We start from the raw sequence: 57,671 nt of genomic DNA, 5'->3' as shown, positions 1-57,671 counted from the left end.
CGGCGTGCTGGCCAACGCACGGGGCGTGCTGTTCAGCCAGGAATCACAGAAGGCCGCCCAGTTCATCCAGCTCGCCAACGTCAGCCGGGTGCCGCTGCTGTTCCTGCACAACACGACCGGCTACATGGTCGGCACCGACTACGAGCAGGGGGGCATCATCAAGCACGGTGCGATGATGATCAACGCGGTGTCCAACAGCACCGTCCCGCACATCTCGCTGCTGATCGGAGCGTCGTACGGGGCCGGGCACTACGGCATGTGCGGACGAGCGTACGACCCCCGGTTCCTGTTCGCGTGGCCGTCGGCGAAGTCGGCGGTGATGGGCGCGGCGCAGCTCGCGGGCACCATGTCGATCGTCGCCCGCCAGGCGGCCGCCGCGGCGGGACGGCCGTACGACGAGGACGCCGACCTGGTGGTGCGGACCATGGTGGAGAACCAGATCGAGGCGGAGTCGCTGCCGATGGTGCTGTCCGGGCTGCTCTACGACGACGGGGTCATCGACCCGCGCGACACCCGTACCGTGCTGGGGCTGTGCCTTTCGGCGGTGCAGAACGCGCCCGACCCCGGCCCCGGTCCCTACGGCGTTTTCCGGGTGTGAACAGATGATCACTCGACTGCTGGTGGCCAACCGGGGCGAGATCGCCCGCCGGATCATGCGCACCTGCCGCGACCGGGGCATCGCCACCGTCGCGGTCTACGCCGACCCCGACGCGAACGCCCCACACGCCCGCGAGGCCGACCTCGCCGTACGCCTGCCCGGTGCCGCACCCGCCGACACTTATCTGCGGGTGGATCTGATCGTCGCGGCGGCGCTGGCCGCCGGGGCCGATGCCGTCCACCCCGGCTATGGGTTCCTGTCCGAGAATGCCGCGTTTGCGCAGGCGGTGCTCGATGCCGGGCTGACCTGGGTAGGGCCACCTCCGGCCGCGATCGAGGCGATGGGGTCCAAGGTCGCGGCCAAGAAACTCATGGGCGCCGCCGGGGTGCCCGTGCTGCCCGAACTCGACCCCGCCGCGATCACCGAAGCCGACCTGCCGGTGCTGGTCAAGGCGTCGGCAGGCGGCGGCGGCCGGGGCATGCGCGTGGTCCGAACGCTGGCTGAGCTGCCCGTGCAGGTCGAGGCGGCCCGGACCGAAGCCGCGGCGGCGTTCGGCGACCCGACCGTGTTCTGCGAGCCGTACCTGGCCACCGGGCGGCACCTCGAGGTGCAGGTGCTCGCCGACGCGCACGGTACCGTGTGGACGCTGGGGGAGCGGGACTGCTCGATCCAGCGCCGCCACCAGAAGATCGTCGAGGAGGCGCCCGCGCCGGGCCTGGCCGACGCCGTCCGGGAACGGCTGGCCGAGGCGGCCGCCGCGGCCGCCCGCGCGATCGGGTACACCGGCGCGGGCACGGTCGAGTTCCTGGCCGGGCCGGACGGCTTCCACTTCCTGGAGATGAACACCCGGCTGCAGGTCGAGCATCCGGTGACCGAGGCGGTCACCGGCGTGGACCTGGTCGACCTGCAGCTGTCGGTCGCCGAGGGCGCCGCGCTGGACCCGGTGCCGCCGCCGGTGCGCGGGCACGCCATCGAGGTCAGGCTGTACGCCGAGGACCCGGCGCACGACTGGCGGCCGCAGACCGGGCGGCTGCGCAAGTTCACCGTGCCGGGCGTGGCCGCCGAGTTCACGCCGGTGCGCGGCCTGCGGCTGGACAGCGGCGTGACCGCCGGGGACGCCGTCGGGACACACTACGACCCGATGCTGGCCAAGGTGATCGCCTGGGGGCCGACGCGGGAGGCCGCCGCCCGTACCCTCGCCTCGGCGGTCGCGGCCGCGCGCGTCCACGGCCTGGTCACCAACCGGGACCTGCTGGTCCGGCTGCTGCGCCATCCCGCCTTCCGGGCCGGGGACGTCGACACGTCGTTCCTGTCCACCCACGACCTGGCCGAGCTGGCGCGGCCGCTGGCCGCCGACCGGGCCGTGCGGCTGTCGGCGATCGCGGCCGCGCTGGCCGCCGCGCACGCCGACCGGGCGCAGGCGCGGGTGCTCGGGACACTGCCCGGTGGCTGGCGCAACATCGGCTCGGCACCGCAGTCGCGCGCCTACGACGGCCCGTACGGCCGCGTCGAGGTCGCCTACCGCACGGGCCGCACCGGCACCACCGTCGTGGACGAGCCCGGCCTCACTGTCGGGCTGGTCACCACCGAGCGGGTGGAACTGCTGGTCGGGACGCTGCGGCACACCTTCGCCGTCACCGCGTACGACGACCTCGTCTGCGTCGAGTCGCCGCTCGGCCCGGTCGCACTGACCCCAGTCGACCGCTTCCCGCAGCCCGTCGTCGCCACCGAACCCGGCTCCCTGGTCGCCCCGCTGCCCGGCGCGGTCATCCGCGTCGCCGCCGCCGAGGGCGACACCGTCGCCGCCGGTCAGCCGCTGCTGTGGTTGGAGGCGATGAAGATGCAACACGAGATCACCGCTCCCGTCGACGGTGTGCTCACCAGCCTGCGCGTCGAGATCGGCCGTCAGGTCGACGTCGGTGCCGTGCTCGCCGTGGTCACCCCCGCCCCCGCCTCGGAGGACCCGTCATGACCCTGCCCGAGACCGACGAACGCCGCGCCCTGCGCGAGGCCGTGAGCGCACTGGGCGCCAAGTACGGCCATGACTACTACCTGCGCAACGCCCGCACCGGCGGCAAGTCCACCGAACTGTGGCGCGAGGCGGGGCGGCTCGGCTACCTCGGCGTCCACGTGCCCGTCGAGTACGGCGGTGGCGGCGGCGGCATCGGCGACCTGGCCGCGGTCTGCGAGGAGCTGGGCGCCGCGGGCTGCCCGCTGCTGCTCATGGTCGTGTCCCCGGCCATCTGCGCCACCGTGCTCACCCGGTTCGGCACCGACGAGCAGAAGCGGCGCTGGCTGCCGGGGCTGGCCGACGGCTCGCGCGTGTTCGCGTTCGCGATCACCGAACCGGACGCGGGCTCCAACGCCCACCAGCTCGCCACCACCGCGACCCGGGACGGGGACGGGTGGCGGCTGACCGGCCGCAAGACGTACATCTCCGGTGTCGACGAGGCCGAGGCGGTGCTGGTGGTCGCGCGTACCGCCGACGAGCGCACCGGGCGGCTCAAGCCGGTGCTGTTCGTCGTGCCCACCGACGCGCCCGGCTTCACCGCCGCGCCGATCCCGACCGAAGTGGTGGCGCCGGAGAAGCAGTTCGACCTGTTCCTCGACGACCTCGCCCTGCCCGGCGACGCCCTGGTCGGCAGCCCCGACGCCGGGCTGATGCAGCTGTTCGCCGGGTTGAACCCCGAACGCATCCTGGCCTCGGCGTTCGCGCTCGGCATCGCCCGCTACGCCCTGGCCAAAGCCGTCGACTACGCCCGCACCCGGGCGGTGTGGGGCACCCCGATCGGCGCCCACCAGGCGATCAGCCACCCCCTCGCCGCCTGCCACATCGAGGTGGAGCTGGCCCGCCTGATGACCCACCACGCCGCCACCCGGTACGACGCGGGCGACGACCAGGCCGCCGGGGAGGCCGCCAACATGGCCAAGTACGCCGCCGGGGAGGCCGTGGTCAAGTCGGTCGACCAGGCCGTACAGACCCACGGCGGCAACGGCCTGTCCACCGAGTACGGCCTGGCCACACTGCTGGTCGCGGCCAGACTCGGCCGCATCGCCCCGGTCAGCCGGGAGATGATCCTCAACTTCGTGGCGCAGCACAGCCTCGGCCTGCCCCGGTCCTACTGACGGCCTCGATACGAGAACCGTCCGTGTTCTGGGTAGCCTGACCGCCGTGCCGACGATCTCCCGCGAACCCCGCCAGGACCGCAGCCGCGCCACCCGGCAGCGGCTGCTGTCGGCGGCCGTGCAGTGCATGGCCGAGCTCGGCTGGTCCGGGGCGACCGTCGCGGTCGTCGCCGAGCGGGCCGGGGTGTCGCGCGGCGCGGCCCAGCACCACTTCCCGACGCGGGAGGACCTGGTCGCGGGGCTGATCGAGCACATGAGCGAGGTGCGTGCCGCCGAGATCGGCGACCTGGCCGACGAGCTGCGAACCGGGCCGCGACGCACCGAGCAGGTGCTGGGCGTGCTGGTCGGGCTGTACCGGGGGCCGGTGTTCCGGGCGGCGCTGCACCTGTGGGTGGCGGCCGCCGCCGACGAGGGGCTGCGCGAGCGGATGCGGCCGCTGGAGGCCGAGCTGGGGCGGGTCGCGCACCGGATGGCGGTGGAGCTGCTGCGTGTCGATGAGAAGCAGCCCGGCACCCGCGAGACGGTGCAGGCGACCCTCGACCTGGCGCGCGGCCTGGGCCTGGCCGAGCTGCTGCACGACGACACCGCCCGCCGCCACCGCGTCCTGCGCCAGTGGGCCCGCACCCTCGACCTGGTCCTACCCGCGGTGCGGTGACCGGTCGACCCCGGCCACGCGGTCGAGGCCGTGGCGATACCCACTGGTCGTGGGCATGACGATCGGGCACACTGTCCGGCGTGTCGGAGCTCCGGTTGGCCATCCTGGTAGGGGCCCAGGCGTCCGGCAAGAGCACGTTCTGCCGACTGCGACTGGCCGACAGCCACACGGTGGTCAGCAAGGACGCCTTCCCGAACGCCCGCAACCGGCAGCGTAGGCAGCTGCGGCTGATCGGCGAGGCGCTCGCGCAGGGGCGAAGCGTCGTGGTGGACAACACCAACCCGTCCGCGCAGGAGTGGCATCCGCTGATCGGGGCCGCGCGCGAGCATGGAGCAGCAGTCGTCGGCTACTGGTTCCCGCTCGACCGGGAGGCGTCGCTCGCCCGCAACGCCGCCCGTGACGACCGGACCCGGGTGCCGGACGTCGGGATGTACACGACCTTCAAGCGCCTGCGCCGACCACGCCTGGCCGACGGGTTCGATGGCCTGTTCGCGGTCAGGTTCGACGGCGTCGGCGGGTTCCTGGTCGACCCCATCGAGGAGGACTGAACCGGTGGACGCCGACGAGTTCGAGGCAGCCCAGCGGGCACGCGAGTACTTCCACTCGCTCACCGTGCTGCCCGGTGCCTGGACGGTGCTGCGGCTGGACGGGAGAAGCTTCTCCGGTTTCACCGAGCAGCGTTTCGACAAGCCGTTCGACCCGCGCTTCTCCGACCTGATGGTCACCACGGCCCAGGCCCTGATGGTCGACCTGGGCGCCAGGTACGCCTACACCGAGAGCGACGAGATCTCCCTGCTCCTGCCACCGGGGTTCGACCTGTTCGGCCGCAGCGTGGAGAAGCTCGTCTCGATCTCGGCCGGTATCGCCAGCGCGGTGTTCACCCAGGCCGTCGGCGAGCCCGCCCACTTCGACTCCCGGCTCTGGCTGGGTGTCACCGTCGGCGACGTGGTCGACTACTTCTCCTGGCGGCAGACCGATGCCACCCGTTGCGCGTTGAACGGCTGGTGCTACTGGACGCTGCGTAACGCCGGTCAGACCCGTCAGCAGGCTACCCGCGCCCTCGCCGGCGCCGGCACGGCGGACAAGAACGAGCTGCTGTTCCGCCACGGGATCAACTTCAACGAACTGCCCGCCTGGCAGCGCCGTGGCATCGGGCTGTGGTGGGAGCTCCACGACTGTCCCGGCTTCGACCCCGTCTGCGGCGTCGAGGTCACCGCGCAGCGGCGGCGTATCACGGTCGAGCGCGAGCTGCCGATGAAGGACGCCTACCGCAGCCTGGTCGAGAAGGTCGCCACCACGTCGCTCTGACCGTGCCCACCCGCGCGCCCGGTCCTGACCAGGACCGGGCGCATCAGCCTGGGCAGAGCCTCAGGCCGCCCGCGTCAGGGACGTTGAGCCTCGGGCCGGAACTCGTGCAGCGGGTCCCAGTGCGCGGCGTACCGCAGCAGTGAACCGGCCAGGTCGGGGTGGGTGGCCGCCCACACGTCGTCGAACAGGAACCACTGCTGGTGCCCGAACGTCTCGCTCACGTGCATGGACAGCTGGGCCAGGTGCGGATCGGTGCGCAGCAGGGACAGCTCCGGTTCGCGCCCGGCGGTCAGCGGCCCCGCGTGGGTGGCGAGGTCGAGTGCCATGGGGTGGGCCACCCGGTGTTCGTCGGGCAGGCGCGGCCACGGGCGCCGGTTGAGGTCGAAGCCCGGCCACTCGTTGCAGCGCCGCAGCGCGGGCTCCAACTCGTCCTCGCCCGGGGCGGACAGGGCGCGCAGCACCAGCAGTTCGGGTGGCCAGCCCGTCAGTGGCGGGCTCAGCTCGCGCAGGTGCGCGGCGAAGCCGGGCAGGCGTACGCCGGGGAAGGCCAGCGGTGGCGGGCACTCGAACGAGGAGCCGTCGCGGAAGGTGAGCAAGACGGCGTACACGGTGCCCGGACCGTCCCCGGGCTGCGCGGCGACCCGCACCGGTATGCCGGTGGCGGCGAAGCCACCCGACCCGGTCGCGTCGCCCGGCAGCGGCCACTGGTCGCGCAGCACGAACGCGAACCGGTCCGGCGCGGCCGCCAACGCCGTGTCGGCCAGGAGGAAGTACGCGAGGTCGACCTCGTCATCGTCGGTCTTGACCCGCAGCGCGTGCCCGTCGAACTGCAGGCTCTGCGGCATGTCGCCCTCGATGTAGAGGTACTTGTCCAGTAGCTGGAACAGCTCGCGCCACGTCCGCGGCGCGGGCAGCGCGTGGGCCCGAGCGGCCTCGAAGATGGACGCCAGGCCGTACACCGGACCGCCCAGTTCCCGTTCGACCAGTTCGGTGGGGCTGTCGGTGTCCCAGCACCGGCGGAACCAGTCGAGCACGCTCGCATCGGGCAGGCGGCGCACCCGGCGGCTGAGCGGTCCCTCGTAGTGCGACCGGTACACGAAGTACATGGTTCGCATGGTAAAGGGCCGGTCTGTCAGCCATCGTCGGCAACCGATGGTACGTACGGCCGTGATGGCTTAGCTTCATGGGCATGTTTCGTAAGATCGCCGTCGTGGCTCTGGCCACGGCGCTGGCCATCGCGCTGCCGTCCCCCGCCCGCGCGCACGGTCAGCTCGCCTTCTCCGACCCGGCCGACAAGACCACGGTCACCGATGCCCGTGACCGGGTCACCCTCTACTTCACCGAGCGGGCGGCCTCCAACGCATTCTTCTCGGTGACCGCGCCCGACGGCACCCGCGTCGACCACGGCTGGTCCGGCGGCGAGCCCAAGCCGCTCGACAAGCCGGTGACGGAACTGACCCTGCGCGACGGCAAGTGGGAGCCGCAGGAGTACCGCACCGGGTTCCCGACCGTGGTGCCGGTGTCGCACTGGCCCCAGCAGGGCGTGTACACGATCAAGTTCATCAGCCTCGCCTCCGACGGCGACAAGGTGTCCGGGGAGATCCGCTTCGACTACCAGGGACCGGTCTCGGCGGCCCCGTCCGACTGGCAGCCGCCGACCAACCAGCCCGACCCGACCCTGCTGGGCCAGTCCGGCCCGAGCGCGGCGGCCGCGCCGACCGGGGCGTCGGCGGCGGCGCCGGACAGCGGCGGGACCTCGTGGCCGTACTGGCTGATCGCGGGCTTGCTCGTGGTCGCCGCCGGGGGATACCTGGTGGCGCGCCGCCCCCGCGCCCGCCGCTGACGCCCGACCGCCGGACAGGACACCCCCCGGGGGTGGCTGCCCGGCGGTCGATGTGGTCGACTGTGCGGTATGGCTGCTGGATCCCGTCCCCGTGCGTCGCACACCGTCACGCCGCTGGAGGGCGGCGTCCGCGTCTCGATCTCCGGTGAGGTCGACCTCGCCAGCGCGGACCTCGTCCAGCAGTGGCTCACCAGCGCTGTCGACGACTGCGCCGCCGACGGTGCGGTCGAGGTGGATCTGAGCGGCCTCGACTTCATCGACTCCACCGGCATCCGCGCCCTGGTCATGGCCCGTCGCCACGCCATGTCGGCCGGGGTCGGGCTGTACCTCGACGGCGCACGGGGCATGGTCGAGCGGATCCTGCGCGTCGCGGGCGTGCTGGACGTGTTCGCCCGCCCCTGACCGAACCCGGCCAGGCCACTTTCGGGGCGGCGGTCCCCGCCGTCGACCGGTATGGTCGCCGGGTGCGTACCGCTCACCTCTCGTGGCGCCGCTTCGGCGCCCAGCCGGACACCGTCGAGCCCAGCGTCGTGCTGCTGCACGGGTTCACGGACTCGGCCGACTGCTGGGAGCCGGTCGCGGCCGGGCTGACCGCGAAAACCCCCGCGATCGCGGTGGATGCGCGCGGCCACGGCGCCTCCGGCCTGCCTGACGAGCCGACCGGCCCGCACCGTCATGCCGCCGACGTGGCGCTGGTGCTCGACGCGCTCGGGCTGTCGGGGCTGACCGTGATCGGTCACTCGATGGGCGCGGTCACCGCCGCCGCGTTGGCCGGGGACCGCCCCGACCTGGTGCGCACCCTGGTCCTGGAGGATCCGCCCGCGATCTGGGAGCCGGCCGTGATCGCCGAGCCGCCCCAGTGGATCGTCGAGCTGAAGGCGCTCGACCACGCCGGGCGGATGGCCCGGGGCCGGGCGGAGAACCCGGCGTGGCCGTCGACGGAGTTCGACACCTGGTCGCGTAGCAAAGCCGAGTTCGACATCCGCTTCTGTGGACTGCCGTTCGAGCGCGGCGTCGCGCTGCCGGATCTGCTCGCCCGCACGTGGTGCCCGGCACTGCTGCTGCACGGCGACCCCGCCCGCGGTGCGCTGCTGACCGGCGAAGACGTCGCCGCGTGCGTGGCGGCCACCGACGGCCGGGTGACGGCGCGGTATCTGGATGCCGGGCACTGCCTGCGTCGCGACGACCCGGCGGCGTTCCTGGCGGCGGTGGGGGAGTTCCTGGGCTGACGCCGGGTCACGTGCGGAGCACCCCGAGTTGCCTCAGCGGGTCGGCTGATGCTAAATCTGCATTGGCACTCCGACAGGGTGAGTGCTAACGCAGAAGGGGGATGTGCCCGTGGGTCAGGTCGAAACGTTCGAGTTCCAGGCGGAGGCGCAGCAGCTGCTCCAGCTGATGATCCATTCCATCTACTCGAACAAGGACGTCTTCCTGCGTGAGCTCGTCTCCAACGCCTCGGACGCCCTCGACAAACTGCGGCTGGAGTCGCTGGTCGACAAGGACCTCGACGCCGACACCAGCGACCTGCACATCGAGCTCACGGTCGACCGCGAGCAGCGCACCCTGACCGTCCGCGACAACGGCATCGGCATGACGCGTGACCAGGTCGTCGAGCTGATCGGCACGATCGCCCGGTCCGGCACGGCCGAGTTCGTCAGCCGGTGGCAGCAGGCCAAGCAGGACGGCACCGCCGAACTCATCGGCAAGTTCGGCGTCGGGTTCTACTCCAGCTTCATGGTCGCCGACCGGGTCGTCCTGGTGACCCGCCGCGCGGGCCAGACCGAGGGCACCCGGTGGGAGTCGGCCGGTGCGGACACCTACGAGGTGTCCACCGTCGCGGACGCGCCCCCCGGCACCGCCGTCACGCTGCACCTGAAGCCGGCCGACGAGGACAACCACCTTTTCGACTACGCCGATCCGGCCGTGCTGCGGCGCATCGTCAAGCGCTACTCCGACTTCATCTCCTGGCCGATCCGGATGCTCGCCCCGGAGGCCGAGGAGCCCGAGACCCTCAACTCGATGAAGGCCCTGTGGTCCCGGCCCGCCGCCGAGATCAAGCCTGAGGAGTACACCGAGTTCTACCGGCACGTCAGCCACGACTGGACCGACCCGCTGGAGACGATCCACCTGCGGGCCGAGGGCACGCTGACCTTCGACGCGCTGCTGTTCCTGCCCGCCCGCGCCCCGTACGACCTGTTCACCCGGGGCACCCGGCGCGGGGTGCAGCTCTACATCCGGCGCGTGTTCATCATGGACGACTGCGAGGCGCTGCTGCCGGAGTACCTGCGCTTCGTCAAGGGCGTGGTCGACGCCGCCGACCTGTCGCTCAACGTCTCCCGGGAGATCCTCCAGCAGGACCGGCAGATCCAGACGATCCGTAAGCGCCTGGTCCGCAAGGTGCTCGGCACGCTCAAGGACATGCTGGCCAAGGACCCGGAGCGGTACGCGGGATTCTGGCGCGAGTTCGGCCAGGCGGTCAAGGAGGGCCTGGTCAACGACCCGGACAACCAGGCGGCGATCCTCGACGTGGTTCAGCTGACGTCCACGCACGACCCGGCCCGGCCGACCACCCTGCGCGAGTACGTCGAGCGCATGAAGCCCGACCAGACCGAGATCTTCTACCTGGTCGGTGAGCAGCGCTCGACCCTGGAGAACTCGCCGCACCTGGAGGCGTTCGCCGCCAACGGCATCGAGGTGCTGCTGCTGCACGACCCGGTCGACGCGATGTGGGTCGACATGGTCGGCGACTTCGACGGCAAGTCCTTCACCTCGGCCAGCCGGGGCGAGGCCGACCTGAAGTCCGAGCGCGACGCCGAGCCCGCCACCGAGACGTTCACCGAGCTGCTGGGCTGGATGGGCACCAGGCTGACGGAGAAGGTCAAGGAGGTGCGGCTGAGCTCGCGGTTGACCACCTCGGCGGCCTGCCTGGTGTCCGACGCGTTCGACGCCCCGCCCGCGCTGGAGCGCCTCTACCGGGCGATGGGCCAGGACGTGCCGAAGACCAAACGCATCCTGGAGCTGAACCCGCAGCACCAGTTGGTGGAGAAGCTGCGCGCCGCCCACGCCGAACGGGGCGACGACGACGCGCTGGCCGAGACCGCCGAGTTCCTCTACGCGATGGCGCTGCTGGCCGAGGGCGGCGAACTCGACGACCCGGCCGGGTTCGCCCGCCGCCTGGCCGACCGCCTGTCACGCACGCTCTGACCGGGCGCGCGCCGGACTCGTGCGTCAGCCGAGTTCGGCGCGGAGCCGGGCCGCCTCGGCCGGGTTGACCTGGTCGAGGATCCGCAGCGCGGCCACCAGGTGGTCGGCTGCCGCACCCGGTTCGTCCGAGCGCAGCAGCCGGGCCAGCCCCGCGTGCGCGGTCGCCTCGAAGTGCCGGGTGCCGATCTCGCGGGCGAGCGCCACGCTGCGCCGATACTCGGCCACCGCCTGGTCGGCGGCACCGGCCTGCGCGTACGACTTGGCCAGGTCGTTGCGGACCTCGACCTCCTCGCCCCGCGACCCGGACGAGCTGATCTCGGCCAGCGCCTGCTCGATCAGGTCGACGGCCTCGTGGGGGCGGCCGGTGTCGCGCATGACGTTGCCCAGGATCCACGCCGCCGCCATCACCTGGTGCCGGTCGCCGGTCCGCTCGGCGATCTCGCGCGCCTCGGTCAGCAGCGGCATGGCCAGCTCCGGCTCGCCCGCGCGGCAGTGGCCCTCGGCCAGGTTGTGCAGCGCGCGGGCGACGTCGAGGTCGCTGCCGTCGGCCCGGATCTCCGCCAGGTGCGTCCGCAGGATCTCCCGCGCCTGCTCGACCTGGCCGTTGTGCAGGTACAGCGTGGGCAGGCTGCCGCTGAGCATGGCCGCCGTGAACGCCCGGTCCCCGGCCCGGCGGGCCGCGTCCAGGCCCAGCCGCACCTGGACCAGCGCGTCGTCGTAGCGGCCCTGGTGTTCGTAGGACAGGGCCAGGTTGGCGTACGACCGGGCCACGCCCGCGTGGTCACCCAGCGCGCTACGCACCCCGACGCAGCGCTCGTGGATGGCGATCGCCTCGTCGTATCGCCCCGCCTTGATGTACGCCCCGCCCAGCCCGTTGAGCACCGAGGCCTGCAGGCCCTCGTCGATGCCGTCGCCGGCGGCCACGGCCCGCTCGAACATCGCGATCCAGTCGGTGGTGTGCCCGGCGAAGTGCAGGAACCGCCACAGCGGCACCGCCAGCCGGGCCGCCGCCTCACCCCAGCCCAGTTCGGCCGCGCGGGCCACGCACTCGACCAGGTTGCGCCGCTCCTGCTCCAGCCACGCCCGCGCCCGCGCGGCGACATCGTCGTGTCCGGACAGCAGCTGCTCGTTGGCGGTCTCGGCGCGGCGGGTGTAGTCGGCCAGCAGCCGTCGCAGCGGCGCGCCGGTATCCTCGGCGAGCTCGTCCAGCGCGGTGCGGGCGTAGTCGCCGATCAGGTCGTGCCAGGTGAACCGACCCGGGGCATGCTCGTCGAGCAGATGCCCGGCGGCCAGCCGCTCCAGCAGCCGCGCGGCCGTGTCGAGATCGGCCCCGGCCAGCGCCGCGACGGTGTCGGCGGTGACGTCGACGCCGGGAAACACCCCGAGCAACCGGAATCCGGCCTGGTCGGCGGGGGACAGGGCGTGGCACGACTGGTCGAGCACGGACCGCACGGCCAGGTCCTCGTCGTCGTCGAGGGCGAGCGCGGCGACCCGGCTGCGGGCGCGCAGCGCGGCGACGTAGGAGGCGGTGTCCAGGTCGGGCTGATCGGCCAGTTGGGCGGCGGCGATGCGCAGCGCCAGCGGCAGATGCGCGCACAGGTCGGCCAGCTCCCGCATGTGCGCCAGGTCGGCGTCGACGCGCTCCTTGCCCAGCACCCGGCGCAGCAGCTCGACCGACTCCTCCGGCGGCAGCAGTCCCAGTGTGAGCCGCTGCGCGCCGTCGTGGGCGACCAGGCCGGACAGACGGTCGCGGCTGGTCACCACGACCAGGCAGCCGGGCTCACCGGGCAGCAGCGGCCGCACCTGCTTGGCGGTGCTGGCGTTGTCGAGCACGATCAGCATGCGCTTGCCCGCGACGGTGTCGCGAAAGCGCGCCACCGCGTCGTCGAGCGCGACCGGGATCGCGTCGGCGGGCACGTCCAGGCACAGCAGCAGGTGGGTCACCGCGTCGATGGGCCGCAGCGGGCGGTCGCGGTCGTAACCGCGCAGGTTGAGGTACAGCTGCCCGTCCGGGAACCGGCCCGCGGCGCCGTGCGCCCAGCGGACCGCCAGCGCCGTCTTGCCCACCCCGGCGGTCCCGGCGATCGCCGTGATCACGGCGGTGTTGCCCGGCTCCTGGGCGACGTCGTCGAGCCACCGCAGGTCACGGTCGCGGCCGGTGAAGTCGGGGATGTTGCGGGGCAGGAACCGAAATCGCGGCGCGGCCGGCGCGGCGGGCGGGTCCAGGGCCGGGTCGGCGTGCAGGATCTGCTGCTGGAGCTGCTGCAGCGGGGGCAGCGGCGCCAGGCCCAGGTCCTCGGTGAAACGCTCGTGGGCGTCGCGGTACACCGCCAGGGCCTCGGCCTGGCGGCCGCTGCGGTACAGCGCGAGCATGAGCTGCCCGCGCGGCCGCTCCCGGTACGGGTGTGCCGTGATCGCCGCGGTCAGCTCGGTGATGACGCCGGTGTGCCGCCCGGCGGCCAGTTCGGCGTCGATCAGGTCCTCGAACGCGGTGAGCCGCAGCTCCTCGAGCCGGTCGTGCTCGGTGCGGGTGCCGTCGGGGGCGTCGAAGTAGGCGTCGCCGCGCCACAGTTCCAGGGCCTGGCGCAGCAGCGCGGTGGCCCGCTGCGGGTCCCCGGCGGCGCGGGCCGTCTCGGCGTCGGCCAGCAGCTGCTCGAACACCTGGGCGTCGAGCTCGCCGGGCAGCAGCGTGATGGTGTATCCGGCCGGGCCGAACTCGATCCGGTCGGTCTTGCCCAGTTGGGTGCGCAGGCGGGAGACGTACACCATCAGCGACTTGCGGGCGGTCTTGGGCGGACGGGCGCCCCACAGGCAGTGCGCGAGCACGTCGGCGGCGACCGGACGCCCCGCCGCGGCGAGGAGCATCACCAGCAGTTGGCGCAGTTTCGGGGTCGCCAGGGTCACGGGCCGGCCATCCAACTTGATGGTCAACGGTCCGAGAACGGCGAACTCGATCACTACTACCCCCGGTTAGGCCGGTGAGCGATCACTGTAGTCGCCACGTACGACCGACTGGAAATTGCTTCTCGCGTTTGCGACCACGGCTGCGGGCGGTCCCGAGGGGTGGCCGCGGCCGGGCGCCGGGCCGCGTGCCCGACTAGGGTGACGGCTCGTGGAGCAGACCCCGCCACCCCGCCCCGGTCGCCACGCCCGTCGCAGCCCGCTGCGCCGCTGGTGGCCCGCGTTGCTGCTGCTGCTACTGGTCGTGCTCGTCGCCACGGTGTGGACGCTGACCCGCCCAGGCGCACCGGCCGACCGGATCGCCGAAGTCGCGGCGCCGTCGGAGTCCGCGAGCGCCGCCGTGCCCGGGTCGGCACCGACGCCGTCCCTGTCCGTGGCGCCGTCCGCGTCGCCCTCGCGCAAGCCGAGCCCCGCCGCGTCGACCACGACCGGTGGCGGTGCGGGCCGCCGCTCGGCGAAGAAGGGCGTCAGCGTGTGGGAGTTCTCGGGCCTGGGCGCGGCGCTGAAGGACGTGGGCGCGTCCTGGTACTACAACTGGGCATCCGGTCCGACCCGGGGTGCGGGCAACTCGGCCGCGTTCGTGCCGATGATCTGGGGTGCGAACTCGGTAAACGACGGGGAGCTGGCCCGCGCCAAGGCCAACGGCCGAGAGCTGCTGGGCTTCAACGAGCCCGACTTCGCCAGCCAGTCCAACATGTCGGTGGAGCGGGCCCTGGAGCTCTGGCCCCGGCTGCAGGCCACCGGGCTGCGGCTGGGCAGCCCCGCGGTGGCCGTCGGAGCGGACCGGCCGGGCGGCTGGCTGGACCGCTTCCTCAGCGGAGCGCGCGACCGCGGCTACCGGGTCGACTTCATCGCCCTGCACTGGTACGGCTCGGACTTCTCGCCCGCCGCGGTCGACCAGCTGCGCGGCTACCTGCAGGCGGTATGGAACCGCTATCACAAGCCGATCTGGCTCACCGAGTACGCCCTGATCAAGTGGGGTGCCAACGGGGCGGTGTTCCCGACCGACGCGCAGCAGGCGTCGTTCGCGACCCGCTCGACCGCGATGCTGCAGAGCCTGTCCTACGTGGAGCGCTATGCCTGGTTCGCGTTGCCGACACCGAAGGAGGGCAACCAGGGCACGGGCCTGTACCGGCCGGGGGCGCTGGCCACGGCCGCCGGGCGGGCGTACCGCGCCGCGGGGTGACCTGGCACATCCACGGGTCTTGTGCGCCGCCCGGTCGTCCACGACCATCGGAGGACCACTTCCGACGGGGGAGTCATCATGCGCACCGATGTCCTGCACCAGCCGAGGATCGCGTTCGACGCCGCCACGGTCCTGACCGACGTGTCCACCGCCGACGAGGCCCTGTTCTCCGGGTACCGGGACCGGCTCGCGGAGCTGCTCGGACCGTCCTACCTGGAGGACCTGCTGGCCACCCGGGCCGGGCTGCTGGCCCCGGGCGGCGCCGAGCGGTGCAACGTCGAGGCGGGTAGGTGGCGGGTGAGATTCGAGGACGCACTGCGCACGCGGTCCGGCCTTGCCGAAGGTCTGCGTGAGCTCACCCGGGCGACCCGGGGGCGGCTCGGCTGACACGCGAGCGCGGGTGGCCGCCGCCCACGGCAGCTGCCACCCGCGTGGTGCTCAGGCCGAGGCCAGGGTGTCCACCGACACCTGCCACAGCCGCTGGGCCGCCGCCAGGTCCAGCGCGTACGCGGCCACGCCGGTGCGGGTGCCCGGCTGGTTCGGCCCGGCCTCGTTGCAGTCCTCGAAGTACCGTCCGCCGACCCCGCTCAGGTAGGGCGCCGTGGCGACCAGCACCGAGGTGGCCGCACCCTGCTCAGGCGACTTCCACAGCACATTGGCGCTGCCCATGGCGACGCGCAGCCGCTCCAGCTCCTCGTCGCTGACGTACCGCTGGAGGTTGGTCCGGATCGCCCCGGGCATCAGCGCGTTGACGGTGATGCCGTCGGCGGCCCAACGTCGCTGCGCTTCGACGGCGAACAGCACGTTGGCCGTCTTGGATTGCCCGTACGCCGCCCACGGCTCGTACTCGCGCTCGCGGAAGTGGATGTCCTCGAACACCACGGGCGAGCGCAGGTGCGCGCTGGAGCTGACCGACACCACGCGGGCGTCGGCGGCGGCGGCCAGGGCCGGGTGCAGGCCGGTGGCCAGCGCGAAGTGGCCGAGGTGGTTGGTGGCGAACTGCAGTTCCCAGCCGCGCGGCGTGCGGGTCTGCGGAGTGGCCATCACCCCGGCGTTGTTGACCAGGATGTGCAGCGGCCCGTCCCAGGCCGCGACGAACGCGGCGACGGTGTCCAGGTCGGCCAGGTCCAACGCCGCGACGTGGATGTCCTTGTTGCCGGTGGTCGCCGTGATGTCTTCGGCGGTGCGCGCCCCGGCGGCGGTGTCGCGCACGGCGAGGGTCACCTGCGCGCCCGCCCCGGCCAGCGCCCGCGCGGTCTCGACACCGATGCCGGAGGCGCCGCCGGTGACCACGGCCCGGCGCCCGGTCAGGTCGATGCCCGCGACGACCTCGGCCGCGGTCGAGGTCGCCGCGAACGGCGTGGTGATTCGCTCAGTCATGATCTTCCGTCCTGACTCGTACGTGCGCCTCCACCAGTTACGATGCTATAAGCGGAGGCAGCTCCGATACGCTCGACAGTAACCGGAGGTTGCTCCGTTTTGCAACCGGGCCCGCCGCTTCGACAATGAACGCTCCGGCGTCGCGCCGGACCCGTATCCGAAGGAGGGCATGTGCCGGGCAGCACCCGTCCGCTGCGCGCCGACGCGCAGCGCAACCGCCAGCGCCTGCTCGACGCCGCGGCACGGGCGTTCGCGCAGGAGGGACCGGAGACCACCCTCGACGCCATCGCCAAGGAGGCCGGAGTCGGCATCGGCACCCTCTACCGCCACTTCCCGACCCGGGAGGCCCTGGTCGAGGCCGCCTACCGCAGCGAGCTCAACCGGCTCTGCGATGGCGTTACCGACCTGCTGCAGAGCATGCCGCCCGACCGTGCGCTGCGGGTCTGGATGGACCGGTTCGTGGAGTACATGACCACCAAACGTGGCATGGGCGAGGTGCTCAAGGCCGTCATCGCCTCGGGTGGCAACCCGTTCGCGCACAGCCGCGACCGCCTGGTCGGGGCGGTCGACACCCTGGTCGCCGCGGGCGCCGCCAACGGGGTGCTGCGCGGCGACGTCGCCGCCGAGGACGTGCTCACCGGCTTGAGCGGGGTGTCGCTGGCGACTGGCGACCCAGGCCGTCGCGCGCAGGCCTCGCGCCTGCTCGACCTGTTGATGGACGGACTGCGCCACCGGCCGGTCTAGTGCCGGTAAGAATCGGCCTGCTGCGCGGATCAAGGGCCGGGTCACCAGCTACGCGGCGCTGATCAACGCCCGGTGGGCGGACGGCCCGCTGCCGCAGGCGTCGACGCTGAGCTGATTCTGTACGGCGGTGTCACCCTCCGGGCGGCACCGCCGTCACCTGCTCACTGCGCGGCCGTGCGGGCCAGGATCGCCTCGGCGACCGCGTCGGGCGCCTGGTCGGGGATCCAGTGGCTCACGCCGGGCACGGTCACGAACCGGTAGTCGCCGGTGACGTGCTCGACGCAGCCCTCCGCCGCGACCCGGCCCACCGCCACGTCGCCGTCGCTCCACACGAACGTGGTCGGCACGCTCACCGGGCCCAGCCGCCCCATGTCATGGAAGGCGCCCGCGCGGTACCAGTTCAGCGCCGCCGTCAGCGCACCGGGCTCCCGCATCGGGGCCACGTACGACTCGATCGACTCGGGCGGGCACCCCGCGAACACCGCCCGCAACCGCTCCGCGTCGTCGCTGAGCAGCATCTCCTCGGCGACTCCCGGCTGCCGGAACAGCTGGATGTACGCCGAGCGCCCCTGCTGGTCGGCGTCGGTCGCCAGCGCGGCGATGTATGCCGCCGGATGCGGCACCGACACCGCGGTCAGCGTGCGCACCCGCCCCGGGTGCCCGGCCGCCAGGTACCAGGCCACCACCGCGCCCCAATCGTGGCCGACCACGTCGGCCCAGGGCACCCCGAGTTCGTCCAATACCGCCAGCGCGTCGGCGACGATCTCGTCCACCCGGTACGACTCGACCTCGGCGGGCCGGGCACCGGGGCTGTAGCCGCGCTGGTCCAGGGCGTACGTGCGCAGCCCGGCCGCGGTCAGCCGCGCCACCACCGCGTCCCACTCGCCCGAGTGCTGCGGGAAGCCGTGCAGCAGCAGCACCGGCCGCCCGTCCTCCGGACCGGACGCCGCCACCTCGAAATCCAGACCCCGCACGTGTACCCGCATGAGATCACCCTATCGGTGCGAGTGTCCGCCGTGGAGCTTCGATGCTCACTGTTCGGGCAGCAGCCGGTCCTTGGCCACCGACAGCCGGACCGTGTCGCCGTCGACGGCGGAGACGGCACGGGCGGGGGCGTACCAGGTGTGGCGGCGCAGGCCGCCGTGGTGGATCTTGATGTACCCCTCGCGCAGCAGTCCCTGGGCCAGTTCGCCGGGCACGTGCGGCTCGTTGGCGGCAGGGTCGAGCACCACCCCGAGCAGGCCGCGCGGCTCGCCGATGAGCTGCCCCTCCTCGGTCACCGCCAGCGGGTCGCCCAGTTTCACCTCGACCACCTCGCCGAGATCGGCACCGGCGCTGTCGTACACCCGCATGCCCTCCTGGACCTGCGCGATCGAGCCGCTGCCGGCCGCCTCCTGGGTCACCCCGACCACCCCCTCCACCTGCGAGTCTGCCCGTCGGTGAAGTCCGCCGACCGCCGATCCGCCCAAACCGGCCGCCCCCGGGCGGGCCGGGCGCCGCCCCAGGCATACGGTGATCGTGCGGGCGCCGGGGCGGCGCCGGGGACCGGGAGGTACGGCGGTGCTGCTCAAGGGCAAGAACGCGATCGTGTACGGCGCGGGCGGCGCCATCGGCGGCGCGGTGTCGCGAGCCTTCGCCGCCCAGGGCGCCACCGTGCACCTGGTCGGCCGCACCCAGGCCCGGCTCGACCGAGTCGCCGAGAAGATCCGCGGTGACGGCGGCGCCGCCGAGCCCGCCGTCGTCGACGCCCTCGACGAGGCCACGGTCACCGCCCATGTCGACGCCGTGGCCGAGGCCTTCGGCAGCGTCGACGTGACCATCAACCTGATCTCGCACGGCGCGGTGCTCGGCAAACCGCTCACCGAGATCAGCCTGGCCGAGTTCGAGGAGCCGGTCCGCACCGCGATCCGCAGCAACTTCCTCACCGCCCGCGCCGCCGCCCGGCACATGACCGCGCAGCGCTCCGGCGCGATCCTGCTGTTCGGCGGGTACGGCGACCCGATGCCCAACCTCGGCGGGATGCAGGTCGCCTTCGGTGGGCTGGAGTCGCTGCGCCGGGCGCTGGCCTGCGAGCTCGGCCCGCGTGGCGTACGCGTGATCACGCTGCAGACCGCCGGGGTGCCCGAGTCGATCCCGGCGGGCATGCCCGGCCGCGACGACGTCGCCGCCGCGATCGAGGCCAAGACGATGCTCGGCCGAGCCGCCAGCCTCGCCGACATCGGCAACGTGGCCGTGTTCGCCGCCTCGGACGCCGCCCGCAGCATCACCGCGACCTCGCTCAACATCACCTGCGGCGCCGTCCCAGGCTGACCGCCCCTCACGAGCGACGGTAGGTGCCCACCCAGAACAGCGAGAAGATCGCGATCACGGCCAGGGCGGTGCCGAGGACGACCAGCCCGTGGAAGCGCAGCAGGAACTCCAATCCCAGCAGCGCCGCCGCAGGCAGCACGCCGAGCCCGACCAGCACCGCGACCTGGGCGGTGCGCGCGACCGTGTGCTGCCACAACTGCTGTCCCAGCGAGCCGGTGCCCTCAGCCCGCCAGACCGGGGCCGCGGCGGTGCTGTCGTCGGTGAACGGGTCGCCGGTGCCGTCCGACCGGCCCCAGCCGACCCCCGTGCCGAGGCGACGGCCCAGCGCCGCCCGCATCCGTCCATCCCAGCTGCGCTGGTAGCGCACCGACAGCACCAGGTACAGGCCCAGCCAGACGATCGCGACGGCGATCTGCGCGGCAACCGACAGACTCATGGCGCGAGAGCCTACGGCCTCGCGCCATGAGTGTCGATGGCGCCATGTGGACCGAACGAAGATACGGAGGCGGGCCGCCGAATGGCTCGATTCCAGGTCCCTGCGCGTCGACGGTGGTCAGACCAGTTCCCGGATCTCGGGTGGCTCGATGCCCAGCCGCCGTAGTGCGCTCGCCCGCACCAGACACTCCCAGGAGCAGCCGCGAGTGCCGTCGGGCCGCCCGACCGTGTAGTGGTTGACCCCGATCTCGCCCGTCACGAACGGGTCCCAGTCGATGCCCCAGCGGTACAGTCAACGCCCCCAGGCCCGGTGCCAGGTCCGAGCCTTGATGTCGCCGAAGGTGAAGAGGGTCACCCACTCGCTGGAGTCCGTTCCCATGCGGCCACCGTAGGCGACCCGCACCGCGGCGATCACCCGATTTTCGGCTCGGGAGGGGGCTTGTGTCGCCGAGCTGACCGGACACTGACGGCGAAACTGCGGGAAACCTTCAGGTGATGTTCAGCGTTCCTGAGGCATGCTTGGCCGTAGGCCACTGCACGCGAGGAGCGCGATGTCCGCCACCGAAACCGTCACCGTACGTCCGGCGCGCCGCGTCGGCCGTCCACTGGTCTTCATCTCCGCCCTGATCGTGGTGCTGGGCCTGCTGTTCGGCGTGCCCTGGTGGACGCTGCTGAGCTCGGCCGCCCAGTGGCCGTCCCCGGTCGGGGCGGCCGGTTCCGTGCTGTTCGGCGCGGCGCTGCTCTCGTTCCCCGCGCTGATGTTCTACGGCCACGGCCGCCGCGTGGACTGGGCCGCCCGGATCGCCGACACCACACTCGGCGTCGTCTGGGTGTTGTTCGTCTGGGCGATCCTCGGCAATGTGCTGCGCCTCGGCCTGGCCGTGGCCGGGGTGGCCGACCCGGCCCGCTCTCGCGTCGTCGCCGCGTTCACGCTGCTGGTCAGCGCGGTCCTGATCGGGTGGGGGTACGTCGAGGCGATGCGGGTGCCCCGCGTCCGCCGCGTCGAGGTGGTGCTGCCGCGCCTGGGTCGCGAGCTGGACGGGCTGAAGGTGGCCCTGCTGACCGACACCCACTACGGCCCGATCGACCGCGAGCGCTGGTCCAAGGGCGTCACGGAGGTCGTCAACACCCTGGACGCCGACATCGTCTGCCACACCGGCGACATCGCCGACGGCTCGGTCGACCAGCGGCGGGCCCAGGCGGCCCCGCTGGCCGACATCCGGGCCCGCGACGCCCGGGTCTATGTGACCGGCAACCACGAGTACATGGGCGACGCGCAGAACTGGCTGGACCACATGCGGGAGCTCGGCTGGGAGCCGTTGCACAACCGGCACGTGCTGGTGCGCCGGGGTGGGGACACGCTGGTGGTGGCGGGCGTCGACGACCGTACCGCCAAGTCCTCGGGCCGACCCGGGCACCAGGCCGACCTGGACGCGGCGCTGGCGGGAACCGGCGCCGATCTGCCCGTGCTGCTGCTGGCCCACCAGCCGCAGCAGATCGGCGCGGCCGTGGCCGCGGGGGTGGACCTGCAGATCTCCGGGCACACGCACGGCGGCCAGATCTGGCCGTTCCACTACCTGGTGCGCGTCGACCAGCCCACGGTGCAGGGTCTGACCCGGCACGGCGAGCGGACCCAGCTCTACACCAGCCGCGGCACCGGCTTCTGGGGCCCGCCGCTGCGGGTGTTCGCCCCGAGCGAGATCACCCTGCTCACCCTGCGCTCGGCCTAGGCCTTTCGAGGAGTACGGCGCCGCGCCGTGGTTCGGCGCGTGGTCCACACCAGTTGCCGTCACCGCAACGCCGCGAGGAGTTGTCGGCGCGGATCCGGGACGCGTTGGGGCACCAAGGATCCTTCACCGAACATGCCCAGGTCCGGCTCCAGTTCGGTCGACAGTCGTACGGTTCGTGGCCGCACGGATCAGACCGGGGAACCGGTCTGGTTCCAGCAGAGGCAGAACGGTTTGCCCGCCGGGTCGGCGTAGACCCGCCAGTTCTCCCCGCCGATGAACAGCGAGGTGGCGCCGAGCTTCAGCACCGCCGCCTCGGCCGCCTCGACGTCGTCGACGGTGACGTCGAGGTGGAACTGCTGCGGCTGGGCGGGGTCGGGCCAGCGCGGTGCGCGGTACTCGGTCACCTGCTGGAACATCAGCGGCTGCGCCCCGTCCTCGCCGATCATCGCCATGCCCTCGCCCGCGTAGGTGACGGGCTTGCCGAGCAGCTCGGCGTAGAACGTGCTCAGCTGCTTGGCGTCGGGGCAGTCCAGCATCAGGCCCATGAGCGTGGGCTGCGGGTTCTCCGGGAACAGGCACAGGTCGAACGGGTGCCCGGCCGGGTCGGCCAGGGTGTGCCAGGTCTCGTTCTCACGCAGCGGCTCGGCGCCCAGTGCGACGGCCTGCGCCGAGGCGGCGTCGAGGTCGGGCACGCGCAGGTCGAGGTGCGCCTGCTGCGGGTGGGCCGGGTCGGGCCATCGCGGCGGGACGTGGTCGGGGCTGAGCTGGAAGGCGACGCGCCAGCCGTCCGGGGCTCGCATCGCGATCCAGTCGTCGTCGGCGTACAGCTCGGTCCACCCGCACAGGGCGGCGTAGAACGAGGCGAGCCGCCGGATGTCGGGTGCGTCGAGCACCACCGCCCGCAACGTGCCGATCATCGGCCACACTCCTCCCGTGTCACCGTTCATGATGCCCGGGAGTGGTGGTGGCGGTGCCGCGCCGCCCTGATCGGCGCGGCACCGCCTTTCCGTCGATCAAGAACCGGTGGCCGCGACACGCCGTCGAGCCTCGGAAGGTGGCTCGTCCCGGCACGCCGCCACTCAAGCGGCGCGCCAAGGGACTCCCCACCTTCCGGCCATAGGTTCATGATCGACGGGGTCTGGCCCTGAAACGGGTCTGGCCCTGACGGGTCAACCCTTGGTCAGGGGAGGATCCACTTCTGGTTGGCCTGGGTGTTGCAGGTCCAGATCTGCAGGCGGGTGCCGTCGGCGGAGGACTGGCCGGTGGCGTCGAGGCACTTGCCGGACTTGGGGTTGGTCAGACGCTGGGTGGAGGAGTTGTAGGTCCACTGCTGGTTGGCGTTGCTCGCCGTGCAGTCCCAGATCTGGATCTTGGTGCCGTCGGCGGTGGCACCGCCGGTGACGTCCAGGCACTTGCCCAGCGCGCGGATGGTGCCGTCGGTGCCGACGGTCCAGGTCTGCGCGTTGGTGCCGTTGCAGGTGTACAGCTGCACCGCGGTGCCGTTGGTCGAACTGGCCGCGGCCACGTCCACGCACTTGCCGCCGATGCCGGTGATCCGGCCAGTGCGGCCGCCGGGCGGCGGGCTGGACGGCGGGGTGCTACCGCCCATGACGGTGTCGTAGATCGCGCTGACCAGCGAGGTCGAACCGGTGGTGTCCTGCGACAGCTCCCAGTTCATCATGCCGCCCGCGTTGGCCATGGCCCACTGGGTCTTGGCCTTGATCGTCGGGATGCCGTTGTAGCACTCCTGCGACCCGTTGACGGTGGTGCAGTCCCGGTTGGCGTTGGCCGGGTCCATCGCGACCAGCTGCGAGTAGGTGTAGTAGGTCGGACGGCTGTAGAACGGCACGCCCAGGATCGCCTTGCTCGCTGGCAGGCCGCGGCCCTTCCAGAAGTTGACCGCGTTGATGGACCAGTTGTAGTTGGCGTGCGGGCTGCCGCCGTCGTACGCCATGATGTTGAGCCAGTCGACGTAGCCGAAGACCGAGGTGGGCACGCCGTTGGCGGTGTTGCCCTCGGAGACGACGGCGGCGGTCAGCAGCTTGCCGTTGTTGTGCAGGGTGGTCGACAGCTGCTGCATCAGCAGGGCGTAGTTGCTGCCGGAGGTGCCCGGGTCCGGGTACTCCCAGTCGATGTCGGCGCCGTCGAGCCCGTACTGGTTGATCAGGCTCATGACGCTGTTGGTGAACGTGGTGCGGCCACCGCTGCTGGCGGCCAGCGACTCGAACGCCGAGTCGTTGCCGTCGTTCCAGCCGCCGATGGAGATGGAGACCTTGACGCCGTTGGCGTGGGCCGTGGAGACCAGCGACGACAGCTTGGCGGTGTTGTCGACGGCCCCGAGCGTGCCGTTGCTGTTCGGCAGCACGAACGCGTAGTTGATGTGGGTGAGCTTGCCGTACTGCACGCTGCCGACGCTGCCCGCCCAGGAGGGCATGTAGCCAATGCTCTTGAAGTTGTTCGGCAGGGTGACGGCGTTGGCGCTGGTGGCCGGGAGCAGCGCGGCGGTGGCGCCCGCGGCTGCGGTCAGCAGGGCGACAGCGGCGGCGGCCAAGCGGCCGCGGCGTACCCGCTGTTGGGACGATTCGGACATGTCTGTCCCCTTCGGAGATCCGGTCGGGAAAGGTTGTCCGGGATGAGGAAGCGGCTCGTCCCGAGCTTCACGGCAGTTTAGTAAACTTAACTATCTAAAGCAACCGAAGTGTTATCCGATGTGGACCATGCTGTTTCTAGAGTGCTGTCACCGCTGCCCGCCGGAGCCATAGGCTTGGGTTCTGTCCAGGGAGGGGAACAGAACAATGGCGTTCGGTCCATCACTCACCGAGCTGTACCTGCATCGCATCCGCAGCGGCGGCTTCACCGCCGCCGAACTGCTGCCGCCGACCCGGGTGCCGCCGGTGATCGAGTCGTTCTACCGGCACCGGTGCCTGGCCCGGCCGCTGTTCTTCGACCACGGCGAGCACACCCGCCTGGTGGGGGACCTGGCCGCCGTGCACGAGGCCCTGGTCCGGCTGCCGGATCTGCTGTTCGGCGGGGACCTGGCCGCGTTCGCGCGCGCGGTGGGCCTGAGCGAGGCCGAGACCGAGCTGGTGGTACGGACCCAGTCCGGCCGCCCGGTCACCCGCTACGGCCGCGCCGACATCTACGCCGACGAGACCGGCCCGAAGCTGCTGGAGTACAACATCGGCTCCACCGTCGGCCTGGTCGAGGCCGGGCTGCTCAACGAGGCGCTGCTGGAGCATCCGGTGCTCGCCTCGTTCGCCGCCGAGCACGGCCTGGGCTTCCCGGACATGGTGGGGCAGTGCCTGGCCAGCCTGCGGCTGGAGGTCGGCCTGCCGCCCGACAGCACCCCGACCGTGGCGATGGTCTTCTGGCCCGAGGACTTCCCCGAGAACGAGGAGCCGCTGCGCCGCTGTGCCGACCTGCACCGCCGTCATTACGGGGTGGACACCGTCCCGCTCCATCTCGGGCAGCTGACCTACCGCGACGGGCGGGTGTGGGCCGACGGCCGCGCGGTGGACGTGATCTACCGGTGCTTCCTGCTCCAGCACGCGGCCACCCCCGCCGGGCGCGAGCTGGTCGAGCCGCTGCTGGCCGCGGTCGAGCGGGGCGAGGTGCGCATGTTCACCCCGCTGGGCTGCCAGGTGTACAGCTCCAAGGCCGCGCTCGCGCTGCTGTCCCAGCACGCCGGGCTGTTCGAACCCGAGCTGCGCGAACGGCTGCGGCGGTTCGTGCCGTGGACCCGCCGCTGCCGTCCAGGCGAGGTCGAACTCGACACCGGTATGGTGGCCGACCTGCGCGAACACGCGATCGAGCAGCGCGCGGAGCTGACCCTCAAACCGGCGTTCCGGCACGGCGGTAGCGGGGTGCTGCCCGGCTGGGAGACCCCGCCGGACGAGTGGGCGGCCCGGGTCGACGAGGCGCTGGCAGGCGGCTGGGTGCTGCAGCGGCGGGTGCACCCGCAGCCGCAGTTGGTGCCCGCCCCCGACGGCACGCTCACGCCGTACACGCTGAATCTCGGGGTGTTCTCCATGCCCGCCGCCCCGGCCGGGTATGGCGGCACCGCGCTGCGGGCGGCCCCGGTGGCCCGCAATGTGGCCGTGCTCGGCATCTACACCGACCCGTCGGTGCTGCTGGGCTGTGCCATGCACCAGCTCGCACCGGCCCAGTGACCTGCGCCGCCGCCCCGCGTTGACCATGACGGCGACCGGGGCGGCCCGGCGCGGGCGAGAGGCGGAGCATGACCACCATCGGGTTCATCGGCAGTGGCAACATCGGCGGCACCGTGGCCAGGCTGGCCGTGGCGGCGGGCTACGACGTGGTGCTCAGCAACTCGCGCGGCCCCGAGACGCTGACCGACATCGCCGCCGAGCTGGGACCCAGGGCGAGGGCGGGCACCGTCGAGGAGGCGGCGCGCGCGGGCGACCTGGTGATGGTCAGCGTGCCGCTGCACGCGTACGCGAGCATCCCGGCCGCGCCGCTGGCGAACAAGGTCGTGATGGACACCAACAACTACTACCCCGAGCGTGACGGGCAGATCGACGTGCTCGACGACGGCAGCACCACCAGCAGCGAGCTGCTGCAGCGGCACCTGGCCGCCGCACGGGTGGTGAAGGTGTTCAACAACATCTACTACAAGCACCTGGCGTCGCTGGCCCGGCCGGTCGACGCGATCGACCGCAGCGCGCTGGTGGTGTCCGGTGACGACCCGGAGGCCAAGCTGGCCGTGCTGGCGTTCCTGGAGGCTATCGGCTACGACGGTGTGGACGGCGGCACGCTGGCCGAGGGCGGGCGCAGGCACCAGCCGGGCACGCCCGCCTACGGCACGCCGTACGGACCGTTCGAGGACGAGAACGGGCGCCCGGCGACCAAGGCCGAGCTGCGGCAGGCACTTGACGCCGCCTGAGCACGGACGGGTGTAGCCGTGCTGGAGCCGATCTGGAGGTCCACCGAGGAATCTGTGCGCAGCCCCGAACCACCGGGGCGACAGAAGGGGGATCTCATGATCGACGTGCGTTCAGGGCTCAAGCGCGGCCTGGCGCGGGCCGGCGTGGTCGGTGTGGCCGTCACCGCCGCGATCGGGCTGATGGCCGGCACGGCGCTCGCCGCGACCGGGACGGTGCACACCGACAGCGGTGTCTCGATCAACGTCCGCTCCGGCCCGCACACCGACTCGACCATCGTGGGCTCGGTCGCCGACGGCGCGAGCATCACCATCACCTGCCAGACCTACGGCGACACCGTCACCGGCAAGTACGGCACCAGCAACATCTGGGACAAGATCTCGACCGGGTACGTCACCGACACCTACGTCTACACCGGCTCCGACGATCTCGTCGCGCCGCTGTGCGGCAGCGGCGCCAGCTGCAGTGGCAGCTACGGCAACCCCCGCAGCTGCTCGCAGGCGGTCACCTGGGCGATCAACCACAAGACGACCAGCTACGTCGCCGACTACTACAACCGCTGCGACCACATCATGGGCCTGGCGTACGGGTGGTCGGCCAGCGGCTCCACCACCGCCTACAACCACTGGCTGGCCGTGCCGTCGGCGTACAAGCACGCGGGCGACACCAGCGTGCCCGCCGGTGGTCTCGCCTTCTTCTCCGGCGGCGCCGGCCACGTCATGATCTCGATCGGCAACGGCAAGTTCCTGTCGAACGACATCCACGGCAACGGCACGTTCACCGAGACCACGATCGCCGAGATCAAGAGCAAGTGGGGTAAGCCGTACCTGGGTTGGACCCAGCCCTGGTTCCAGATCAACCACTGAGCCGAGCGCAGCTCGCACGAGTGACGTCGGGCCCGACTCCGTCCGCGGTCGGGCCCGACACTCGCAGGTCGGCCCAGGCGGAGCCACCGGCCCAGATTCCTAGGACGGCGTGGGCGCGGTGTGCCAGGCCGCACGCGCATGACGGAGGCGACCGGACAACCCCGACTCGCCACGATCGGCTGACTGCTTAATGCGAGTTCTGGCGTGCCCTCCGGCGTCTGTCGGGTTACGGTCGCAGGCATGAGTGACGTGACCCGCGACGTGTTCGACGACAAGGTGACCGCCTGGCGGCAGTGGCAGGACGCACCGTGGGGTCGCCTGCGCTACACCCTGGCCGAGCACAACATCGCGCGCCACCTGGACGGCCGCAAGCTGCGCATCCTGGACGTGGCGGGCGGCAACGGGGTGGAGGCGGTGCGCTACGCCGCCGCCGGGCATCAGGTCACCCTGGTCGACTACGCGCCGCAGATGCTCGCCTCGGCCCGGTCACTGGCTGAAGCGACCGGCGTCGGCAACCGGGTCACCGTCATCGAATCCGATGTGGCCAAGCTCGTCGACGTCGTCGAGGCCGCCTCCTACGACCTCGTGCTGTGCCACAACCTGCTGCCGTACGTGTCCGACGTGGAGTCCACCCTGGCCGGCGTGCTCGCCCCGCTGCGCCCCGGTGGCCTGGCCAGCATCATCGCGGCCAACGCCCACTCCGAGCCGCTGCGCATCGCCATCCGCGACATGGACCTCACCGCCGCGTACGAGTCCCTCGACGCCACCGAGCGCTACACCCAGACCTTCAACACCCCCGTCTACCCGCGTACCGCCGACGAGGTGTCGGCCGCGCTGCGGCGTCTGGGCTCCGGCGTGCTCGGTCACTACGGCATCCGCTCGGTCTGCGACTTCATTCCCGACGACGATCGCAAGTACGACGCCTCGTTCTTCGCCGAGCTGGAGCGCCTGGAGCTCGCGCTCACCAACCGGATGCCGTATCTGCTCACCGCGCGCCTGTTCCACCTGATCGCCAGCGCGCCGGTCGAGTGACCGTCACAGCTGGGTCAGCACGTTGAACTCCAGCCGGTCGGCCTCGGCGAGGTAGATGCGCTGGCGGGCGTGGCGGCGGCTCATGGTGATCTCGCCGCGCGGGCCGTCGTAGCGGACCGTGTCCGCACCGGCGCCGATCGCCCGCACGTCCAGCGTCCGCGCCCGGTTGATCAGCGCGGCCAGCAGCAGCACGCCCTCGTAGCAGGACTCGCCGAGGCTGCCCAGCTGCGGCGCCTCGATGCCGAAACGTCGGGCGTACTGCCCGTGGAAGTCGAGGTTCTCCGGGGTGACCAGGCCGGAGAAGAACCCGGCCGCGCTGAACAGGCCCCGGGTGGCGCCCGCGCCGCTGGCCATCAGCATGTTCTCGTCCATCAGCGTGCTCAGCCGCAGGCACCGCTGGTCCAGTCCGGCCGCGGCGAAGGCCCGGTTGAACCGGACCGCGTCGTTGCCGACGAGCAGCATCAGCACCGCGTCGGCGCCGCTGTGCTCGATCCGCCGCAGCACCGGCCCGAAGTCGTGCACGCCCAGCGGCAGGAACGCCTGCCCGCACACCGAGGTCGCGGTCTGGGCGGCGTAGCGGTGCGCGGCCACGGCGGTGCGCCGGGGCCACACGTAGTCGTTGCCGACCACGAACCAGCGACGCACCCTCCTCTCCCGGGCCAGCAGCCGCATCGCGGGCAGCAGCTGCTCGGCCGGGGTCTCGCTGGTCAGGAAGACGCCCTCGGTGCGCTCGCCGCCCTCGTACAGCGCCGTGTAGACGTAGGGGACGCGGTGGGCGATGCGCGGGGCCAGGGCCTGGCGGACCGAGGAGATGTGCCAGCCGGTCACGCCGTGCACCGCGCCCAGCGACACCAGTGACTCGACCTCCCGGGCGACCTGCTCGGGCGGGGCGCCACCGTCGACGGGCACCAGCGACAATTCACGGCCAAGCACGCCACCGGCCCGGTTGACCTCCTCGACGGCCAGTTGGGCGCAGAACTCGCAGGTCGGGCCGAAGATCCCGGCCGGGCCGCGCATGGGAAAGACCAGCGCGATGTGCACGGTGTCGCCGAGAGTCGCCGCGCCGCGACCGGGCCGTCCGGGGACGATCAGGCCGGGCAGCTGCGGGGGCGGCTCGGGCATAGGGCCATACTTCCGTGACCGGTGCGTGAACTCCAGCGGTACGGCGAAGCTGCGGCCATACCTTGATTTGTCGGGACACGGGAATCCGATTGGACGTTGTCGACCTCGATGACGTAGTCTTACGGAGCCGACGCGGGGTGGAGCAGCTCGGTAGCTCGCTGGGCTCATAACCCAGAGGTCGCAGGTTCAAATCCTGTCCCCGCTACCAATCCAAGGACGTCCGTCAGATTCGACGGGCGTCCTTGGCCTTTTCTGTCGCCGCCGATGTCCTAACATCGATGTCCATGGACACCCCGAACGTGGCCAGGATGTACGACTACTACCTCGGCGGCACCGAGGCGACCCCGGTCGACCGGGCGGCCGCCGAGCAGGTGCTCGCGGCCGTGCCGCAGGTGCGGGTGGCCGTGCGGGAGAACCGCCGGTTCCTGGAGCGGGTGGTCACCCAGCTCGCGGCGGCGGGCATCCGTCAGTTCCTCGACGTCGGCAGCGGCCTGCCGACCCAGCGCAACGTGCACGAGATCGCACCGCCCGGCTCGCGCGTGGTCTACGTCGACTACGACCACTACGTGGTGGACCGCAGCCAGGCGCTACTGGCCGAGGTGGACGACGCGACGTGCCTGCTCGGCGACGTGCGGGAGCTGAACGACATCCTCGACCGCTGCGGACTCGACCTCTCCCAGCCCGTGGGGGTGCTGATGCTGGCCGTGCTGAACTTCGTCGGCGACGAGGACGACCCCGCGGGCCTGCTCACGTCGTTGCGCAAACGGCTCGCCGAGGGCAGTTGTCTGGCCTTGTCGCACGGCGCCCGGGAGGACACGAACCCCGTCGAGGAGATCGAGACGGGCTACCGGCGGACCAACGGCCAGGCGGTGCTGCGTACCCGGGAGGAGGTGCTGGGTCTGCTCGCGGGCTGGCAGGTGCAACCCCCAGGCGTGGTCTACGGCGCGCAGTGGCCGGACGCGACCGGCGACCCGGGCACGCGGCTCACCTTCGCGGTGCTGTGCCGGGTGTGACGGGAGTGGCCGGGTCGCCCGTTGGACGGACGACCCGGCCACTCGTTCAGCGCGCGTAGCGATACACGCCGATGCCGATCATGGTGGGGCAGGTCAGCATCGTGCTGTTCCACGAGCAGAACCGGGTGGCGGAGGGGAAGTCCGCCAGCTTGATCGTCTCCTGTGTGGCCAACTGGAAGCCGAACATGGCCTCGGACTCGAAGACGAGCAGGTTGCCCGACTCCAGCCACATCGCCTGGCCGTCGATCTCGGCCAGGGTGCTGCCGTCCAGGCCGAGCACCGTCGTCTTCTGCCCGACCAGCAGCAGCCCGGCGGGAGACGCGATCACGTCGTTGGCCTGGGTGGCGATTTCCACCTGCCAGGCGGTCTGCCCGGTGACCGCGTCCAACATGGTCACGGTCGCCCGTTCGCCGCTCTGGTTGTCCACCGTGCAGAAGCGGCCGGCCGCACCGCATGGCTGCACCTGCGACTTGCCGCTGCCGAGCGTGCCCTCGACGGGGCTGGCCGAGCCGTCCAGCGGCACCCTGCTGTAGGCGGGCCGGGCGAACTGGTAGAGGAAGCCGTCGACCGCGAACTCCTGCCGTCGCGTGTCGGTGCCCAGCACCGGCATCGACAGCTCCTTGACGACGGTGCCGGTGGCGGCGTCCCGAATCTGCACCTTCCCGTCGGTGAGGTGCAGCACCACCTGGCCGCTGCGGGTGGGCGACGCGGACAAGCCGTGCAGCAGGTAGTACTCGCTGAGCTGCCGGACCGGGTTGATGCCACCCTGCACGGCGCCGATACCGCTGGACCAGCGGGTCTGGCCGGTGCGCAGGTCGAGGGCCTCGACCGTGTGCCTGTCCTGGCAGCCGATGACGATCGTGTCGGCGAAGAGGGCCCAGTCGCAGTCGTTGAAGCTGTACGGCAGCGTCCAGGCGAGCCTGCCGGTGTCCGGGTCGACCGCGATGACGGTGTCGCTACCGTCCTTGACCAGCGGATTGTCGAAACCCTGCTCGGTGAGCAGCAGGATCGCCGACTGCGACACGACCATGCCGTTGGTGTCGCCGAACTTGCCCAGCGACAGGGGCGGCCAGAGCGCGCGGCTGGTCTTCAGGTCGATCCCGCCGACCCATTCGGTGCCGTCCTCGGCCATCCACATCGCATACGACCGGTCGTCGACAGTGGATGCCATAGCGAACCGCACCGGCGACGGATACCGCAGCACCGGTGTGGCTGACGCGTCGAACGGAGTGAAGGTGGCTGGTGCGGGCGGCAGCGGTCGCAGCGGTTCGACCGGCGGTGGCGGGGCCAGCAGCAGCCGCAGGCCGGCGAGCACGCCGATGACGGCGACGCAGGCGGTCACCACGGTGAGCACGTTGCCGCGGCGGCGCTGCCGGGCACGGCGGCGCACCTGGTCCAGGGCGGGCGGCGTCAGGGCGTCGGCCTGGGCGGCGAGCTTGGCGTAGAGGCGGTCGAGATCAGTTGACATGGCTGTGATCTCCCAGGGCTGCGGCCAGGCTGGCTCGACCGCGGGCGAGCCAGGACTTCACCGTGTTGACCGATACCGACATCTCGGCGGCGATGTCGGCCACCGACTGGTCCAGCAGGTAGTGCAGCGCCAGGGCTTTGCGCTGGTCGACGGGCAGTGTCCGCAGCGCCGCGACGAGGCTCATCAGCTCCTCGTCGGGTGGCGGCACGACGTCGGGTTCGGGCGGCTGCGCCGCTCTTCGTACGCGCAGCCGCCGCCACCAGTCCGTGGCCAGCCGGGTCACCACCAGCCGCAGCCACGCCTCCGGGTTGTCGTAGCGCTGCAGGGTGGGCCAGCGCTGCCAGGCGCGGGCGTACGCCTCCTGGGTGAAGTCCTGCGCCTCGGCGAGGCCACCGGTGAGGCCGTAGGCGAAGCGCATCAGCCGTGGGGCGGTGCCCCGGTAGAACGCCTCGAAGTCTGACACTGTCACCTACAGAACACGGGGCGCTGCCGCGCCAGGTTGCACCTCGCCGAAGCGCAGTGGACCGGCGCGACGGCGGGGCGGTCAGAGCAGCGTAAGGGCCGTCAGCGTGATGCGTTCGATCACCGGGGTCTGCGTCTGCGACTTCGCGTCGGTGGAGTTCACCGAGTAGACGACGCGCGAGGCGGCATCGGCGGTGCCCGCGATCGCGGCGCTGTAGCCGTACCGTGCGCCGGACTTGCCCCAGATGACCTGGCCGTTCGGGAACGTCACCAGCTTGGTCAGCCCGGCGCTGTAGGTCGCCGGGGCGCCGGTCGCCAGGTCGGGCACGGCCGGGACCGTGAACAGCTCCTGCTGCTGGGCAGCGGGCAGCAGTCGGCCCCCGAACAGGGCCATCATGAAGGTGTCGAGGTCGCGTACCGAGGAGATCATGTCGCCGGAGGCGGGGGTGGCGGACTGGTTCCACCGGGTGACGTCGAACAGGGTGCCGTCGGGCAGGACCTGGTAGCCGCGGGCGTGCGGGCCGTGGATCGACGGGTCGTCGCCGGGTAGCGAGGTGTCGCGCAGCCCCAGCGGGCGCAGGATGCGGTGCTCGATCTCGGCGGCGTACGACCGGCCGGTGACGCGGTGGATCAGCACCGCCGCCACGATGTAGCCCATGTTCGTGTAGTGCTGGCGGGTCCCCGGCTCGAACTCGCACTCGTTGCGCAGGGCCAGGCGCACGAGCTGCTCGGGGGTGTGGTGGTCGAACCGGTGCGCGAGCTGCCACTCGATGTCGTCGGGCCAGGTCGGGCTGGGCAGACCGGTGCGGTGGTCCAGCAGGTGGCGGACCGTGACGTGCGCATAGGCGTACGGCAGGAAGCCGGGCAGGTAGCGGCTCAGGGGCGCGTCGAGGTGAAGCCGCCGCTCGGCCGCCAGCTGCAGCACGACCGTGGCGGTGAACGTCTTGGTGACGCTGCCGATCCGGAAGCGGGCGCCGGGTGGCACCGGGGCTCCGGTGGTGGTGTCGGCGACCCCGGCGCGGCCGTCCCAGACCTGGCCGGGGCGGGCGACGCGGACCTGGGCGGCGGTGGCGGTGGGTTCGGGCAGCCCGGCGATGGCGTCGCGCATCGGCGCGTACCAGTCGTCACCGGCCTGGGCGGCGCGGGCGGGGGCGGCGACTCCGGTGGCCAGGGCGGCACCACCGACGGCGGCCAGCGACAGGAGCGTACGGCGTGGCATGGAGGTCATGCCGTCGAGGCTCGCAGTAGCAGGGGCAACCGGACATCGGGGACGATCCCCTGAAAAACCCGAGAGAGTGACCCTGAGCCGGCTGCGAGCGCGGTCAGCGTCGCACGCTAGCCTTGCCGACCATGGACGGCTGGCTGGCGGATACCCGGACCTCGTACGACACGGTCGCGCAGAGCTACGCCGACTTCGTCCACACCGCGCTGGCGCAGGCGCCCTACCTGCGGTCGGCACTGGCGCTGTTCGCCGAACTCGTGCACACCGCTGGTGGCGGCCCGGTGGCCGACGTGGGCTGCGGCCCTGGGCACGTGACCGCCCACCTGCATGGGCTTGGCGTCGACACCGTCGGCATCGACCTGTCCCCGGCGATGATCGAGATCGCCCGGCGCGACCACCCGGGCCTTCGGTTCGAGGTGGGCTCGATGACCGAGCTCGACCTGGCGGACGCGTCGGTGGCCGGGCTGCTCGCGTGCTGGTCGCTGATCCACGTGCCCGACGAGGCGGTGCCCGGCGTGTTCGCGCAGTTCCACCGGGTCTTGCGGCCCGGTGGTCCGCTGCTGCTGGGCTTCACGTGGGCGACACGTCGCGGCTCAAGACCGAGGGCTACGGCGGCCACCCGATGAACGTGTACGTCCACCGCCGCCAACCCGACCGGGTCGCGACCTGGCTGCGCGAGGCCGGGTTCGCCGTGCAGGCCCAGTTCCTGCTCGACGTCGACAGCGGTGCCCAGGGCGCGATCCTCTTCGCCCGCCACCGACCCGAGTGACCGGCGGTTGCGGTGGCTGCGGTAACCGATTCGACCTCGCGGCTGCCGGTAGCGTAGGCTGAGTAAACCGACGCGGGGTGGAGCAGCTCGGTAGCTCGCTGGGCTCATAACCCAGAGGTCGCAGGTTCAAATCCTGTCCCCGCTACTTACGATCGTGCGGTTCACAAGCCGGGTCCTCGGATAGAGGGCCCGGCTTTTCGGTGCCGGCTGCCTGACCCCGCCTCTGCCGTCATCCGGCCGCGCCCGTGGCGCGAGGCGCTACGGCAGGAGGCCGCGGACGTAGGCGGCCTGGGCGGCGTGCGCGACGTCGTCGTTGGCGACGCTGACCAGCCGGACGCCCAGGGTCACCGGCGGGTCCCAGCGCTCGTCGACGACGCGGTCGAGGTCGGTCGGGGTCAGGGTGCGCAGGAGGTCGCGGGTGCGGGCGGCGACCGCGTCGTAGTAGTCGGCGAGCACCCGCGGGCCGTCGGGGCGTACGGCGGCCACCTGTGCGGCCGTGTGGCCGTAGCCGGTGTCGTGCGGGTCCGGGCGCAGTCCGAACCGGTGCGCCCAGGTGCCCGTGACCCAGAGCTGGTCCTGGTCGAGCAGTTCGGACAGGTGGTGGTCCTGGACGCGGGTGAGGTGCCAGACGAGCCAGCCGATCGGGTTGGCGCCCGGGGCGGGCTGCCAGCACAGCTGATCGGCGGTCAGGCCGTCGACGGCCTCACCGATCATCTCGGGGAGCCGGTCGAACGCGTCGACGAGCAGGTCGCTCACGTCCACGATGAGGCACCTTCCGGTCGCACCGACATGCACGGGCGTGCTCATGCCGCGCTCTCCGACCATACCGTCGCGTGATGTCCGATGTATCGGAAGTGTGCCGACTGCCGACGTCCGGCGGGTGGCTACGCGTCGAGGTCGATGCGGATCTCTCATGGCCTCGCCCGCCCGGACTCCCGCTGCGGCGGCTGATACCGACGGCGCGGCGACAAGCACCACCGATGGCGAGAGCCTGGCCGCAGCGGGCCAGGCTCTCGCCGTGAGGTCAGCTCCAGGCGATGGAGAAGCTGTTGTCGGTGAAGGCGGCCGAGCCGTTCGTGCCGCTGATCTCGAAGCCGAACTGGGCCTCGCCGACGGTCACGTCACCCCACCAGTTCTGGGTGCGCAGCCAGTTCATGATCGCGCGGAGGTCGACCGTACCCGAGTTGGTGTTGCTGGTACGCAGGAACGAGAACACCGCGTTGGCCCCGTTGTTGCCCCGGTAGATGTTCCAGGTGTGCCCGCCGAGGCTGACGTTGCGGAACGCCGGGACGGCGCCGTTGGAGTCGTACTGCTCGGCGATCGGGCCGACCGCGCCGTTGTAGTTCATCCACAGCATGACCTCGTAGGCCCAGTTGTTGGCCCAGATGTCGTAGGTGGTGGAGTAGTTGCCGCTGCCCGGGACGCTCACATTGAACGAACTGGTGAAGGTGCCGAGCGAGCTGACGGTGCGGTTGAGCGAGCCCTTGACCGTGTGCGGGTAGGACTTCACGCCTGAGGTCGTCGGGTGGTTGGCGATGACGCCCCAGTTGGTGGGCGTGCGTGCCCAGATCGTCTGGCTGCCCGCGCCGGAGCCCCAGATGTTGTTGTAGACGGTGTACCCGCTGTTGACCCAGGTGTCCCACTGCCCGGAGGCGACCCAGACCGCGTCCGCGGGCACGCCCGGGGTGCCGCTGCTGGGCGAGGGGCTGGGCGTGGTCGACCGGGAGGGCGACGGCGACGGACCGGCCGTACGCGTCGGGCTGGGCGAGCCCGTCACGCCGCCGGTGCAGGCGACGCCGTTGAGCCGGAAGCTGGTCGGGGCCGGGTTGCTGCCGGTCCAGGAGCCGTTGAAGCCGAAGTTGACGGTGCCGTTGGTCGCCACCGAGCCGTTGTAGCCGACGTTGGTGGCCGTCACCTGCGATCCGCTCTGCGTGATGGTGGCGTTCCAGTGCTGGCCCACCTGCTGTCCCGCCGAGTAGGACCAGACCAGGTTCCACCCGTTGAGGGGGTCGCCGAGGTTCTTGACGGTGACGTCGGCCCCGAAGCCGCCGGGCCACTGGTTGGTGACGCTGTAGGTGACGGTGCATCCGGTCGCCGCGAACGAGGGCAGTTCGGTGGCGACGGCGGTCCCCAGGGCGGCCATCGTTGCCGTCAGCACGGCCGCGATGGCTGAGGTCCGTTTCCGCATGACTCCTCCAGTCGGTCGCCGGGGGACCGGCTGCGGCCGTGGAGGGGCTGCTGGGATCCCCGGGGCGACTAATTTAAGTTTATCGTATTTACAAACTTAAGGTGGTGCGGCGGATCGGTCAACGCGGGGCGGCGGATCCAAGGCGGCGCGGGCGTCGGGACCGGACAGCCGAATGACGTCGTCGACCGGTACGCTCCCGCGCAACCGTGCGCACAGTTGACTCCCGCTCGCTCCGATCGCGCGGGATCGCTCAGCAAACCTGCGCGCAGTGAGCGAAAAGGAGGCATCCGCGATGACGCAGCTCGAGACCGACCTCGCCCTGCTGGCCGACACCGTGCTACAGCCCGGCTTCGTCGGCACCTCGGCGCCGGACTGGGTGCGCCGCAGGCTCGGCCGCGGCCTGGGCGGCATCGCGCTGTACTCGCGCAACATCGCCGACCGGGACCAGGTCGCCGAGCTGACCGCGCAGCTGCGCGCCGAGAATCCCGACGTGGTCATCGCGGTCGACGAGGAAGCGGGTGACGTCACCCGCCTGGACGCGCGCACCGGCAGCGACCGCCCCGGCAACCTGGCGCTGGGGGCCGTGGACGATCCGGCGCTGACCGAAGCCGTGGCCCGCGACATCGGCGCGGACCTGGCCGCCGTGGGCATCACCCTGAACTACGCCCCGACCGTCGACGTCAACTCGCGGCCGGAGAACGTCGTCATCGGCGTACGGTCCTTCGGCGCGAACCCGGTGCTGGTGGCCCGACACAGTGCAGCCTGGGTGCGCGGCCTGCAGTCGGCCGGGGTCGCCGCGTGTGCCAAGCACTTCCCCGGCCACGGCGACACGGTCGAGGACTCGCACTTCGACGCGGCCCGGGTGCACGCCACCCGGGAGGAGCTGGCCGAGACGGCCCTGCCGCCGTTCGCCGCCGCGATCGCGGCCGGCGTGCGCGCGGTGATGACCGGACACCTGCTGGTCACGGCGTACGACGAGGAGTTGCCGGCCACGCTCAGCCCGGTGCTGCTGACGGGGCTGCTGCGCGAACGGCTCGGCTTCGACGGACTGGTCGTCACCGACGGCATCGAGATGGCCGCGGTGGCCCGGCAGTGGGGCGTGGGCGGGGCGGCGGTGCGGGCGCTGGCCGCGGGCGCCGACGCGATCTGCGTGGGCGGCGAGTACAAGAACGAGGGCATCGTCGGGCTGCTGCGCAACTCGATCGTCACCGCGGTGCGGGAGGGTGCGCTGGCCGAGGAGCGGCTGGCCGACGCGGCGGCGCGGGTGCGAGAGCTGGCGACGTGGCAGCGACAGGCGGCGGTGGGCATCGGGCGTACGCCCGAGGTCGGCTTGGCGGCGGCGCGGCGCGCGGTCCGGGTGACCGGTTCGGGGCTGCCGCTGCCCGGTCCGGCGCACGTGATCGAGCTGGACACCCCGACCGGCATCGCGGTCGACCAGAGCATGCCCTGGGGTGTGGCCGAGCCGCTGGGCTCGCTGGTCGTGGGCACTACCGGCGAGCGGGTCGGTCCCGGGGCGCCGCCGCAGTGGCAGGCCGACGCGCTGGCGGCGGCGGCCGGGCGGCCGCTGGTCGTGGTCGGTCGCGACGCGCGTCAGCACCCGTGGGCGCGGCAGGTCCGGGCCGAGTTGCTGGCGGCCCGCCCGGACGCGGTCGTGGTGGAGTTGGGCATGCCCGAGCCGGACCCGGTGGGCGCGGTCTATGTGGTCACCCACGGCGGCACCCGCGCGTGTGGACAGGCTGCCGCCGAGGTCCTCACCGGACGCCGCTGAGCCGGAAATCTTCTTCAACTCGGCACGTTTTCGTGGCGACGGTCGCACTGCTGGCCGCGCCCGGAAACGTGTCGAGATATGTCTATTGAGGTGCCGAAACGCTCGATGGCTCTCAGTTAAGAGTCTTGCCAGTGGAGGAAATGCACTTTACGTTTGCCCCCTACCGACTCGCATTCGCCAGTTGCCGGGGGAAACGCATGCCCGAGTCCGAAGAAGGCCTGTTGACGGCGGCGCAGCAGCGCCTGTGGTTCCTGGACCGGCTCGATCCGGGCGATGCCGCGTACCACATCTCGACCACCAGCCGCCTGCGCGGACCGCTGGACCGCGACCTGCTGACGCGCGCCTACGACGACGCCACCCGCCGCCACGAGAGCCTGCGCACCCGCTTCGGCGACCACCACGGCGTGCCGTACCAGCAGGTCCAGCCGCCGCGCCACACCCCGATCGAGTACGCCGACCTGTCGGCCGCCACCGACCCTCGGGCCGCCGCCCGCGTCCGGGTCGAGGAGCTGATCGCCCGGCCGTTCGACCTGGCCCAGGGGCACCTGATCCGGATCGGCCTGCTGCGACTGTCCGATGACGAGCATGTCCTGTGCACCGTGGTGCACCACATCGTCGGCGACGGCTGGTCGATGAATCTGCTGTACCGGCAGATCACCGAGTCCTATCGCGGGCTCGAGCCGACCGCCCCGGCGGTGCGCTACCTCGACCACGCCGCCGCCCGCGCCGCCGACCCCACCACCGGCCTCGACTTCTGGGCGGGCGTACTGGCCGACCCGCCGACGCTCGACCTGCCGCTGGACCGGCCGCGCCCGCCCGTGCGCACCTCAGCGGGCGGCGTGGTGCTGCGCGAGTTCCCCGGCGACACCCTGCGGGCGGTGCAGGCCGCCACCCGACAGCTGCGCTGCACGCCGTACATGCTGCTGGTGACGTTGTACGAGCTGGCCCTGGCGCAACTGTCCGGGCAGGACGACCTCACCGTCGGCACCCCGGTCGCCGGACGGGACGACACCGCGCTGGAGGCGGTGTTCGGCTACTTCAGTGGGATGCTGGTGCTGCGCGCCGACCTGTCCGGCGACGTGACCTTCCGCGACCTGGTGCTGCGGACCCGCCGGTCGTTCATGGAGGCGTTCGCCCACCAGGACATCCCGTTCGAGGAGCTGACCGCGCGACTGAACCTGCCCCGCGACCTCAGCCGCAACGCGCTGTTCCAGGCCACGTTCACCCTGCACACCACCATGAACGTGTCCGCGACCGCGACCGACGGGTTCGGCGGGCTGGCCGCCGAGGCGTTCGACTCCGGCACCCCGCACGTCAAGACCGACGTGGCGATGGACGTGCAGCTCGGCGCCGACGCGATGGACGTGGTGCTGACCTACAACAGCGACCTGTTCGAGCCGGCCACCGCGCACGCGCTGGCCGACCGGTTCACCGCGCTGCTGCACGCGGTGCTCGCCGAGCCCGACGCCCGCGTACGCGAGCTGCCGCTGGTCGACGACGGCACCCGGGCCGAACTGCTGCGCCTGGGCACCGGACCCGACCTGGCACCGCAAGCGCCGCTGCTGGCGCGGATCGAACGGGTCGTCGCCTCCACTCCCGACGCGGTCGCGCTGCGCAGCGGCAACGACACGGTCACCTACCGAGGGCTGTGGACCCGCTCCGGCGAACTGGCCGACGCACTGCGGGCGGCCGGAGTGAGCGCCGGCGCGCTGGTCGGGGTGAGTGTGCCGCGCGGACCCGAGCTGGTCGCGTCGCTGCTGGCGGTGTGGCGGGCCGGGTGCGGCTATGTGCCGATCGACCCGGGGCTGCCCGCCGCCCGCCGCGACGCCATGGTCGCGCAGGCCGCCGTCGCGGCGGTGTTGGGCCCGGACGGCGTGGCACCCGCCGCGACCGAGCCCGCGGCGGTGCCCGCCGCCGCGTACGTGCTGTTCACCTCCGGCTCGACGGGCACCCCAAAGGCGGTGCTGGTGGGACGGCAGGCGCTGGACGACCGGACGGGTTGGATGGCGGCCGACTACGGCCTGACCGCCGCCGACCGGGTGGTGCAGTTCGCGGGCGTCGGGTTCGACACCCACGCCGAGGAGATCTGGCCGACCCTGGCCGTCGGCGGCACCCTGGTGCTGCTGCCCGACGGGCCGCAGTCGCTGCCCGAGCTGCTCGCCGCCGACCCGGCGGTCACGGTGCTGGACCTGCCCACCGCGTACTGGCAGGCGCTGCTGGACGTGGTGCCCGCGTGGCCCGCCGCACTGCGGCTGGTGATCCTCGGTGGCGAGCAGGTCGCCGCCGCGGCCGTCGCGACGTGGCGGGACCGCCACGGCGACCGCGTCCGCCTGGTCAACACGTACGGCCCGACCGAGGCGACGATCATCGCCACCGCCGCCGACCTCGGCGCAGCCGACACGCGCCGCCGTCCGCCGATCGGCCGCCCGCTGGCCGGGGTACGCGCGTACGTGCTGGACCGGTTCGGGCGCCTGGTGCCGCCCGGCGCGGCGGGGGAGCTGTGCCTGGCCGGGGCGGGGCTGGCCGAGGGCTACCTGGGCCGCCCCGACCTGACCGCCGAGCGGTTCGGGTCCGACCCGTACGGGCCGGGTCTGATGTACCGCACCGGTGACCGGGTCCGCTGGCGCCGCGACGAGCCGGTGCTGGAGTTCCTCGGCCGCGTCGACCGGCAGCTGAAGGTCCGCGGCGTGCGCATCGAGCCGGGCGAGGTCGAGGCCGTCCTCACCGGACACCCGGACGTCGGTCAGGCGGCCGTGGTCGCAGTGGACGACACCCTGGTCGGATACGTCACCGGCCCGGTCTGCGCCGAAGAGGTGCGCGCCTTCGCCGCCGAGCGGCTGCCCGCGCTGCTGGTGCCCAGCGTGATCGTGGTGCTGGCGGAGCTGCCGCTGACCCGCAACGGCAAGGTCGACCTGCGCGCCCTGCCGCCGGTGACGATCGGGGACGAGGCGCGCGCCGACTACGTCGCGCCGCGTACCGACGCCGAGGCGCTGGTCGCGGGCATCTTCGCCGAACTGCTGCCGATCGAGCGGGCCGGGGCGCACGACGACTTCTTCGCCCTCGGCGGGCACTCGCTGCTGGCCACCCGGGTCATCGCCCGGCTGCGCGCCACCGTCGACCTGGACCTGCCCATCCGGTCGCTGTTCGACCGGCCCACCGTCGCCGGGTTCGCCGACGCCGTCGAGCAGGCGCTGGTCGCCGAGATCGACCGCCTCACCGAGGAAGAGGCCGCGGCGCAACTCGCCGCGGCGGGACAGGGAGCACCGTGACCGACGTCGCCGAGACCCCGCAGGCCGCCACGCTGTCGGCGACGAAGCGTTCGCTGCTGGCGGCGCGGCTGCGGCAGACCGCCGCCACCGCCCCGGCCGCGATCACGGCCAGGCCCGCGGGCGCGCCGGTGCCGCTGTCGCACGCGCAGGAGCGGCTGTGGTTCATGGAGCAGTTCGCGCCGGGCACGGCCGCGTACACGATTCCGGTCGTGCTGCGGGTGCGCGGCGGCCTCGACCCGGCGGTGCTCGGGGCGGCGCTGGACGCGGTCGCGGCCCGGCACGAGAGCCTGCGCATGCGGTTCGGGGCCACCGTCGACGGCGAGCCGGTGCTGCACCTCGACGAGACCGTCCACGTCGATCTCGTAGTGCTCGACGCGGCGGGTGACGACGCGGCGGCGCGGGAGGAGCACGTGCACCGGGCGGTGCAGACGCGGCTGGCCGAGCCGTTCGACCTGGCTGTCGGGCCGCTCGTCCGCGCGGCCCTTTACCGACTCGGCGCCGACGAGCACGTGCTGATGCTCGCGGTGCACCACATGGTCTGCGACGGCTGGTCGGTCGACGTGCTCGTCGGCGAACTGGTCGCGCTGTACGACGCCATCGCGGCGGGTGGCCCGGACCCGTTGCCGCCGCTGCCAGTGCAGTACGGCGACTTCGCCCGCTGGCAGCGGTCTCGGGTCGCCGACGGCGCGCACGCCCGCGACGTGGCGTTCTGGCGCGAGCGCCTGGCCGGGGTGCCGCCGCTGGACCTGCCCACCGACTTCCCGCGCCCGGTCGAGCAGACGTTCGCCGGTGCCGCGCACGGCGTCACACTGGACGGGGAACTGGTCGGGGCGTTGCAGCGGCTGGCCCGCGAGCACGGCGCGACGCTCTACATGACGCTGCTGGCCGCGTACGCGGCGGTGCTGGCCCGGCACGCCCGCGCCGACGACTTCGCGGTGGGCTCGCCGCAGGCCGGGCGGACCCATCCCGAGCTGGAACCGCTGATCGGCATGTTCGTCAACATGCTGGTGACCCGGATCGACGCCGCCGGCGACCCGACGTTCGCGCAACTGCTGGCCCGGGTACGGGAGGCGACCCTGGACGGGTACGCCCACCAGGACCTGTCCTTCGAGCAGCTGATCACCGAGCTGAACGTGGTCCGCGACGTGGGCCGCTCGGCGGTCTTCCAGGTCGTGTTCGCGCTGCAGAACTACACCTCGCCAGGCCGGGCCTCGGCCAGCGGGCTGAGCGTGTCCCCGTTCGGGTCACGCGCGGTGGCGGCGCGGTTCGACCTGGAACTGTCGCTGCTGGAGGGCGTGGACGGGCTGTGGGGGTCGTTCACGTACAACACCGACCTGTTCACCGCCGACACCGTGGCCCGGCTCGCCGACGGGTTCGCGCAGCTGCTCGCGGCGGTCGTCGCCGACCCGCACCGCCCGCTGAGCCGCCTGCTGACCGTCACCGGCGCCGCCCGCGACCAGGTGCTCACCGGCTGGAACGACACCGCAGCGCCCTTCCCCGACACCGAGACCCTGCACGGGCTGATCCAGCGGCAGGCCGCCGCGACGCCGGACGCGCCCGCGCTGACGTTCGAGGGCGCCACGATCAGCTACGGCGAGCTGCTCGGCCGTGCGCACCGTGTCGCGCACCGGCTGCGCGAGCACGGCGCCGGGCCGGGACGGCTGGTCGCCGTCTGCGCCGAGCGCAGCCACGAGCTGGTCGCCGCCCTGCTCGGCACGATGATCTCCGGGGCGGCGTACCTGCCGCTGGACCCGGAGTATCCGGCCGACCGGCTGGCGTTCATGCTCGACGACGCCGACGTGGCCGCGGTGCTGACGGCCGGGGCGGCCCGGGATGTGCTCGCGCCGACCGGACGGCCGGTGCTGGCCCTCGACGATCCCGCGACCTGGGCCGACGCGCCCGACACGGCGCCCGAGCCGCTGGCCGGGCCGGACGACGTCGCGTACGCGATCTACACGTCCGGCTCGACCGGACGCCCGAAGGGGGTGCTGAACGGGCACCGGGGCATCGTCAACCGCCTGCACTGGATGCAGCGGCGCTACGGGCTGACCGGCGCCGACACGGTCCTGCAGAAGACACCCGCCGGGTTCGACGTGTCGGTGTGGGAGTTCTTCTGGCCGCTGCTGACCGGCGCGCGGCTGGTACTGGCCCGGCCGGGCGGGCACAAGGACGCCGCGTACCTGCGGGACCTGGTCGTGGCCGAGGGTGTGACGACGCTGCACTTCGTGCCGTCGATGCTGGGCATGTTCCTGGCCGAGTCCGGCATCGGGGCGTGCACCAGCCTGCGGCGGATCGTGTGCAGTGGCGAGGAGCTGCCCGTCGACCTGGCGCTGCGGACCCTGGCCGCGCTGCCCGGTGCCGAGCTGCACAACCTGTACGGCCCCACCGAGGCCGCGATCGACGTGACCGCGTACCACTGCACGGTCGACGGGCTGGCCGGGCAGGCAAGGGTGCCGATCGGCGCGCCGATCGACAACATCCGCGTGTACGTGCTCGACGAGCACGGTGAGCCACTGCCCGTCGGTGTGCCGGGCGAGCTGCACCTGGCCGGGGTGGGGCTGGCGCACGGCTACCTGAACCGGCCCGAGCTGACCGCCGAGAAGTTCGTCACCGGACTTTCCGGACAGCGGCTCTACCGCACCGGCGACCTGGCCCGCTGGCGGCCCGACGGGACCATCGACTTCCTCGGCCGCATCGACGGTCAGGTGAAGCTGCGCGGGCTGCGCATCGAGCTGGGCGAGATCGAGGCGGCGCTGCGCGACCAGCCAGGCGTACGCGAAGCCGCCGTGATCGTGCGTGAGGACAGCCCCGGCGACAAGCGGTTGGCGGCGTACCTGGTTGCCGCCGCCGAACCCGACACCGCCGAACCCGACACCGCCGAACCCGACACCGCCGAGCTGCGCGCCGCGCTCAAGCGGCGCCTGCCCGACTACATGGTGCCCACCGCGTACGTCCGGCTCGACAAACTGCCGCTGACCCCCAGCGGCAAGCTCGACCGGCGCTCGCTGCCCGCCCCGCAGCGAGGCCGCGACGCCAACGCCGCGTTCGAGGCACCGGCCACCCCGACCGAGGTCACCGTCGCCGGGATCTGGGCCGAGGTGCTCGACCTGGAGACGATCGGCCGCGACGACGACTTCTTCGACCTGGGCGGGCACTCGCTGCTGGCCACGCAGGTCATCGCGAAACTGCGCCGGGCCGCCGGGGCGGGCGTGTCCGTGATGGACCTGTTCAAGAACCGGACCGTACGCGAACTCGCCGCGCTCGTGGACGTGCCCGCCGACCAGCGCGGACCCCGGGCCCTGGTGCACGAGCTGACCCGACCCGTGCCGACCGGGCGACTGGTGCGCAGCCTCGTCTGCGTCCCATACGGCGGCGGCAGCGCCGTGGTCTACCAGCCCCTGGCCGACGCCCTGCCCGCCGGGCACCGGCTGTTCTCCGTCGCCATCCCCGGCCACGACATCGGCCTGGACGAGGACGCGCTGCCCTTCGACGAACTCGCCGAACGCTGCACCGTCGAGATCATGGAGAGGGTCACCGGCCCGGTCGCGCTGTACGGCCACTGCGGTGTCGGCTCAGCACTCACCGTCGAGATCGCCCGCAGGCTGGAGCAGCGCGGACGTGACCTCGACGCCGTCTACATCGGCGCGATCTTCCCGTTCGCCCGGCCGCGCAGCAGGGTGTGGATGGCCCTGTCGCGCATCACCCGGATGGAGTCGCTGCGCTCGGACAAGGCGTACGCGAACTGGCTGACCTCGATGGGCGTCGACATGAGCGACATCGAACCCGGCCAGGCCCGCCAGATCATCCGCAACATGCGCCGCGACTCCGACAGCGCCGAGGCGTACTTCACCGAGCTGATGCACACCGGCACCGACCGGCTGCGCGCCCCGATCATCAGCGTCGCGGGCGAACGCGACCCGGCGACCGAGTTCTACCCCGAGCGCTTCACCGAATGGCACTTCCTCACCGACGACGCGGCCGTGGTGGTCCTCGACGAGGCCGGGCACTTCTTCCTCAAGTGGCGGGCCGACGAGCTCGCCGAGATCGTGACCACGGTCGACCCGGCGGTCAAGGCCGAGCAGCCCGCGCCGTTGACGCGGGAGGGCCGGGGTGAGCGGGCCAGCTGGTGGCTGCACGCCACGTCGCGCGCGCCCGGTCGGGTCGCCGTGACCGGGCCGCAGCCGAGCATGAGCCGGTTCCTGGTCGTCGCGTTCGCACAGCTCATCTCGATCCTCGGCTCGACGCTGACCGACGTGGCCCTGCCACTGTGGGTGCTGAACGAGACCGGATCGCTGCTGAACTTCGCGCTGCTGGCCGTGGCCGGACTGATCCCGGGCCTGGTGGTGCTGCCGGTGGCCGGGGCGATCGTCGACCGGTACAGCAGACGCCTGGTGATGCTCTGCGGCGACGTCGGCGCGGGCGGCACCCAGCTGCTGCTCGGGGTGCTGCTGTGGACCGGGTCGCTGCAGGTGTGGCACATCTACCCGCTGATCGCGCTGCTGTCGGTGTCGCTGACGTTCCAGCGCCTGGCGTACGGGTCGGCGATCCCGCAGCTGGTGCCCAAGCAGTACCTCGGGCACGCCAACGGGGTCGTGCAGATGATCGGCGGCGTCGCCACCATCATGATGCCGATGCTGTCGGTGGCGTTGCTGGCGGTGATCGACCTCGGCGGCATCCTGGTCATCGACGTGCTCAGCTACGCCGCCGCGATCGCGATCGTGCTGCTGGTGCGGTTCCCGCGCACCCTGGCCTGGAAGCGGCGGGAGAGCCTGTCCGCCGAGATCCGCGAGGGGTTCCGGTTCTCCTGGGGCAACCGCGGGTTCCGGTCGATGCTGACGTTCTTCATGGCGCTCAACATCTTCCTGTCGCCGCTGTTCATGATGATGACACCGCTGGTGCTCGCGTTCGCGGGCATGGACCAGGTGGCGCAGGTGTCGGTCGCGGGCGGGGTCGGGGCGTTCCTGGGCGGGCTGACGATGAGCTTCTGGGGCGGGCCGCGGCACCGGCGGCTGTTCACCGTACTGTGCTGCACCCTGGTGCTGGCGGCGTTCTGCCTGATCATCGGGTTGCGGCCGACGCTGTGGGTGATCGCGATCGGCTCGTTCGGCATCTCGATGTGGCTGGTGCTGCTCAACGGCGTCTACACCACCATCGTGCAGGTCAAGGTGCCGCAGCGGTTCCACGGCCGGGTGTTCGCGATCAACACGGTGATCGCCTGGTCGACGCTGCCGCTGGGCTGGACGCTGGTCGGGCCGGTCGGGTCGAGCCTGCTGGAGCCGCTGATGGCCGACGACGGGCCGCTGGCCGGGACGCTCGGACGGATCATCGGCACCGGCGCGGGGCGCGGCATCGGACTGCTGTACCTGATCCTCGCGGTCTGCATCGCGGCCGTGGTGCTGGTGTCCATGCGGATCCGAGCCATCAAGCGGTTCGACGACGAGGTGCCCGACGCCCGGCCCGACGACCAGTTCGGACTGGAGGAGATCCGCCGCCGCGAAGCCGCTGACCTCGACCGTTCCGTGGTCGGCGAAGCCGAGCGGGTGACCGCGTGAGCGCGCCGAGCCGCGGCGCCGTCCGCGCCGGAGCGGCGGCATGAGCGCCATCGCCGCGGCCAGGGCCGCCGCGCGAGCCGCCGGGCGGGCACCGCTGACCGTGCCGCAGCTGCTGGCGGCACGGGCCCGGACCCAGCCCGAACACGTCGCGATCACCCAGGGGTCGGCGACGCTGGACCTGGCCACGTGGCAGCGGCGCACCCAGGCCGTCGCGGCCGGGCTGCGCACCGCGGGCGTTCGGCCGGGGGACCGGGTCGCGCTGGTGTACGGCGCCCGCGACTGGATCGCCTACGCCACCGCCTACACCGGGGTGCTCGCCGCCGGTGCCGTCGCGGTGCCGCTGTCGACCCGCAACGCCGCCGCCGAACTGGACTACATGCTGCGCCACAGCGGCGCGGTCGCGGTCCTGCACGGCCCGGACGCGGTCCTGCCGGACACCCCGATTCCGCTGGTATGGGACCCCGCCGCCGTCGCCGCCCTGCCCGACGCCGACCCGCTACTCGGCCCCGACCCGGCCGCCCCCGCCCAGATCCTCTACACCTCCGGCACCACCGGCCGCCCCAAGGGCGTCACCGCCGTCCATGCCAACCTCACCCACGGCTGCCGGATCGACCCACCGCTACGCCGCCTGGCCCACTCCAGGCAGTTTCTGCACGCGTTCCCGATCGGCACCAACGCCGGACAGACCATGCTGCTCAACGCCCTCGACGCGCACGCGGGCATGCTGGCCACGGCCCGGTTCGCCGCCCCGCACTTCGCCCGGCTCATCGCCGAACGCCGGGTCGGCAGCGCGTTCGTGGTGCCCGCGATGGCGATCGAGCTGCTGCACTCCGGCGCCCTGGCCGAGCACGACCTGTCCAGCGTGGTGCTGCTCGGCTCGACCGCCGCCGCGCTGCCCCCGGCGATCGCGGCGGGGCTGGCGGCCGCGCTGCCCAAGGCGACAATCGTCAACTACTACACCTCCACCGAGGCCGCGCCGACGCAGACCAGCATGGTGTTCCACCCCGACCGGCCCGCCGCGCTCGGCAAGGCCACCGGCGGCGGCGAGCTGCGCATCCTGGCCCCCGACGGCATCCCGTGCCCGCCCGGCACCGTCGGCGAGGTGTGGCTGCGCGCCGCCGGAACCGCGCGGTCCTACCACGACGATCCCGACGCGACCCGGCACGTGTTCCGTGACGGCTGGACCCGGATGGGCGACGTCGGCCACCTCGACGAGGACGGCTACCTGTACCTGGCCGACCGGGAGAGCGACGTCATCAAGAGCGGCGCGGACAAGGTGTCCACCGTCGCCGTCGAGGCGGCCCTGCACGAGCACCCGGAGATCACCGACGCGGCCGTGCTCGGCCTGCCCGACCCGGTGCTCGGCAAGGTGGTCGCCGCGGTCGTGGTCGCCGACCGGCTGCTGTCGCTGCCCGAGATACGCACGTTCCTGTCCACCCGGCTGGCCGCCCACGAGCAGCCCAGCCGCCTCGCCCACGTCACCGAACTGCCCCGCAACGCCGGGGGCAAGGTCGTCAAGCACCAGCTCCGGGCCCTGTTCACCGACCGGCCCGACCAGGAGGGATCAATCCCATGACCCAGGCACTGGACGGCATCCCCGTCACCCTCGCCCAGCAGGGCGTCTGGTTCACCGAACGGGTCGGCGCCGCCGACACCGCCTACCGGCTGGCGGTCGCGGTCACCCTGCCCGGCCCGGCGGACCCCGCCCGGCTCGACCGGGCCTGGGCCGAGGTCGTCACGCGCCATCCCGCGCTGGCCGTGGCCGTGACCGACCACGGCGGCGAACCGCTGCTGCGGCAGGTGCCGCCCGCGCCGGTCGACCACCGTGCCGCCGACTCCGGCACCGCCGTCGCCGCCGAGCTGGGCCGCCCGTTCGACCTGGCCGAGGGGCCGCTGGCCCGGTGCACCGCGCTGCACGGCACCGACCGGACGACCGTACTGGTCGTCGCACACCACCTGGTGTTCGACGGGGCGTCCAAGGACGTCCTGGTCGCCGACCTGCTCGCCGCGTACGACGGGCGGGCGCTGGCGGCAGGGTCGCTCGACCTGCTCGGCGACGCGGCCCGCGGGCAGGCCGCGCGGATCGCCGCGGCGACCCCGACCGCGCGCGAGTTCTGGGCGGCGCGACCGGCGCCCGCCGACGAGGTCGTGCTGCCGTACGCGACCGGGGCGGTCACCACCGCCGAACCGGATGCCCGAGTGCCGTTCGCACTCGGCGCCGACCTCGACGCGGCACTGACCGCGAGCGCGCACACACTGGGGCTGACCCGGTTCGAGCTGCTGCTGGCCGCGGTGCACGCGGTGCTGGCCCGCTACGGCAACGCCACCACCTCGGTCGCGGTCGACCTGAGCACCCGCACCCCCGAGCTGGCGGGTGAGATCGGCATGTGGGTCAACGAGCTGCCCGTCAGCGTCGCCGCCGACCTCGACCGGTCCTGGGTGGACCTCGCCCGCGCCGTACGGGCCGAGGCCCGCGCCGTCTACGGCCATCGTGAGGTGCCGCTCGGTCGGGCGGTGCCCGGACTGGCGCCCCGGGTCGCGCTCGCGCCCGTGTCGATCAGCTACCGACGCCGCGCGGACAGCACTGCCGCCGTGCACTGGCTGCTCACACCGCCGGTGGTACGCACCGCGCTGCACCTGCAACTGGTCGACGCCGCCGACGGCCTCACCGGATCGGTGCACGTGCCCGCCCGCCACCCGATCGCGGCCGAGCGGATCGCCGGACACCTGCGCACCCTGCTCGCCTCGGCCCTGGCCGAGCCGGACCGCCCTCTCGGCGACCTGGACCTGCTCACCGCGCCGGAGCTGACCGCGGTCGCGGCAGGCAACGCCACCACCCGGCCGCGCCGCGCCGCGACCGTGCTGGACCTGGTACGCGAGCAGGCCGACCGCACCCCCGACGCACCCGCCGTGTCCGGCACCGACGGCGAGCTGACCTACCGGCAGCTGGTCGACGCCGCACACCGGGTCGGCCACGGTCTGCGCGCCCGGGGCGTCGCCGACGGTGACCTGGTCGGCCTGTGTGCCAAGCGGAGCACCGAGCTGGTCGTCGGGGTGCTGGGCATCCTCGCGGCCGGGGCGGCGTACCTGCCGCTGGACCCGTCGTACCCGCAGGCGCGGCTGGAGTTCATCGCCGCCGACGCCGGGGCCAAGGTGATCCTCGGCCACACCGGCGGCCCCCTGGAGGTGCTGCCGCTGGACGGGCTGGCCGCGTTCACCGACGAGCCCGTCACCGCCCCGCGCAGCAGCGGTGACCCGGACGCGCTCGCGTACGCGATCTACACGTCGGGGTCGACCGGTCGACCGAAGGGCGTCGAGATCGGACACGCCGCGCTGGCCAACCTCATCGCGGCCATGGGTGAGCTGCTGGGCACCGACCCGGCGCACCGCTGGCTCAACCTGACCTCGCTGTCGTTCGACATCAGCGGGCTGGAACTGTTCCTGCCGCTCACCACCGGGGCGTGCGTGCTCGTCGCGCCGGACGCGGCCACCCGCGAGGGCGTAGCCCTGGACCGGCTCATCCGGGACAGCGGCGCCACCCACGTACAGGCGACCCCGTCGACCTGGCGGATGCTGCTGGACGCCGACTTCGCCGGGGCGCCGATCACGGCGCTGTGCGGCGGCGAGCCGCTGCCGCTCCGGCTGGCCCAGCGGCTGCGCGAACGCACCACGCGGCTGGTCAACGTGTACGGCCCGACCGAGACCACCATCTGGTCCACCGCCGCCGAGATCGCCGCCGACCCGCAGCGGATCACCATCGGCGGCCCGCTGGCCAACACGACCCTGCACGTGCTCGACGAGTCGCTGCGCCCGCTGCCGCCCGGTGTGCCCGGGGAGCTGTGCATCGGTGGGGCGGGCCTGGCGCGGGGCTATCGCGGCCGCCCGGAGCTGACCGAACAGAAGTTCGTGACCGTGGCCGGGCGGCGGCTCTACCGCACCGGGGACCTGGTGCGGCTGGGTGCCGACGGGCAGGTCGAGTTCCTGGGCCGGGTCGACGACCAGATCAAACTGCGCGGGCACCGCATCGAGCTCGGCGAGATCGAGCAGACGCTGCTCGGCGCCCCGGGCGTCGGCCAGGCCGCCGTCGCGGTACGCGGCTGCACCCTGGTCGCGTACCTGGTCGGCGCCGGTGACCTGCCGGAGATCCGGCGGCACCTGTCGGGCACCCTGCCCCGCTACATGATGCCCGGCCAGTATGTCTGGCTCGACCGGCTGCCGCTCACTCCGAACGGCAAGCTGGATCGCAAGGCGCTGCCCGAACCGCCCGCGCTCGCCGCCGACCCGGTTGACGACCTCGACGGTGCCTGCGCCGCCGCCCCCGACGGCGTGCCCGCCCCCGACGGCGTGCCCGCGCCCGCCGGTGACCTGGTCGCCGAGGTCACCGCGATCTGGTGCGAGGTGCTGCGCATCGACGACATCGCCCCCGACGACACCCTGTTCGACCTCGGCGGGCACTCGCTGACCATCACCCAGATCACCGCCCGGGTCCGCGACGCGTACGACGTCGAGGTGCCCTTCGACGTCTTCTTCGACACCCCGACCATCGAGGGCGTCGTCGCCTCGATCGAGGAACTGCTGGGGGAGCGCGCATGACCGCCGCGACCACGCTCGAGACCGGCCTCGCCGAACTGGTCGCCCAGGCCAGCGAAGGAGCGGTCACCGCCGCCGAAGCGCTGGCCGAACCGCGCTCGCTCGGGCTGCTCGGCCTCACCTCGCTGGGGTTCCTGCGGCTGATCAACGCCGTCGAGCGCAGCTACGGCGTCGCACTCGACCTCGACGACGACGTGTCCTACCTGGACACCATCGCGAGCCTGGCCGCGCATCTGCGCGAGCGGGGCGTCTCATGACGGCGGTGACGGTGCGCGGTGCGCCGGTCGCGGCCGGGCCGCTGACCTGGGGGCAGTACGCCATCTGGGCCGCGATCGGCCGCACCGCGCCCAACGACCACTACTTCAACCTGACCCGGGTGCTCGTGCCACCGGACAAGTGCCGCCCACTGGCCGTCGACGACGCGCTGGACCGGATCGGCAGGGCGCTGAGCGGCCACCCCACGCTGCGTACCCGGCTCTTGGCGCTGTCGGCACCACCCGCCACCGCGTCCGCGCACGCCACCGGCTCCGACGACGACCAGCGGACAGACGAGCCGGTGCGGCCGGGCGCGCCGGTCCAGCAGGAGATCACGGCGAGCGCTGAGGTGCCGGTGCGTGTCGTCACCGCCGCAGACGAGTCCGCCGCCGCCCAGGCCGCCGCCGGGCTCGCCGAGGAGCTGGCCGCGACCGCGTTCGGCTACGGCACCGAACCGCCGGTGCGGCTCGGGGTCGTGCTCGTCGACGCGGCCGTGGCCTGGGTCGTGCTGGCCCTGTGCCACCTGGCCACCGACGGTCACGGCGCCGACATCCTGGTCCGCGACGTCCGGTTGGCGCTGCTTGGCCGTGCCGGCCCGGTGCCGGGCGACCCGGCCGCGATCAGCCAGGAGGAAACCTCGGCGGCCGGGCGGGACCGCAGCGAACGCGTCGTGGCCGCCTGGCGCGACGCCTACCTGGCCCTGCCGTCGAGCATGTTCCCGACCCCGCGCGCCGAACCCCAGCCGGTGCGCTGGTGGGTCGGACGGCTCACCTCGCCCGCGCTCGGCCTGGCCGCCGCCGCGCTCGCCGCCCGGCACCGGACCAGCGTGTCGTCGGTGCTGCTCGCCGCGACCGCGGCCCTGGTCAGTGCGGACGGCGCCGGGGACCGGGCGGCGGTGCTGACCATCGTCGGCAACCGCTTCGACCCGTCGCGGCGCGACCTGGTGGCGACCCTGTCCCAGGAGGGCCTGTTCACCCTGGACACCGCCGCCGCGGACTTCGCCGACCTGATCCGTCCCGCGTGGCGCGAGAGCCTGCGTGCCTACCGGTCCGGCTACTACGACCAGGCCGCGCTGGACGCCACCCTGGCGCGGGTGAGTGCCGAGCGGGGCGAGACGGTCCACCCGATGTGCTGCTTCAACGACATGCGCCTGGTCGACCTGCCGCCCGGAGTGCCGCCGACCGCCGACCAGGTCCGCGCGGCCCGAGCCGCGACCGTGTTCACCTGGGCGTCGCCGCAGCCGCTGGTCGGCTGCCGGTTCTGCGCGCACGTGACCGCCGACGGCCCGGCCCTGACCTACCAGGTCACCGGTGACACCCGGTACCTGCCGCCACAGCGGCTGCGGGCGTTCGCGCTGGGAATGGAGGAGCTGGTGGTGTCGGCCGTGGACGGTCCGGCACCACTGGCGACGCTGCCCGCGCGGCTCGGCGGGGTGGCCGCGGCATGAAGCTCACCGCGTACGCCCGCGCCTGCGCCGTCGACCCGGGTAAGAACCTGGACTTCGTGATCGCCTGCGCGGACCGCGCGCACCCGCTCGGGCACGTCACCGTCATCGACGTGCCGACGGGGCAGGTCGTGCTGGTCGACACGGTCGACGGGCCGCACTGGTCACTGGAGGTGCCCGAGAGCTGGCCGAGCTCGCTGTATCGGGCCGCGTTCCGCGGTGACGGCCGCGCCGCCTCGACGGTCGCCGACAGTCCCGACGCCGACGTGCACTTCGTCGTGCGCGGCACCGGCGACGCCGAGGTGCTCGTGTCGGTGCCGTTTCTGACCTGGCAGGCGTACAACCGGGCCGGTGAGCCGGGGCAGGGCCTCTACTACGCCGAGGAGCCGACGCGGGCGGCGCGGGTCGGGTTCGACCGGCCGGGCGGCGGTCCGCCGCCGCAGGAGTGGGAGCACGGGCTGATCCGCTGGCTGCCCGGCAGCGGCCTGCGGGTGGCGTACTGCGCCAACCTCGACCTGCACGACCAGCCTGAACTGCTGGCGCGACACCGGGTGCTCGTCGTCAACGGCCACGACGAGTACTGGACCTGGGAGATGCGCGACCATGTCGAGGCGTATGTACGTGGCGGCGGCAACCTGGCCGTCTTCGGCGCCAACACCTGCTGGTGGCAGATCCGCCTCGAGGACGGCGGCCGGACCATGGTCTGCCACCGCGACGCCGTCGCCGACCCGGTGGCCCGCACCGACCCGTCGCGCACCACCGTCGAATGGTCCAGCGCGCCGGTCAACCGGCCGGAGAACGCGCTTACCGGGGTCAGCTACCGGCGCGGGGCGGGCACCTGGGGCGAGCACATGGTGAAGATGCGGGAGGAGTCCTACCGGGTCCGCTTCGCCGACCACTGGGTGTTCGCGGGCACCGGGCTGCGCGACGGCGACGAGTTCGGCCGCGGCGCGCTCGGATACGAGACCGACGCCGCCGACTTCACCGAGGTCGACGGCGTGCCCCGGGTGACCGGCCGGGACGGGACGCCGCCCGGATTCGTCATCCTGGCCACCGCCGACCTGCGCCACTGGCGGCACTACGGCCAGGGCGGTCACGCCACCATGGGCGTGCACCGGCTCGGTCAGGGCACCGTGTTCACCGCCGCGACCGTCAACTGGGGCGCCGCCCTGGCCGACCCGGTCGTGGACCGGATCACCCGCAACGTCCTCGACCGGTTCACCCAGGCTGCCGGGCCGCAGTTCGAGCCGATCGGCCCGGCGGTGCCCGGCGCGGTGCTGGCGGCGTGCGAGGGGCAGCTGTTCGCGGCGTCGGGCGGCGTGCTGCGGGTACGCGAGTTGTGCGGGCAGAATCTGGGCTGGCGGGAGGCGGACAGTGCACCGGAGTTGGTCGCGCTGGGGTCGCCGCGGGAGGCGTACCGGGGCATGCCGTTGGGGTTGCTCGGCGTGACCGCAGACGGCCGGATCGTGTACCGCGATCCGGTGCCCGAACCCGCGCCGTGGCGCGACCTCGGCGACGCCGCCGCCGGGACGGTGGCGCTGGCCTGCGTGAACGCTACCTACTTCGCGGTCGCGCAGGGCGGGTTGTGGGCCCGGACGGCGGCGTCGCTGGCCGACGGCACCGGCGCCTGGCAGCGGATCGACAACGCGGCCGAGGTTGTCGCGCTGACCGGGCTGAGCAGCCTGCTGTTCGCCACGACCCGGGACCGCCTGCTGGCCCGGCCGCCGGTCGACGGCCCGGCGCCGTGGATCGACCTTGGCCCGGCCGACGATGTGTCCGCACTGACCGGGGCGGCCGGGATGCTGGTGGCGGGTGGACGCTCGCTGCGGTGGCGGCAGGCCACCGGGGTTTAGGCGGTCAGTTCGGCGGGCTGCGCATGCCGGTTCAGCTCCGCGGCGCCGAGCTGAACCAGCTGCGCGGCCTTGACGTCGACTCGCTCGCGGCGGACCGCCACGGGGACCGAGCGGCCACCGCCCACCACGACATCGAGATGCAGCTGGTCCTTGCGGCCAGGGGAGAGCGTGCGAAGCTACCGCAGCTGGTCGAGGAAGGCGCCGGTCCGGTCGAGGATCCGATCCGGGCAGTTCATCGGCAGGTCGTGGCCGACACCCGGCACGAGGGCCACCTCGGCCGAGGTCAGGGTCCGGATCCTGCGCGCCACAGCGGCCGCGTCGTAGAGCTGGCTGCGCTCGCCGAGCAGCACCAGCGTCGGCGTCGTGAGCTGCCGCAGCTCCTCGTCGGTCAGCGGGGGCGGGACCGGCAGGCGCCGCCGGAAGCCCATCATGGCGGTGGCCAGGCCCATCACGTCGTCGTCGCGCAGCGTCGCGTTGCGCAACCAACCAGCCGCCCGGTGGCGCACCGGTCGGGGGCTCAGGCCGGCGAGGCCGCCGAGCACCACCCAGGCGATGAACCGGCCGCTGACCTTGCCGAAGCCCGCCGGGTCGAGCAGGGTGAGCGAGGCTGCGGCGGTCGGGTTGCGGATCGCGTACTGCAGGGCGGTCCAGCCGCCGTACGAGCAGCCGATGAAGTGCGCGCGACGGACGTCCAGCCCCGTGAGGACCTCGCCGAGCCACTGCGACATGTGCTCGGCACCGTCGATCGGCCGGTCCTGGGTGGAGCCGCCGGGGTCGCCCACGGGGTCCACCGCGATGACGCGCCGGTGCCGTCCGAGCTCGGACACGTAGCGGTGCCACATCAGGGCGTTGCCGCCCGCTCCGGGTAGCAGCACCGCCGGCACGCCATCGTCGGGGCCGCAGGTGTAGACGCGGGTGGTGCCGAACTCTGTCGGCACGTCCACCGTGGAACGTCCGGGCCAGCGGCGGTCGAGAGCTCGACCGTAGTCGGTCAGGAATCTTGTGCGGGCGTTTTCGCTGGTGAAGCCTCCCACCGTTTTCATGGTACAAATGTATCATCAAAGTGTGCCGAGACGAGTCGACCATGAGGTGCGCCGCCGTGAGATCGGCGAGGCGCTGCTGCGGATCGCCCATACGAAAGGCCTGCAGTCGGCCAGCATGCGGGAGGTCGCGGCCGAGGCCGGGGTGTCGCTACGGCTGGTTCAGTACTACTTCCAGGGCAAGAACGACCTCCTGCTCGCCGCCCTGGCATACCTGGGCGAGCAGCTGTCGGCCCGCGTGGAGCAGCACATCCGCGCTCTCGGTTCGCCGCCGACTCCGGCCGGGATGGTCTACGGCACGCTCACCGCGATCCTGCCGACCGACGAGGAGAGCCGCCGGATCACGCGTACCTACACGGCGTACTACACCCTCGTACTGGCCGAGCCGGATCTGGCCGTCGCCCACGGAGCGACCTATCCCGACGCGCTGGAACGCTTTCTGGCCAGGCAGTTGGAGGCAGCCGGGGTGTCCTCGGCGCCGGATTCCAGGACGGTCGCCGCCGGTCTGCTCGCCCTGACGAACGGGCTCGGCTCCAGTGTGCTCGGCGGCCAGCGGGACGGCGACGCGGCACTGGCCGTCCTGAAGTATCACCTCGACCGGCTGTTCGCCGCCTAGGCTCGGCGCAGCGGATCGACGACGCGGCCGAGATCACCGCGCTGACCGGGCTGAGCATCGGTCAGCTGACGCCGGGCGGGTGGGGCTGCCAACTGCTGACGGTTGAGTGAGCTGTCGCGTGCTCCAGTGGTCGTTGGCGTACTCGGCGTGGGTAATGTCCGGCAGGTGGTGGCGGGTGTTGTCGTACCCGGTGTCTAGCGTGTGCCGTGTGTCTGATGTGGCCGGTGGGGTGGTGGTGCAGGCGTATCGTTTCGCCCTGGACCCGAGCCCGGCGCAGGACCGTGACCTGTACCGGCATGCCGGTGCCGGCCGGTTTGCGTTCAACTGGGCCCTGGCCGCGGTACGCGCCAACCTCGGCCAGCGCGCCGCCGAGCGCTCCTACGGCCTGACCGACGCTCAGCTGACCCCGGCGTTGGGTTGGACCCTGCCCGCGCTGCGCCGTGCCTGGAACGCGGCCAAGCCGCAGGTCGCGCCGTGGTGGGCGCAGTGCTCGAAGGAGGCGTACAACACCGGATTGGACGGTCTGGCGCGGGCGTTGGGCAACTGGTCGGCCTCGCGCAGTGGCCGCCGCGCCGGGCCCAGGGTCGGGTTTCCGCGGTTCAAGTCGCGTCGCCGGGTGGTGCCGTCGGTGCGGTTCACCACCGGCACGATCCGGGTCGAGGACACCCGCCACCATGTGACCCTGCCGAGGTTGGGTCGGATCCGTACCCATGAGTCGACCCGCAAACTGGCCCGGCGGCTGTACGCGGGTACGGCCCGGA

Annotated in this window: 47 protein-coding genes, 2 tRNA genes and 1 pseudogene (1 of these 50 running past the window's edge); 33 read left to right on the top strand and 17 right to left on the bottom strand. The window is 72.5% G+C overall.

The genetic code is table 11. The features are described 5' to 3' along the window. The 6 genes from KUA19_RS39580 to KUA19_RS39555 form a co-directional block, all read left to right on the top strand. A protein-coding gene (locus tag KUA19_RS39580) for an acyl-CoA carboxylase subunit beta (protein WP_372452016.1) crosses the window boundary here: on the top strand, positions 1–598 show its 3' portion. Its footprint begins 1,001 nt before the window's first position; the window shows 598 of its 1,599 coding nt (coding positions 1,002–1,599); the start codon falls outside the window, past its left edge; it ends in the stop codon at positions 596–598. Positions 599–602: 4 nt separating this feature from the next. Next, a complete protein-coding gene (locus KUA19_RS39575) occupies positions 603–2,570 on the top strand; it encodes an acetyl/propionyl/methylcrotonyl-CoA carboxylase subunit alpha (protein ID WP_217404708.1) in 1,968 nt (655 codons plus the stop codon). Beyond that, complete coding sequence (locus KUA19_RS39570; protein ID WP_217404706.1) at positions 2,567–3,724, top strand: acyl-CoA dehydrogenase family protein; 1,158 nt, start codon at positions 2,567–2,569, stop codon at positions 3,722–3,724. Before KUA19_RS39575 ends, KUA19_RS39570 begins: the two co-directional genes overlap by 4 nt. 37 nt (positions 3,725–3,761) lie before the next feature. Continuing rightward, positions 3,762–4,379 (top strand): TetR/AcrR family transcriptional regulator, encoded by a 618-nt coding sequence (locus KUA19_RS39565; protein WP_217404761.1) that lies wholly within the window; start codon positions 3,762–3,764, stop codon positions 4,377–4,379. A gap of 80 nt (positions 4,380–4,459) precedes the next feature. After that, positions 4,460–4,927 (top strand): AAA family ATPase, encoded by a 468-nt coding sequence (locus KUA19_RS39560; RefSeq protein ID WP_217404704.1) that lies wholly within the window; start codon positions 4,460–4,462, stop codon positions 4,925–4,927. A gap of 4 nt (positions 4,928–4,931) precedes the next feature. Continuing rightward, positions 4,932–5,687 (top strand): tRNA(His) guanylyltransferase Thg1 family protein, encoded by a 756-nt coding sequence (locus KUA19_RS39555; protein WP_217404702.1) that lies wholly within the window; start codon positions 4,932–4,934, stop codon positions 5,685–5,687. A gap of 74 nt (positions 5,688–5,761) precedes the next feature. On the opposite strand, the gene KUA19_RS39550 is transcribed toward KUA19_RS39555, so the two are convergent. Beyond that, positions 5,762–6,793 carry a hypothetical protein gene (locus KUA19_RS39550; protein WP_217404700.1) on the bottom strand — a complete coding sequence of 344 codons (1,032 nt, stop codon included), beginning with the start codon at positions 6,791–6,793 and terminating at the stop codon, positions 5,762–5,764. Between the two features lie 83 nt (positions 6,794–6,876). Between KUA19_RS39550 and KUA19_RS39545 the strand changes: the two genes are divergently transcribed. The 4 genes from KUA19_RS39545 (at position 6,877) to htpG (ending at position 10,734) form a co-directional block, all read left to right on the top strand. Next, positions 6,877–7,530 (top strand): copper resistance CopC family protein, encoded by a 654-nt coding sequence (locus KUA19_RS39545; RefSeq protein WP_217404698.1) that lies wholly within the window; start codon positions 6,877–6,879, stop codon positions 7,528–7,530. Between the two features lie 69 nt (positions 7,531–7,599). Then, the gene (locus KUA19_RS39540) at positions 7,600–7,932 is read left to right on the top strand and encodes an STAS domain-containing protein (protein WP_217404696.1); all 333 of its coding nucleotides are present in this window, start codon (positions 7,600–7,602) and stop codon (positions 7,930–7,932) included. A 62-nt stretch (positions 7,933–7,994) separates the two neighbouring features. Then, the gene (locus KUA19_RS39535) at positions 7,995–8,759 is read left to right on the top strand and encodes an alpha/beta fold hydrolase (protein ID WP_217404694.1); all 765 of its coding nucleotides are present in this window, start codon (positions 7,995–7,997) and stop codon (positions 8,757–8,759) included. Between the two features lie 109 nt (positions 8,760–8,868). Next, complete coding sequence (htpG, locus tag KUA19_RS39530) at positions 8,869–10,734, top strand: molecular chaperone HtpG (protein WP_308167910.1); 1,866 nt, start codon at positions 8,869–8,871, stop codon at positions 10,732–10,734. A gap of 24 nt (positions 10,735–10,758) precedes the next feature. On the opposite strand, the gene KUA19_RS39525 is transcribed toward htpG, so the two are convergent. Beyond that, a complete protein-coding gene (locus KUA19_RS39525; protein ID WP_217404692.1) occupies positions 10,759–13,638 on the bottom strand; it encodes an AfsR/SARP family transcriptional regulator in 2,880 nt (959 codons plus the stop codon). A 208-nt stretch (positions 13,639–13,846) separates the two neighbouring features. Between KUA19_RS39525 and KUA19_RS39520 the strand changes: the two genes are divergently transcribed. Continuing rightward, entirely contained in the window at positions 13,847–14,881 is a 1,035-nt protein-coding gene (locus tag KUA19_RS39520; RefSeq protein WP_217404690.1) for a glycoside hydrolase family protein, read from the top strand. Positions 14,882–14,959: 78 nt separating this feature from the next. Continuing rightward, positions 14,960–15,268, top strand: a complete 309-nt coding sequence (locus tag KUA19_RS39515; protein ID WP_217404688.1) for a hypothetical protein — start codon at positions 14,960–14,962, stop codon at positions 15,266–15,268. Positions 15,269–15,319: 51 nt separating this feature from the next. Here KUA19_RS39515 and KUA19_RS39510 read toward each other — a convergent pair whose 3' ends face one another. Next, positions 15,320–16,261 (bottom strand): SDR family NAD(P)-dependent oxidoreductase, encoded by a 942-nt coding sequence (locus tag KUA19_RS39510; RefSeq protein WP_217404686.1) that lies wholly within the window; start codon positions 16,259–16,261, stop codon positions 15,320–15,322. A gap of 171 nt (positions 16,262–16,432) precedes the next feature. On the opposite strand from KUA19_RS39510, the gene KUA19_RS39505 reads away from it, so the two are divergent. Then, complete coding sequence (locus KUA19_RS39505; protein WP_308167909.1) at positions 16,433–17,005, top strand: TetR/AcrR family transcriptional regulator; 573 nt, start codon at positions 16,433–16,435, stop codon at positions 17,003–17,005. Positions 17,006–17,166: 161 nt separating this feature from the next. Here the strand turns inward: KUA19_RS39505 and KUA19_RS39500 are convergent, their stop codons facing one another. Together KUA19_RS39500 and KUA19_RS39495 are read right to left on the bottom strand one after the other, a co-directional pair. Beyond that, the gene (locus KUA19_RS39500; protein ID WP_217404684.1) at positions 17,167–17,991 is read right to left on the bottom strand and encodes an alpha/beta fold hydrolase; all 825 of its coding nucleotides are present in this window, start codon (positions 17,989–17,991) and stop codon (positions 17,167–17,169) included. 45 nt (positions 17,992–18,036) lie between these two features. Beyond that, positions 18,037–18,408 carry a hypothetical protein gene (locus KUA19_RS39495; RefSeq protein WP_217404675.1) on the bottom strand — a complete coding sequence of 124 codons (372 nt, stop codon included), beginning with the start codon at positions 18,406–18,408 and terminating at the stop codon, positions 18,037–18,039. Between the two features lie 115 nt (positions 18,409–18,523). Here KUA19_RS39495 and KUA19_RS39490 point away from each other — a divergent pair, with 115 nt between their 5' ends. Next, entirely contained in the window at positions 18,524–19,315 is a 792-nt protein-coding gene (locus KUA19_RS39490; protein WP_308167908.1) for an SDR family NAD(P)-dependent oxidoreductase, read from the top strand. Between the two features lie 7 nt (positions 19,316–19,322). On the opposite strand, the gene KUA19_RS39485 is transcribed toward KUA19_RS39490, so the two are convergent. Both KUA19_RS39485 and KUA19_RS39480 read right to left on the bottom strand, forming a co-directional pair. Further along, complete coding sequence (locus tag KUA19_RS39485; RefSeq protein WP_217404673.1) at positions 19,323–19,751, bottom strand: hypothetical protein; 429 nt, start codon at positions 19,749–19,751, stop codon at positions 19,323–19,325. A 117-nt stretch (positions 19,752–19,868) separates the two neighbouring features. Further along, the gene (locus KUA19_RS39480) at positions 19,869–20,009 is read right to left on the bottom strand and encodes a hypothetical protein (protein WP_217404671.1); all 141 of its coding nucleotides are present in this window, start codon (positions 20,007–20,009) and stop codon (positions 19,869–19,871) included. 292 nt (positions 20,010–20,301) lie between these two features. Here KUA19_RS39480 and KUA19_RS39475 point away from each other — a divergent pair, with 292 nt between their 5' ends. Further along, positions 20,302–21,480 (top strand): metallophosphoesterase, encoded by a 1,179-nt coding sequence (locus KUA19_RS39475; protein ID WP_217404670.1) that lies wholly within the window; start codon positions 20,302–20,304, stop codon positions 21,478–21,480. 188 nt (positions 21,481–21,668) lie between these two features. Here KUA19_RS39475 and KUA19_RS39470 read toward each other — a convergent pair whose 3' ends face one another. After that, positions 21,669–22,397 carry a VOC family protein gene (locus KUA19_RS39470; protein WP_217404669.1) on the bottom strand — a complete coding sequence of 243 codons (729 nt, stop codon included), beginning with the start codon at positions 22,395–22,397 and terminating at the stop codon, positions 21,669–21,671. 263 nt (positions 22,398–22,660) lie between these two features. Continuing rightward, on the bottom strand, positions 22,661–24,070 hold the full coding sequence (locus KUA19_RS39465) for a glycosyl hydrolase family 18 protein (protein ID WP_217404668.1): 1,410 nt from the start codon (positions 24,068–24,070) through the stop codon (positions 22,661–22,663). 205 nt (positions 24,071–24,275) lie between these two features. On the opposite strand from KUA19_RS39465, the gene KUA19_RS39460 reads away from it, so the two are divergent. The 4 genes from KUA19_RS39460 to KUA19_RS39445 all read left to right on the top strand — a co-directional run bounded on the left by KUA19_RS39460 (position 24,276) and on the right by KUA19_RS39445 (position 28,279). Continuing rightward, positions 24,276–25,649: a glutathionylspermidine synthase family protein gene (locus tag KUA19_RS39460; protein ID WP_217404666.1), complete on the top strand. Its 1,374-nt coding sequence runs from the start codon at positions 24,276–24,278 to the stop codon at positions 25,647–25,649. 68 nt (positions 25,650–25,717) lie between these two features. Further along, complete coding sequence (locus KUA19_RS39455) at positions 25,718–26,383, top strand: NADPH-dependent F420 reductase (protein WP_217404664.1); 666 nt, start codon at positions 25,718–25,720, stop codon at positions 26,381–26,383. A gap of 96 nt (positions 26,384–26,479) precedes the next feature. Next, on the top strand, positions 26,480–27,247 hold the full coding sequence (locus tag KUA19_RS39450; RefSeq protein WP_217404663.1) for a hypothetical protein: 768 nt from the start codon (positions 26,480–26,482) through the stop codon (positions 27,245–27,247). Positions 27,248–27,487: 240 nt separating this feature from the next. Next, positions 27,488–28,279: a methyltransferase domain-containing protein gene (locus tag KUA19_RS39445; RefSeq protein ID WP_217404661.1), complete on the top strand. Its 792-nt coding sequence runs from the start codon at positions 27,488–27,490 to the stop codon at positions 28,277–28,279. Positions 28,280–28,282: 3 nt separating this feature from the next. Here the strand turns inward: KUA19_RS39445 and KUA19_RS39440 are convergent, their stop codons facing one another. Continuing rightward, positions 28,283–29,401 (bottom strand): substrate-binding domain-containing protein, encoded by a 1,119-nt coding sequence (locus tag KUA19_RS39440; protein ID WP_217404658.1) that lies wholly within the window; start codon positions 29,399–29,401, stop codon positions 28,283–28,285. 131 nt (positions 29,402–29,532) lie between these two features. Here KUA19_RS39440 and KUA19_RS39435 point away from each other — a divergent pair. Both KUA19_RS39435 and KUA19_RS39430 read left to right on the top strand, forming a co-directional pair. Further along, positions 29,533–29,609, top strand: a tRNA-Met gene (locus KUA19_RS39435). Positions 29,610–29,685: 76 nt separating this feature from the next. Further along, complete coding sequence (locus KUA19_RS39430; protein WP_217404657.1) at positions 29,686–30,414, top strand: SAM-dependent methyltransferase; 729 nt, start codon at positions 29,686–29,688, stop codon at positions 30,412–30,414. 46 nt (positions 30,415–30,460) lie between these two features. Here KUA19_RS39430 and KUA19_RS39425 read toward each other — a convergent pair whose 3' ends face one another. The 3 genes from KUA19_RS39425 to KUA19_RS39415 form a co-directional block, all read right to left on the bottom strand. Then, entirely contained in the window at positions 30,461–31,882 is a 1,422-nt protein-coding gene (locus tag KUA19_RS39425) for an outer membrane protein assembly factor BamB family protein (protein ID WP_217404655.1), read from the bottom strand. Next, positions 31,872–32,351 carry a SigE family RNA polymerase sigma factor gene (locus tag KUA19_RS39420; RefSeq protein ID WP_217404653.1) on the bottom strand — a complete coding sequence of 160 codons (480 nt, stop codon included), beginning with the start codon at positions 32,349–32,351 and terminating at the stop codon, positions 31,872–31,874. The genes KUA19_RS39425 and KUA19_RS39420 overlap by 11 nt, the downstream gene beginning before the upstream one ends. A 75-nt stretch (positions 32,352–32,426) precedes the next feature. Then, positions 32,427–33,572 carry a serine hydrolase domain-containing protein gene (locus tag KUA19_RS39415; RefSeq protein ID WP_217404652.1) on the bottom strand — a complete coding sequence of 382 codons (1,146 nt, stop codon included), beginning with the start codon at positions 33,570–33,572 and terminating at the stop codon, positions 32,427–32,429. A gap of 122 nt (positions 33,573–33,694) precedes the next feature. Here KUA19_RS39415 and KUA19_RS39410 point away from each other — a divergent pair. Together KUA19_RS39410 and KUA19_RS39405 are read left to right on the top strand one after the other, a co-directional pair. Then, positions 33,695–34,335: pseudogene (locus tag KUA19_RS39410) on the top strand (class I SAM-dependent DNA methyltransferase). Positions 34,336–34,406: 71 nt separating this feature from the next. After that, positions 34,407–34,480: transfer RNA gene (locus tag KUA19_RS39405), tRNA-Met, on the top strand. Positions 34,481–34,593: 113 nt separating this feature from the next. Here KUA19_RS39405 and KUA19_RS39400 read toward each other — a convergent pair. Both KUA19_RS39400 and KUA19_RS44845 read right to left on the bottom strand, forming a co-directional pair. Beyond that, positions 34,594–35,097, bottom strand: a complete 504-nt coding sequence (locus tag KUA19_RS39400; RefSeq protein WP_217404650.1) for a mycothiol transferase — start codon at positions 35,095–35,097, stop codon at positions 34,594–34,596. A 262-nt stretch (positions 35,098–35,359) separates the two neighbouring features. Continuing rightward, a complete protein-coding gene (locus tag KUA19_RS44845; RefSeq protein ID WP_217404648.1) occupies positions 35,360–36,523 on the bottom strand; it encodes a glycoside hydrolase family 12 protein in 1,164 nt (387 codons plus the stop codon). 292 nt (positions 36,524–36,815) lie between these two features. On the opposite strand from KUA19_RS44845, the gene KUA19_RS39390 reads away from it, so the two are divergent. The 8 genes from KUA19_RS39390 to KUA19_RS39355 all read left to right on the top strand — a co-directional run bounded on the left by KUA19_RS39390 (position 36,816) and on the right by KUA19_RS39355 (position 55,254). Further along, positions 36,816–38,291 (top strand): glycoside hydrolase family 3 protein, encoded by a 1,476-nt coding sequence (locus KUA19_RS39390; RefSeq protein ID WP_217404646.1) that lies wholly within the window; start codon positions 36,816–36,818, stop codon positions 38,289–38,291. Positions 38,292–38,488: 197 nt separating this feature from the next. After that, entirely contained in the window at positions 38,489–41,560 is a 3,072-nt protein-coding gene (locus tag KUA19_RS39385) for a non-ribosomal peptide synthetase (RefSeq protein ID WP_217404644.1), read from the top strand. After that, positions 41,557–47,112: a non-ribosomal peptide synthetase/MFS transporter gene (locus KUA19_RS39380; RefSeq protein ID WP_308167907.1), complete on the top strand. Its 5,556-nt coding sequence runs from the start codon at positions 41,557–41,559 to the stop codon at positions 47,110–47,112. Before KUA19_RS39385 ends, KUA19_RS39380 begins: the two co-directional genes overlap by 4 nt. 40 nt (positions 47,113–47,152) lie before the next feature. Continuing rightward, a complete protein-coding gene (locus KUA19_RS39375; protein ID WP_254550837.1) occupies positions 47,153–48,688 on the top strand; it encodes a class I adenylate-forming enzyme family protein in 1,536 nt (511 codons plus the stop codon). Continuing rightward, complete coding sequence (locus KUA19_RS39370; RefSeq protein ID WP_217404642.1) at positions 48,685–51,705, top strand: non-ribosomal peptide synthetase; 3,021 nt, start codon at positions 48,685–48,687, stop codon at positions 51,703–51,705. Before KUA19_RS39375 ends, KUA19_RS39370 begins: the two co-directional genes overlap by 4 nt. After that, on the top strand, positions 51,702–51,959 hold the full coding sequence (locus tag KUA19_RS39365) for a phosphopantetheine-binding protein (protein ID WP_217404640.1): 258 nt from the start codon (positions 51,702–51,704) through the stop codon (positions 51,957–51,959). The genes KUA19_RS39370 and KUA19_RS39365 overlap by 4 nt, the downstream gene beginning before the upstream one ends. Next, positions 51,956–53,404 carry a condensation domain-containing protein gene (locus tag KUA19_RS39360; RefSeq protein ID WP_217404638.1) on the top strand — a complete coding sequence of 483 codons (1,449 nt, stop codon included), beginning with the start codon at positions 51,956–51,958 and terminating at the stop codon, positions 53,402–53,404. The genes KUA19_RS39365 and KUA19_RS39360 overlap by 4 nt, the downstream gene beginning before the upstream one ends. Continuing rightward, positions 53,401–55,254, top strand: coding sequence for a N,N-dimethylformamidase beta subunit family domain-containing protein (locus KUA19_RS39355; RefSeq protein ID WP_217404636.1), 1,854 nt, complete (start codon positions 53,401–53,403; stop codon positions 55,252–55,254). Before KUA19_RS39360 ends, KUA19_RS39355 begins: the two co-directional genes overlap by 4 nt. Here KUA19_RS39355 and KUA19_RS44335 read toward each other — a convergent pair. Both KUA19_RS44335 and KUA19_RS39350 read right to left on the bottom strand, forming a co-directional pair. Further along, complete coding sequence (locus tag KUA19_RS44335; protein ID WP_302563757.1) at positions 55,251–55,379, bottom strand: hypothetical protein; 129 nt, start codon at positions 55,377–55,379, stop codon at positions 55,251–55,253. The genes KUA19_RS39355 and KUA19_RS44335 overlap by 4 nt on opposite strands. A gap of 51 nt (positions 55,380–55,430) precedes the next feature. Beyond that, the gene (locus tag KUA19_RS39350) at positions 55,431–56,297 is read right to left on the bottom strand and encodes an alpha/beta fold hydrolase (RefSeq protein ID WP_217404634.1); all 867 of its coding nucleotides are present in this window, start codon (positions 56,295–56,297) and stop codon (positions 55,431–55,433) included. A gap of 22 nt (positions 56,298–56,319) precedes the next feature. On the opposite strand from KUA19_RS39350, the gene KUA19_RS39345 reads away from it, so the two are divergent. Next, positions 56,320–56,910: a TetR/AcrR family transcriptional regulator gene (locus tag KUA19_RS39345; RefSeq protein ID WP_217404632.1), complete on the top strand. Its 591-nt coding sequence runs from the start codon at positions 56,320–56,322 to the stop codon at positions 56,908–56,910. A gap of 208 nt (positions 56,911–57,118) precedes the next feature. Further along, positions 57,119–57,671, top strand: a 553-nt coding sequence (locus tag KUA19_RS39340; protein WP_308167906.1) for a helix-turn-helix domain-containing protein, incomplete at its 3' end; no start/stop codon positions are given.

The sequence above is a fragment of the Catellatospora tritici genome (genome assembly GCF_019083965.1).
Classification (GTDB): Bacteria; Actinomycetota; Actinomycetes; order Mycobacteriales; family Micromonosporaceae; genus Catellatospora; species Catellatospora tritici.
Note: the sequence above shows the minus strand (reverse complement) of the source record. Positions and strands in the feature narration are given on the sequence as shown.

What these genes read in the sequence shown, in the direction of transcription:
- KUA19_RS39450 (WP_217404663.1), top strand. Translation starts at nt 26,480, where the DNA reads ATGATCGACGTGCGTTCAGGGCTCAAGCGCGGCCTGGCGCGGGCCGGC.
- KUA19_RS39365 (WP_217404640.1), top strand. Translation starts at nt 51,702, where the DNA reads ATGACCGCCGCGACCACGCTCGAGACCGGCCTCGCCGAACTGGTCGCC.
- KUA19_RS39390 (WP_217404646.1), top strand. Translation starts at nt 36,816, where the DNA reads ATGACGCAGCTCGAGACCGACCTCGCCCTGCTGGCCGACACCGTGCTA.
- KUA19_RS39545 (WP_217404698.1), top strand. Translation starts at nt 6,877, where the DNA reads ATGTTTCGTAAGATCGCCGTCGTGGCTCTGGCCACGGCGCTGGCCATC.
- KUA19_RS39415 (WP_217404652.1), bottom strand. Translation starts at nt 33,572, where the DNA reads ATGACCTCCATGCCACGCCGTACGCTCCTGTCGCTGGCCGCCGTCGGT.
- KUA19_RS39575 (WP_217404708.1), top strand. Translation starts at nt 603, where the DNA reads ATGATCACTCGACTGCTGGTGGCCAACCGGGGCGAGATCGCCCGCCGG.
- KUA19_RS39430 (WP_217404657.1), top strand. Translation starts at nt 29,686, where the DNA reads ATGGACACCCCGAACGTGGCCAGGATGTACGACTACTACCTCGGCGGC.
- KUA19_RS39440 (WP_217404658.1), bottom strand. Translation starts at nt 29,401, where the DNA reads ATGCCCGAGCCGCCCCCGCAGCTGCCCGGCCTGATCGTCCCCGGACGG.
- KUA19_RS39455 (WP_217404664.1), top strand. Translation starts at nt 25,718, where the DNA reads ATGACCACCATCGGGTTCATCGGCAGTGGCAACATCGGCGGCACCGTG.
- KUA19_RS39445 (WP_217404661.1), top strand. Translation starts at nt 27,488, where the DNA reads ATGAGTGACGTGACCCGCGACGTGTTCGACGACAAGGTGACCGCCTGG.
- KUA19_RS39475 (WP_217404670.1), top strand. Translation starts at nt 20,302, where the DNA reads ATGTCCGCCACCGAAACCGTCACCGTACGTCCGGCGCGCCGCGTCGGC.
- KUA19_RS39355 (WP_217404636.1), top strand. Translation starts at nt 53,401, where the DNA reads ATGAAGCTCACCGCGTACGCCCGCGCCTGCGCCGTCGACCCGGGTAAG.
- KUA19_RS44845 (WP_217404648.1), bottom strand. Translation starts at nt 36,523, where the DNA reads ATGCGGAAACGGACCTCAGCCATCGCGGCCGTGCTGACGGCAACGATG.
- KUA19_RS39510 (WP_217404686.1), bottom strand. Translation starts at nt 16,261, where the DNA reads ATGACTGAGCGAATCACCACGCCGTTCGCGGCGACCTCGACCGCGGCC.
- KUA19_RS39470 (WP_217404669.1), bottom strand. Translation starts at nt 22,397, where the DNA reads ATGATCGGCACGTTGCGGGCGGTGGTGCTCGACGCACCCGACATCCGG.
- KUA19_RS39360 (WP_217404638.1), top strand. Translation starts at nt 51,956, where the DNA reads ATGACGGCGGTGACGGTGCGCGGTGCGCCGGTCGCGGCCGGGCCGCTG.
- KUA19_RS39515 (WP_217404688.1), top strand. Translation starts at nt 14,960, where the DNA reads ATGCGCACCGATGTCCTGCACCAGCCGAGGATCGCGTTCGACGCCGCC.
- KUA19_RS39550 (WP_217404700.1), bottom strand. Translation starts at nt 6,793, where the DNA reads ATGTACTTCGTGTACCGGTCGCACTACGAGGGACCGCTCAGCCGCCGG.
- KUA19_RS39485 (WP_217404673.1), bottom strand. Translation starts at nt 19,751, where the DNA reads ATGAGTCTGTCGGTTGCCGCGCAGATCGCCGTCGCGATCGTCTGGCTG.
- KUA19_RS39570 (WP_217404706.1), top strand. Translation starts at nt 2,567, where the DNA reads ATGACCCTGCCCGAGACCGACGAACGCCGCGCCCTGCGCGAGGCCGTG.
- KUA19_RS39460 (WP_217404666.1), top strand. Translation starts at nt 24,276, where the DNA reads ATGGCGTTCGGTCCATCACTCACCGAGCTGTACCTGCATCGCATCCGC.
- KUA19_RS39370 (WP_217404642.1), top strand. Translation starts at nt 48,685, where the DNA reads ATGACCCAGGCACTGGACGGCATCCCCGTCACCCTCGCCCAGCAGGGC.
- KUA19_RS39375 (WP_254550837.1), top strand. Translation starts at nt 47,153, where the DNA reads ATGAGCGCCATCGCCGCGGCCAGGGCCGCCGCGCGAGCCGCCGGGCGG.
- KUA19_RS39425 (WP_217404655.1), bottom strand. Translation starts at nt 31,882, where the DNA reads ATGTCAACTGATCTCGACCGCCTCTACGCCAAGCTCGCCGCCCAGGCC.
- KUA19_RS39540 (WP_217404696.1), top strand. Translation starts at nt 7,600, where the DNA reads ATGGCTGCTGGATCCCGTCCCCGTGCGTCGCACACCGTCACGCCGCTG.
- KUA19_RS39500 (WP_217404684.1), bottom strand. Translation starts at nt 17,991, where the DNA reads ATGCGGGTACACGTGCGGGGTCTGGATTTCGAGGTGGCGGCGTCCGGT.
- KUA19_RS39350 (WP_217404634.1), bottom strand. Translation starts at nt 56,297, where the DNA reads ATGAAAACGGTGGGAGGCTTCACCAGCGAAAACGCCCGCACAAGATTC.
- KUA19_RS39465 (WP_217404668.1), bottom strand. Translation starts at nt 24,070, where the DNA reads ATGTCCGAATCGTCCCAACAGCGGGTACGCCGCGGCCGCTTGGCCGCC.
- KUA19_RS39385 (WP_217404644.1), top strand. Translation starts at nt 38,489, where the DNA reads ATGCCCGAGTCCGAAGAAGGCCTGTTGACGGCGGCGCAGCAGCGCCTG.